The organism is Cryobacterium sp. TMB3-10 (assembly GCF_004402305.1).
GTDB lineage: Bacteria > Actinomycetota > Actinomycetes > Actinomycetales > Microbacteriaceae > Cryobacterium > Cryobacterium zongtaii.
Genome location: NZ_SOGH01000022.1, coordinates 1 through 56,113, shown reverse-complemented (window position 1 = coordinate 56,113; position 56,113 = coordinate 1). Strand labels below are relative to the sequence as shown.

General features: G+C 61.5%; 57 protein-coding genes and 8 pseudogenes. 33 read left to right on the top strand and 32 right to left on the bottom strand.

Annotated features, from left to right (window positions below; genetic code table 11):
• Positions 1–98: 98 nt before the first annotated feature.
• Positions 99–692, bottom strand: a complete 594-nt coding sequence (locus tag E3T22_RS12480) for a 2'-5' RNA ligase family protein (RefSeq protein WP_240632528.1) — start codon at positions 690–692, stop codon at positions 99–101.
• 520 nt (positions 693–1,212) lie between these two features.
• On the opposite strand from E3T22_RS12480, the pseudogene E3T22_RS19410 reads away from it, so the two are divergent.
• Positions 1,213–1,506: pseudogene (locus tag E3T22_RS19410) on the top strand (recombinase family protein); the annotation flags it as partial.
• Positions 1,507–1,646: 140 nt separating this feature from the next.
• On the opposite strand, the gene E3T22_RS12470 reads toward E3T22_RS19410, so the two are convergent.
• Both E3T22_RS12470 and E3T22_RS12465 read right to left on the bottom strand, forming a co-directional pair.
• The gene (locus E3T22_RS12470; RefSeq protein ID WP_088458300.1) at positions 1,647–2,285 is read right to left on the bottom strand and encodes a Type 1 glutamine amidotransferase-like domain-containing protein; all 639 of its coding nucleotides are present in this window, start codon (positions 2,283–2,285) and stop codon (positions 1,647–1,649) included.
• A 481-nt stretch (positions 2,286–2,766) separates the two neighbouring features.
• Positions 2,767–3,123, bottom strand: a complete 357-nt coding sequence (locus E3T22_RS12465) for a VOC family protein (RefSeq protein WP_088458186.1) — start codon at positions 3,121–3,123, stop codon at positions 2,767–2,769.
• A 287-nt stretch (positions 3,124–3,410) separates the two neighbouring features.
• Here E3T22_RS12465 and E3T22_RS19495 point away from each other — a divergent pair, with 287 nt between their 5' ends.
• Both E3T22_RS19495 and E3T22_RS12455 read left to right on the top strand, forming a co-directional pair.
• A complete protein-coding gene (locus E3T22_RS19495) occupies positions 3,411–3,608 on the top strand; it encodes an antitoxin VbhA family protein (protein ID WP_134480608.1) in 198 nt (65 codons plus the stop codon).
• The gene (locus tag E3T22_RS12455; RefSeq protein ID WP_088458185.1) at positions 3,601–4,410 is read left to right on the top strand and encodes a Fic family protein; all 810 of its coding nucleotides are present in this window, start codon (positions 3,601–3,603) and stop codon (positions 4,408–4,410) included. Before E3T22_RS19495 ends, E3T22_RS12455 begins: the two co-directional genes overlap by 8 nt.
• 167 nt (positions 4,411–4,577) lie before the next feature.
• Here E3T22_RS12455 and E3T22_RS12450 read toward each other — a convergent pair whose 3' ends face one another.
• From E3T22_RS12450 to E3T22_RS12445, 3 genes are all read right to left on the bottom strand, one after another.
• Positions 4,578–5,153 carry a GNAT family N-acetyltransferase gene (locus tag E3T22_RS12450; protein ID WP_088458184.1) on the bottom strand — a complete coding sequence of 192 codons (576 nt, stop codon included), beginning with the start codon at positions 5,151–5,153 and terminating at the stop codon, positions 4,578–4,580.
• A gap of 95 nt (positions 5,154–5,248) precedes the next feature.
• Entirely contained in the window at positions 5,249–5,371 is a 123-nt protein-coding gene (locus E3T22_RS19490) for a hypothetical protein (protein ID WP_255416816.1), read from the bottom strand.
• Between the two features lie 484 nt (positions 5,372–5,855).
• Complete coding sequence (locus E3T22_RS12445) at positions 5,856–6,062, bottom strand: ANTAR domain-containing protein (RefSeq protein ID WP_088458183.1); 207 nt, start codon at positions 6,060–6,062, stop codon at positions 5,856–5,858.
• A 991-nt stretch (positions 6,063–7,053) separates the two neighbouring features.
• On the opposite strand from E3T22_RS12445, the gene E3T22_RS12440 reads away from it, so the two are divergent.
• Entirely contained in the window at positions 7,054–7,767 is a 714-nt protein-coding gene (locus tag E3T22_RS12440; RefSeq protein WP_166788940.1) for a GAF and ANTAR domain-containing protein, read from the top strand.
• Positions 7,768–8,888: 1,121 nt separating this feature from the next.
• On the opposite strand, the gene E3T22_RS19485 is transcribed toward E3T22_RS12440, so the two are convergent.
• Together E3T22_RS19485 and E3T22_RS12435 are read right to left on the bottom strand one after the other, a co-directional pair.
• Positions 8,889–9,014 (bottom strand): hypothetical protein, encoded by a 126-nt coding sequence (locus tag E3T22_RS19485; RefSeq protein ID WP_255416815.1) that lies wholly within the window; start codon positions 9,012–9,014, stop codon positions 8,889–8,891.
• A 113-nt stretch (positions 9,015–9,127) separates the two neighbouring features.
• Positions 9,128–9,475, bottom strand: a complete 348-nt coding sequence (locus E3T22_RS12435) for a DNA/RNA non-specific endonuclease (protein WP_088458180.1) — start codon at positions 9,473–9,475, stop codon at positions 9,128–9,130.
• 246 nt (positions 9,476–9,721) lie between these two features.
• On the opposite strand from E3T22_RS12435, the gene E3T22_RS12430 reads away from it, so the two are divergent.
• The 5 genes and pseudogenes from E3T22_RS12430 to E3T22_RS12405 all read left to right on the top strand — a co-directional run bounded on the left by E3T22_RS12430 (position 9,722) and on the right by E3T22_RS12405 (position 12,907).
• The gene (locus E3T22_RS12430; RefSeq protein WP_134545429.1) at positions 9,722–10,042 is read left to right on the top strand and encodes a hypothetical protein; all 321 of its coding nucleotides are present in this window, start codon (positions 9,722–9,724) and stop codon (positions 10,040–10,042) included.
• Positions 10,043–10,168, top strand: coding sequence for a sigma factor-like helix-turn-helix DNA-binding protein (locus tag E3T22_RS19680; RefSeq protein ID WP_121678523.1), 126 nt, complete (start codon positions 10,043–10,045; stop codon positions 10,166–10,168).
• A 21-nt stretch (positions 10,169–10,189) separates the two neighbouring features.
• Entirely contained in the window at positions 10,190–10,582 is a 393-nt protein-coding gene (locus E3T22_RS12420; protein ID WP_088458178.1) for a hypothetical protein, read from the top strand.
• A 335-nt stretch (positions 10,583–10,917) separates the two neighbouring features.
• Positions 10,918–12,240 (top strand): annotated as a pseudogene (locus E3T22_RS12410) (DDE-type integrase/transposase/recombinase).
• Positions 12,241–12,262: 22 nt separating this feature from the next.
• Complete coding sequence (locus tag E3T22_RS12405; protein ID WP_134480607.1) at positions 12,263–12,907, top strand: hypothetical protein; 645 nt, start codon at positions 12,263–12,265, stop codon at positions 12,905–12,907.
• Positions 12,908–13,673: 766 nt separating this feature from the next.
• Here E3T22_RS12405 and E3T22_RS12400 read toward each other — a convergent pair.
• Positions 13,674–14,183 carry a hypothetical protein gene (locus E3T22_RS12400; protein WP_088458295.1) on the bottom strand — a complete coding sequence of 170 codons (510 nt, stop codon included), beginning with the start codon at positions 14,181–14,183 and terminating at the stop codon, positions 13,674–13,676.
• Between the two features lie 107 nt (positions 14,184–14,290).
• Positions 14,291–15,154 (bottom strand): hypothetical protein, encoded by an 864-nt coding sequence (locus E3T22_RS12395; protein WP_134480606.1) that lies wholly within the window; start codon positions 15,152–15,154, stop codon positions 14,291–14,293.
• A 46-nt stretch (positions 15,155–15,200) separates the two neighbouring features.
• Between E3T22_RS12395 and E3T22_RS12390 the strand changes: the two are divergent.
• Positions 15,201–15,588: pseudogene (locus E3T22_RS12390) on the top strand (IS30 family transposase); the annotation flags it as partial.
• A 75-nt stretch (positions 15,589–15,663) separates the two neighbouring features.
• Here E3T22_RS12390 and E3T22_RS12385 read toward each other — a convergent pair.
• The 4 genes from E3T22_RS12385 to E3T22_RS12370 all read right to left on the bottom strand — a co-directional run bounded on the left by E3T22_RS12385 (position 15,664) and on the right by E3T22_RS12370 (position 20,556).
• On the bottom strand, positions 15,664–16,692 hold the full coding sequence (locus E3T22_RS12385) for a S66 peptidase family protein (protein WP_088458294.1): 1,029 nt from the start codon (positions 16,690–16,692) through the stop codon (positions 15,664–15,666).
• Between the two features lie 590 nt (positions 16,693–17,282).
• The gene (locus tag E3T22_RS12380; RefSeq protein WP_134480605.1) at positions 17,283–18,227 is read right to left on the bottom strand and encodes a hypothetical protein; all 945 of its coding nucleotides are present in this window, start codon (positions 18,225–18,227) and stop codon (positions 17,283–17,285) included.
• Positions 18,228–18,720: 493 nt separating this feature from the next.
• Positions 18,721–19,386 (bottom strand): DUF6226 family protein, encoded by a 666-nt coding sequence (locus E3T22_RS12375; RefSeq protein WP_134480604.1) that lies wholly within the window; start codon positions 19,384–19,386, stop codon positions 18,721–18,723.
• An 84-nt stretch (positions 19,387–19,470) separates the two neighbouring features.
• Positions 19,471–20,556, bottom strand: coding sequence for an IS30 family transposase (locus tag E3T22_RS12370; RefSeq protein WP_198415055.1), 1,086 nt, complete (start codon positions 20,554–20,556; stop codon positions 19,471–19,473).
• A gap of 540 nt (positions 20,557–21,096) precedes the next feature.
• On the opposite strand from E3T22_RS12370, the gene E3T22_RS12365 reads away from it, so the two are divergent.
• From E3T22_RS12365 to E3T22_RS12340, 6 genes and pseudogenes are all read left to right on the top strand, one after another.
• Positions 21,097–21,408 (top strand): hypothetical protein, encoded by a 312-nt coding sequence (locus E3T22_RS12365; RefSeq protein WP_134480602.1) that lies wholly within the window; start codon positions 21,097–21,099, stop codon positions 21,406–21,408.
• A 231-nt stretch (positions 21,409–21,639) separates the two neighbouring features.
• Positions 21,640–22,231, top strand: a pseudogene (locus E3T22_RS12360) (recombinase family protein).
• Positions 22,232–22,453: 222 nt separating this feature from the next.
• A complete protein-coding gene (locus E3T22_RS12355; protein WP_088458289.1) occupies positions 22,454–22,684 on the top strand; it encodes a hypothetical protein in 231 nt (76 codons plus the stop codon).
• Positions 22,681–23,523, top strand: coding sequence for a Fic family protein (locus tag E3T22_RS12350; protein WP_088458288.1), 843 nt, complete (start codon positions 22,681–22,683; stop codon positions 23,521–23,523). The genes E3T22_RS12355 and E3T22_RS12350 overlap by 4 nt, the downstream gene beginning before the upstream one ends.
• A gap of 6 nt (positions 23,524–23,529) precedes the next feature.
• Positions 23,530–24,111 (top strand): recombinase family protein, encoded by a 582-nt coding sequence (locus E3T22_RS12345; protein WP_088458287.1) that lies wholly within the window; start codon positions 23,530–23,532, stop codon positions 24,109–24,111.
• Entirely contained in the window at positions 24,108–24,605 is a 498-nt protein-coding gene (locus E3T22_RS12340; protein WP_088458286.1) for a hypothetical protein, read from the top strand. The genes E3T22_RS12345 and E3T22_RS12340 overlap by 4 nt, the downstream gene beginning before the upstream one ends.
• 1 nt (position 24,606) lies before the next feature.
• Here E3T22_RS12340 and E3T22_RS19675 read toward each other — a convergent pair whose 3' ends face one another.
• The 3 genes from E3T22_RS19675 to E3T22_RS12325 all read right to left on the bottom strand — a co-directional run bounded on the left by E3T22_RS19675 (position 24,607) and on the right by E3T22_RS12325 (position 25,697).
• Positions 24,607–24,834 carry an AlpA family transcriptional regulator gene (locus E3T22_RS19675; RefSeq protein ID WP_121678522.1) on the bottom strand — a complete coding sequence of 76 codons (228 nt, stop codon included), beginning with the start codon at positions 24,832–24,834 and terminating at the stop codon, positions 24,607–24,609.
• Positions 24,806–25,123: a glutaredoxin family protein gene (locus E3T22_RS12330; RefSeq protein WP_088458285.1), complete on the bottom strand. Its 318-nt coding sequence runs from the start codon at positions 25,121–25,123 to the stop codon at positions 24,806–24,808. The genes E3T22_RS19675 and E3T22_RS12330 overlap by 29 nt, the downstream gene beginning before the upstream one ends.
• A gap of 235 nt (positions 25,124–25,358) precedes the next feature.
• Positions 25,359–25,697: a hypothetical protein gene (locus E3T22_RS12325; RefSeq protein WP_134480601.1), complete on the bottom strand. Its 339-nt coding sequence runs from the start codon at positions 25,695–25,697 to the stop codon at positions 25,359–25,361.
• Positions 25,698–25,936: 239 nt separating this feature from the next.
• On the opposite strand from E3T22_RS12325, the gene E3T22_RS12320 reads away from it, so the two are divergent.
• The 4 genes from E3T22_RS12320 (at position 25,937) to E3T22_RS12300 (ending at position 30,989) form a co-directional block, all read left to right on the top strand.
• Positions 25,937–26,329, top strand: coding sequence for a plasmid mobilization relaxosome protein MobC (locus E3T22_RS12320; protein WP_088458284.1), 393 nt, complete (start codon positions 25,937–25,939; stop codon positions 26,327–26,329).
• A 26-nt stretch (positions 26,330–26,355) separates the two neighbouring features.
• Positions 26,356–27,984 carry a relaxase gene (locus E3T22_RS12315; RefSeq protein WP_241983676.1) on the top strand — a complete coding sequence of 543 codons (1,629 nt, stop codon included), beginning with the start codon at positions 26,356–26,358 and terminating at the stop codon, positions 27,982–27,984.
• A gap of 15 nt (positions 27,985–27,999) precedes the next feature.
• Positions 28,000–28,848 carry a hypothetical protein gene (locus tag E3T22_RS12310; protein ID WP_088458282.1) on the top strand — a complete coding sequence of 283 codons (849 nt, stop codon included), beginning with the start codon at positions 28,000–28,002 and terminating at the stop codon, positions 28,846–28,848.
• A 1,718-nt stretch (positions 28,849–30,566) separates the two neighbouring features.
• A complete protein-coding gene (locus tag E3T22_RS12300) occupies positions 30,567–30,989 on the top strand; it encodes a YkvA family protein (protein ID WP_088458281.1) in 423 nt (140 codons plus the stop codon).
• Between the two features lie 11 nt (positions 30,990–31,000).
• Here E3T22_RS12300 and istB read toward each other — a convergent pair whose 3' ends face one another.
• The gene (gene istB / locus E3T22_RS12295) at positions 31,001–31,813 is read right to left on the bottom strand and encodes an IS21-like element helper ATPase IstB (protein ID WP_088458280.1); all 813 of its coding nucleotides are present in this window, start codon (positions 31,811–31,813) and stop codon (positions 31,001–31,003) included.
• A gap of 209 nt (positions 31,814–32,022) precedes the next feature.
• Between istB and E3T22_RS12290 the strand changes: the two genes are divergently transcribed.
• The 4 genes and pseudogenes from E3T22_RS12290 (at position 32,023) to E3T22_RS12275 (ending at position 35,809) form a co-directional block, all read left to right on the top strand.
• Positions 32,023–32,808: a hypothetical protein gene (locus tag E3T22_RS12290; protein WP_134480600.1), complete on the top strand. Its 786-nt coding sequence runs from the start codon at positions 32,023–32,025 to the stop codon at positions 32,806–32,808.
• A 65-nt stretch (positions 32,809–32,873) separates the two neighbouring features.
• Positions 32,874–32,996 (top strand): annotated as a pseudogene (locus E3T22_RS19405) (recombinase family protein); the annotation flags it as partial.
• Positions 32,997–33,632: 636 nt separating this feature from the next.
• Positions 33,633–34,799, top strand: a complete 1,167-nt coding sequence (locus tag E3T22_RS12280; protein WP_240632539.1) for an LCP family protein — start codon at positions 33,633–33,635, stop codon at positions 34,797–34,799.
• A gap of 776 nt (positions 34,800–35,575) precedes the next feature.
• The gene (locus tag E3T22_RS12275) at positions 35,576–35,809 is read left to right on the top strand and encodes a hypothetical protein (RefSeq protein WP_134480599.1); all 234 of its coding nucleotides are present in this window, start codon (positions 35,576–35,578) and stop codon (positions 35,807–35,809) included.
• A gap of 171 nt (positions 35,810–35,980) precedes the next feature.
• Here the strand turns inward: E3T22_RS12275 and E3T22_RS19670 are convergent, their stop codons facing one another.
• Complete coding sequence (locus tag E3T22_RS19670; RefSeq protein ID WP_370028327.1) at positions 35,981–36,166, bottom strand: hypothetical protein; 186 nt, start codon at positions 36,164–36,166, stop codon at positions 35,981–35,983.
• Positions 36,096–36,639, bottom strand: a pseudogene (locus E3T22_RS12270) (IS110 family transposase); the annotation flags it as partial. The pseudogene E3T22_RS12270 and the gene E3T22_RS19670, both read right to left, overlap by 71 nt.
• A 741-nt stretch (positions 36,640–37,380) precedes the next feature.
• Between E3T22_RS12270 and E3T22_RS12265 the strand changes: the two are divergent.
• Positions 37,381–37,620 (top strand): hypothetical protein, encoded by a 240-nt coding sequence (locus E3T22_RS12265; RefSeq protein ID WP_088458276.1) that lies wholly within the window; start codon positions 37,381–37,383, stop codon positions 37,618–37,620.
• 169 nt (positions 37,621–37,789) lie between these two features.
• Here E3T22_RS12265 and E3T22_RS12260 read toward each other — a convergent pair.
• Positions 37,790–38,185 (bottom strand): annotated as a pseudogene (locus E3T22_RS12260) (IS982 family transposase); the annotation flags it as partial.
• Positions 38,186–38,192: 7 nt separating this feature from the next.
• On the opposite strand from E3T22_RS12260, the gene E3T22_RS19400 reads away from it, so the two are divergent.
• Positions 38,193–38,348 carry a hypothetical protein gene (locus E3T22_RS19400; RefSeq protein WP_279628315.1) on the top strand — a complete coding sequence of 52 codons (156 nt, stop codon included), beginning with the start codon at positions 38,193–38,195 and terminating at the stop codon, positions 38,346–38,348.
• A 499-nt stretch (positions 38,349–38,847) separates the two neighbouring features.
• On the opposite strand, the gene E3T22_RS12250 is transcribed toward E3T22_RS19400, so the two are convergent.
• From E3T22_RS12250 to E3T22_RS12240, 4 genes are read right to left on the bottom strand one after another with little or no spacing between them, the layout of a single operon-like run.
• On the bottom strand, positions 38,848–39,702 hold the full coding sequence (locus E3T22_RS12250; RefSeq protein WP_103461432.1) for a CPBP family intramembrane glutamic endopeptidase: 855 nt from the start codon (positions 39,700–39,702) through the stop codon (positions 38,848–38,850).
• Positions 39,657–40,175 (bottom strand): putative immunity protein, encoded by a 519-nt coding sequence (locus E3T22_RS19665; RefSeq protein ID WP_370028325.1) that lies wholly within the window; start codon positions 40,173–40,175, stop codon positions 39,657–39,659. The genes E3T22_RS12250 and E3T22_RS19665 overlap by 46 nt, the downstream gene beginning before the upstream one ends.
• Before the next feature lie 46 nt (positions 40,176–40,221).
• Positions 40,222–40,803 (bottom strand): TetR/AcrR family transcriptional regulator, encoded by a 582-nt coding sequence (locus tag E3T22_RS12245; RefSeq protein WP_198415053.1) that lies wholly within the window; start codon positions 40,801–40,803, stop codon positions 40,222–40,224.
• Between the two features lie 17 nt (positions 40,804–40,820).
• On the bottom strand, positions 40,821–41,213 hold the full coding sequence (locus E3T22_RS12240; protein WP_088458273.1) for a VOC family protein: 393 nt from the start codon (positions 41,211–41,213) through the stop codon (positions 40,821–40,823).
• A gap of 99 nt (positions 41,214–41,312) precedes the next feature.
• Here E3T22_RS12240 and E3T22_RS12235 point away from each other — a divergent pair, with 99 nt between their 5' ends.
• Together E3T22_RS12235 and E3T22_RS12230 are read left to right on the top strand one after the other, a co-directional pair.
• Positions 41,313–42,200: an SDR family NAD(P)-dependent oxidoreductase gene (locus tag E3T22_RS12235; RefSeq protein WP_088458272.1), complete on the top strand. Its 888-nt coding sequence runs from the start codon at positions 41,313–41,315 to the stop codon at positions 42,198–42,200.
• A 186-nt stretch (positions 42,201–42,386) separates the two neighbouring features.
• The gene (locus tag E3T22_RS12230; protein WP_088458271.1) at positions 42,387–42,800 is read left to right on the top strand and encodes a RidA family protein; all 414 of its coding nucleotides are present in this window, start codon (positions 42,387–42,389) and stop codon (positions 42,798–42,800) included.
• A gap of 89 nt (positions 42,801–42,889) precedes the next feature.
• Here E3T22_RS12230 and E3T22_RS12225 read toward each other — a convergent pair whose 3' ends face one another.
• On the bottom strand, positions 42,890–43,534 hold the full coding sequence (locus E3T22_RS12225; RefSeq protein ID WP_088458308.1) for a recombinase family protein: 645 nt from the start codon (positions 43,532–43,534) through the stop codon (positions 42,890–42,892).
• Positions 43,535–43,858: 324 nt separating this feature from the next.
• On the opposite strand from E3T22_RS12225, the gene E3T22_RS12220 reads away from it, so the two are divergent.
• Complete coding sequence (locus tag E3T22_RS12220) at positions 43,859–44,434, top strand: DUF4232 domain-containing protein (protein WP_165789045.1); 576 nt, start codon at positions 43,859–43,861, stop codon at positions 44,432–44,434.
• 324 nt (positions 44,435–44,758) lie between these two features.
• Here E3T22_RS12220 and E3T22_RS12215 read toward each other — a convergent pair whose 3' ends face one another.
• Positions 44,759–45,259: a hypothetical protein gene (locus tag E3T22_RS12215; protein WP_134480598.1), complete on the bottom strand. Its 501-nt coding sequence runs from the start codon at positions 45,257–45,259 to the stop codon at positions 44,759–44,761.
• A gap of 612 nt (positions 45,260–45,871) precedes the next feature.
• Positions 45,872–46,771, bottom strand: coding sequence for a hypothetical protein (locus tag E3T22_RS12210; RefSeq protein WP_103461438.1), 900 nt, complete (start codon positions 46,769–46,771; stop codon positions 45,872–45,874).
• A 591-nt stretch (positions 46,772–47,362) separates the two neighbouring features.
• Here E3T22_RS12210 and E3T22_RS12205 point away from each other — a divergent pair.
• From E3T22_RS12205 to E3T22_RS12195, 3 genes are read left to right on the top strand one after another with little or no spacing between them, the layout of a single operon-like run.
• Complete coding sequence (locus E3T22_RS12205; RefSeq protein WP_088458267.1) at positions 47,363–47,959, top strand: recombinase family protein; 597 nt, start codon at positions 47,363–47,365, stop codon at positions 47,957–47,959.
• 7 nt (positions 47,960–47,966) lie between these two features.
• The gene (locus E3T22_RS12200) at positions 47,967–49,352 is read left to right on the top strand and encodes a Mu transposase C-terminal domain-containing protein (RefSeq protein ID WP_088458266.1); all 1,386 of its coding nucleotides are present in this window, start codon (positions 47,967–47,969) and stop codon (positions 49,350–49,352) included.
• Positions 49,352–50,164 (top strand): AAA family ATPase, encoded by an 813-nt coding sequence (locus tag E3T22_RS12195; RefSeq protein ID WP_088458265.1) that lies wholly within the window; start codon positions 49,352–49,354, stop codon positions 50,162–50,164. Before E3T22_RS12200 ends, E3T22_RS12195 begins: the two co-directional genes overlap by 1 nt.
• Positions 50,165–50,681: 517 nt before the next feature.
• On the opposite strand, the gene E3T22_RS12190 is transcribed toward E3T22_RS12195, so the two are convergent.
• Positions 50,682–52,655, bottom strand: a complete 1,974-nt coding sequence (locus tag E3T22_RS12190; protein WP_240632544.1) for a GH25 family lysozyme — start codon at positions 52,653–52,655, stop codon at positions 50,682–50,684.
• Positions 52,656–52,661: 6 nt separating this feature from the next.
• Positions 52,662–52,943: pseudogene (locus tag E3T22_RS19660) on the bottom strand (M23 family metallopeptidase); the annotation flags it as partial.
• Between the two features lie 577 nt (positions 52,944–53,520).
• Here E3T22_RS19660 and E3T22_RS12185 point away from each other — a divergent pair.
• Positions 53,521–53,727: a hypothetical protein gene (locus tag E3T22_RS12185; protein ID WP_133160331.1), complete on the top strand. Its 207-nt coding sequence runs from the start codon at positions 53,521–53,523 to the stop codon at positions 53,725–53,727.
• A gap of 48 nt (positions 53,728–53,775) precedes the next feature.
• Here the strand turns inward: E3T22_RS12185 and E3T22_RS12180 are convergent, their stop codons facing one another.
• Positions 53,776–55,056, bottom strand: coding sequence for an LCP family protein (locus E3T22_RS12180; RefSeq protein WP_370028322.1), 1,281 nt, complete (start codon positions 55,054–55,056; stop codon positions 53,776–53,778).
• A 343-nt stretch (positions 55,057–55,399) separates the two neighbouring features.
• Entirely contained in the window at positions 55,400–55,987 is a 588-nt protein-coding gene (locus E3T22_RS12175) for a hypothetical protein (RefSeq protein ID WP_088458261.1), read from the bottom strand.
• Between the last annotated feature and the right edge of the window lie 126 nt (positions 55,988–56,113).

Sequence of the window (56,113 nt, the reverse complement as noted above, 5' to 3'; positions counted from 1 at the left end):
GCTTGGAACTTGAGACGGGAAGTAGCCAACGTGAGACGTTGTTTTTGACGAGGGCCCGATGACCCTTGCTCGAAGGATGAGGGTGCGGCGGCCCCTCCTCAGAATGTTTGCGGGGCGGGGCCGCCGAACGGCAGAACCTCCGCGCGCTCGACGCCATTCTCGTACCAGACGAACTCCGCTTGGGTCAGTATCTCGTGTGGGTGATCCTCCACCTTTCGCTGGTTCTCGGTGTGTGTCTTCCTCCAATCGGCCTCGCTGAGGCTGTTGCAGTAGATGAGTGAGAGGTGGAACACCCATTCTTCGAGCGGGAGCTCGCCAATGCGGCAGAAGTCGGCGTCGTCCAGCCTGGTTGTGAGGCTCGAGTAGGCATCGATGAGGGAATCAGACCGTTGCAGCCGGGCGATGAGCACCTGAAACGGAGTAGGGAAGCCGTCGACTCGATCGACGCGCACCTCAATCGGTTCCTGTCGCTTCGCCCATGCCTCCAGGGTGCTCTTGAGTTCGTGCACCCTGCTTGGCTCATAGAACCCCCGCAGCGTGACGTGTCCCGTATTCGGGTGAGTGATCGAACTCGGAAGTGATTTGCGCATCGTCGCTTGCTCTGCCGCGTAGAACGTGGCGACGTGGCTAGCGGGTCGGAGTACGAGATACTGCTGACCGTCTAGAGAACCCAACAGCGTGGGGTCAGTCATGAAGCCGTCTTGCATCGTGCTCCCCCGATCGAATAGATGGCTCATGCTATCGTTCCGCCGTCGAACATCTGCCTTCCGTGACAAGGACGGAGTGAGCGTTGCAGTTGCTAATTAGCCATGAGTGGAAGAGGGCGGGAGGAACGGGATGAGCGGCTGCAGTCGAGTACGGAAACTCGCGCAACCGAGTACCTAAGACGACGATGCGCGAGGCGCAATAAACGAGGCGTGAAATGTCTCGTAACCCTACGGATGCGAGACAGGTCCAGATGCGCGACAAGTCACGTGGCTCTAGTCACGTCAACAGGCGACTTCCTGCGTCTCGTGTCCCATGGGATACGAGACGCTTGGGTTTCGAGACGCCCAGCCGCGGCCAATGCAACGGCCATCCACTTTTTTCCTCGTCAGCTGGGCGGGGCGTGGTTTTGATCCACAGGGCTCCGCGGCTGTCCGGCTCGGCTCGGTGCCGGCGTGTGCGTCGCTGTGGGAGGCTTGCGGTGTGAGCGGAAGACTGCACAGCAAATCCGTCCACGACCCCAATGATCCTGTCGGACGACTCCTGTTTAACGTGCTCGCCATGGTTGCCGAGTTCGAATCCGATCTGATTCGTGCCCGAACGCGCGAAGGCATGCAAGTCGCGAAAGCGTAAGGGCGACTCCGTGGGAAACAACCGAAGCTGTCGAACACTCAACAGAAACTTCTCGTGGAGGTGCACAACGCCGGTACTCACTCGACAGCAGAGATTGCCGAGCTGTTCAACGTCGCTCGCTTGACTGTGTATCGGACTGTCCAGCGACAGCTCGGAACCGGACGCTGAACAACCGCTCTTTACCGTTCCCGTTGCCGGGCACTCTCGCCCTACAACGGGAACGCTCACTGTGGCAGGGCTGATTAAGGTCATTGTCCCTCCAGCATCCCTGTGAGCAGCAGGAAAACGGTGCTGTATAGGACAAAGGACTACGCAGTGGCGGGAGAGGCAACCATACGCACATCCTTGTTTTCTACAAGCAGGGCGGCGTCATCCGGCAGCATCGTCAGTCCGAGCATTCCGTCCAGCCGACGAGCCACCTCAGCGATTACCTCCGGCGGGTACGGCGGCAGCTGACCATCAGCATGAGGCAGAATCACCGCATCCACGAGTCCGAGACCGCTGAGATCATCCAAGGACGTTCCGTCCGTGTGGCCGTCGAGTGCAATCGCTGTATCAATGCTTTTCCCTGTAATTATAGCGCCGGCGCTGGCTCCGATGTAAGGCAGCCCTGCGCGGACCCGCTCGATCAGGACTTCGTCAGTGCCTGTGCTGCGCAGAATGGCCATCAGACAATCAGCCATACCACCGGCTACATAGACCGCATCGACGGTATCAAGTGCGGCAGAAAAATCAGCAGCGGTACCGTCTCCGATCGTCAGCGGGACGAGCGTGTATCCCAAACTTTGAAGCTGAAGACGTTCCCGCTCAACAAATGGAGCATCACCGAGCGGCTTGGCTGCGTCATTGATATAAGCGATACGGATGTCCGAGAGAGAGTCTGATTTCAATGTGCTGAGGAAATCTGGAACAGCGCCGAGAAATCGGGAAAGTAGGAGAAGCTTCATGTCATCACTGTAGGCGGAGCCACTGACAGGCTCTGCGCCAGATGGATCGCCGCACACGTGGGGATCATTTTCTAGGATCGCATTGAGACGACTTCAAAGTCACGTGGGCCGGACCTCCAACGGGTACTCGCGCGGAGGCTGGCGCTTCCGACACTCCCAAATTGTGACGGTACTCGTTTGACTGTCCCGACATTAAGCCCGATGACGGGGCGCCATGCGCACGAGCTCGTCGTCTTACTGTCTCGTAACCCTAGGGATATGAGACGTCTCACGAGCGTCATTTAGGCCCCATCAACACTGGCGGAATTATGGGGCTCGGCGAGTCTCATAACTACGTCGCGTAACCTCCTGCTTAAATTGCGACACTAACTGTTAGTTATGAGACACCCAGGAGCATCGTGACGTAACTGATCGGCTACGCGCGTGTATCAACGCGCCAGCAATCCACCGACCGGCATCCCCAAACGGACCTTTAAGCCGGTCAGTCAACGGGGGAAACGCGTATCAGATTCCCGTCCGGGTCTGTGACCACGAAAGTCCGCCCGAAGACGTCGTCGTGGGGCTCCTCGATGACTGTCACCCCCTTCGCGCTCCATTCCGCAAATACGTCGTCAACGTCGACCGAGACCATCAGCCCCAATTCCGAACTGCGCGGTGTCTGCCTCGTCACGGTCTCGCCACGACCGCTCCACAGCGCAAACAACACGCCCGGTGCTACCTGAAACGGGACATATCGGGGTGTCACCGTCACTGGCTCGATGTTAAAAAGTTCGGAGTAGAACACCGTTGCGCGTTCCACGTCAGAGACGTAGATCAAAAAGAGGTTCGGAGCTGTCATGCCAAGTCCTTCCATGGAGGCGATGCAAGTTGTGCCGAGCATCACACACACCTACGACGCTGGCGTGCGTCAACGTCCCCTATTGAGCGCGAGAATCCGATTCGTCCGGTGTCGGCTTCCTTTCGATGGGCGAGTCGCTATCCGCCGCAGGTCCCGTCAGTCCGGCGTCGGTCATCGCGGCGACGATCTGTGACAGGTACGAGACGACGATCAGGGTGATGGTTACCAGTAAATCAGCGGGTCTCGGCCATATTTGGTAGACTTGACGCGCTACCAGGGAGGTACTCGTGAGCACGTCGACTACCGGCAGAACAGTTGCACATGCTCTACGTGAGCGCGCAGTTGAGGATGCCGTGCACAGTGCCGCCATGGAGGGGCTGACGGTCACCGCAGCTACTCGAGCAGATGCCGACGATTACGCGCGCGGGTCGATCGATGTTGACGAGCTGATCGCTCGTATCGGCACTCGCCACAACGTTGGCTGATTTCGCCGATCCTTATATAGACCCCGCGACAGGGCTGCTGCGAAACCGCATCGGCGCTACCTCTCAATCGGTACTCAACGCGGCAGAGGCCGATTACGGACTTGCGCGCACGGTTGAGCTTGTAGAGCGCCCGGTGAAAGTAACGGCGGATCTGCGGCACCTGCAGTTGATTCATCAGCGCTTGTTCCAGGACGTCTACGACTGGGCCGGCCAGCTGCGCACGGTCGACATACGGAAGGGCAGCGACGCAACCGCGGAATTCTTCATGCCGGTATCCCGCCTGCAGACGGGGGCCATGTTCGCATTCCAAGAACTCGCCGACGATAACTATTTGCGCGGCTTGGATCGAGAGAAATTCGTCGACAAACTCGCCCACCACTATGACCAAGTGAACTACCTCCACCCGTTCCGCGAGGGCAACGGGCGCACCCAACGCATTATGTGGACCCAGGTGGCGCGGGAAGCCGGCTACGAAATGGACTGGCGCAACGTGACGGGCGCGGTCAATGATCGGGCCTCCCGTGACGCGATGGAGAAACAGGATCTCACAGGGCTGCGATTGATGTTTACCACGATCATTCAGCCTGTCAGCGAGCCAGCTACCGACAAGAAAGTGGAACTGCAGCGCACCGTGGACGCTCTACGTTCCCGAGCCCGGGACTCAACCGCACCATATCTTGCTGCCTTCAAACGTGCTGGAATCACGCCACCTGCCGCCAGCACTACGAGGAGGCCGACAGACGCGAACCGACACGACCGGGATGATCTGAGCAGGCGACAAGCAGGTACGGAACGCGAGTGATCTTGTAGACGTCACTGAGAAGTCGGCGGTGGTCAGAAGGTAGCGCCCGTGGGAGTCCGAGTGCGAGTTCAAATCGCGCAAAGTGCGTGCGGCGGACGCCGTGGCGCAGCGCCAGGCGAACGTCCGTAACGGGGCGAGGGCTGCGGGAGTGTCCGCCAGTTGATCGGCTATCGAGACGACAGATCAGCGGCACTGCGGGCGTGGTCAGTGAGCCTTGCGTATATGTACATGTCCCGAGGGTGGCCATTTACTCGTTCCCATGCACGCAGAAGACCCTCACGTGCGTATCCGGCACGCTCCGCTGCTCGCCAGGAACCTTCATTCCATGGCTCGACGTACAGCTCCACCCGATCGAATTCATCGAGTTGAATCGCCCATGCCGTCAGGGTGGCGAGGGCATCCGCAGCGTATCCCAGGCGACGCTGGGAGGGCCCGATCCAATAACCTACGCTGGCACGTGCGCCCGCGCCAGCACGGAAAAAGAGGCCGATGTGCCCAACCGCGCGGTCGTCTTGGTCCGCGATTGCGAAGACATAGCCGGCCCGCGCGCGAAGCCGGTCGTGCTGACGCTCGATGAAAGCCAACGCTTCGGGTTCACCTGCCGTATCCGGGACGGTAGTCAGTACCGGGATGAGGGGATCATGGGACGCCTCTTGAACGATAGCGACGTCGGACTTGCGCCATTCGCGAAGTCGGACACGCTCACCGGAGAGAACGGGAAGGGCAAGGGGCACGTCACTCATGCCCTGATACTGCCACGCCCGTCACTGTCAACGTGGCCGGTGCCCCATCCCCTATCGGGCGTTTCAGTCACTCCTCTGAGCCTTCGTGGATGAGGCTAGCCGGCGTCAAGGAAGTACCCCAAGGCACCACTGACGATTATGAGCCACCCCGACACGACGAGGACGGCGAGAGCGACGATGAGCCGCAACGCTGACTGACGTTCGTCACGATTGTGCACGGCTATTGTCTGTCGGGCGGATAGGGCGACCTGTAGGTCTGTGCAGGCGTTGCTCACGCGGGGGCATGGCGGAGCGGCCGTTAGGCGGTCCGCCCTATGAGCATGGTTTGAAGATGCCATGCTTTCTCCATGAGTAATGACTATCCCCGAACAACACAGTTCAGTTTTCCTGGGTTTGCGGAGTTGGATGTGGTTGTGACCCGGAATTCCGCACTGAATGGGAACTCAGGGAGTTCTTCGGTGCGTTTCGACGTGGGAGGAGGAAATATTTGGTTGGGTGAGGAGATCCGAGAGTTCGACTCGGCTAGAGAATTTACGATTCAGCTTTCCGGGGAAGGCGAGCACAGAAACCTCGCTCAGGCTTTTCGGGCAGCGGCCGATGAGCTCGAGAGAGCATAGCGCCCTTAGTTGCCCGGAGGCTTCCTCGCTGGGGTGAAAGCAGAGAGCACCTACCTGTGGTGGCCGCAGATCGGCGGTTGAGGGCTTAAGTGAACGTGATCTTGTAGGCGAGGATATCGGCCGCTACTTGATCTACAGAGGCATCCGTCGATTCCGCATACCCGATCAGGAGGCCTAGCGCCTCGTTGGGGGAGGCGCTGGTTTGCGCCACGATAACGCCGGTCGCTTGATGCACCTGAGGGTTATCCCAACTGGGAGAGTTTTTGAACTGTTCTTGGGCCTCATCGGTCACGGTGTGTCTGCTTTCTGCCCCACTCGGTTGTAAGGCCCGACCCTAGTCTCGGACGGCACCCGAAGAGAGGTCAAGGAAAGCGCGAAGTATCACCAGGAAGGCATGACGGTCCTGTTAGAACCGCGCCCGCTCGTCCTGCGCTCAGCCTGCCACCGGCAGAACATCGGGGTTGAAATAGCGCACGCCGGCCCACAGCGTAAGGCACGGGGCAGTGGCCGCGGAACGATCCCCTATCGGACAGGCATGACGGAGAATGCCCCGCCGGGGAGGGGCATCGCCTACTACTTACTCCTTGGTCACGGCCTTATTCCAGCGTCTCGGCAAGATCCGTGACATCGGACTCGTTCGATCCAACAACCAGCCAACGATTCCCGTAGGTGACAGAGCGTTGGTCCTCTGAACCGCCTGAAGTGAAGGCCCCTTCGCTGGCTCTGAGTGCTGCGCCGTCATCGAAAGTGACTAGCAGAACACGACCGTTAATCGACTGGCAGGTGACCATTTCTCGTACCGCTTCTTGGGGCGGGACCGTGTCAGTGCAGTTGCATCCGTGGTCTTCGGCAGCATCCGTGAACGTAGTGGTTAGCTAGACCTGACCTGTACATCCGGCAAGCCCGAAGACCGGATTCTAACGGTGAGGCGCGGGAAGTACGCCGAAAGAAGTGACGTCGATAGGGATGATCGCTGCAGATCACGGACCGTCGACGTCTCTTGGATCGCTCAAGGCTGTTGCACGATCGTCTAGCGATTGAGTTCTGATACCGGTCAGATAGGACCCTCAACGGGTTGCCCGTGAACGGGCTCGGTGAGGACAGGGGCGTGCTGGTGGGGACTGCGGCTGTTCAGTCGTGGATCGCTGGGCTGACGAACGGGACTGCTCAGCTCGATGAGCCAGTCTGAACCAGCAGCACAGTTCGATGATCCACATAGGGCCTTTGGCTGTGGAGCGCAACCCCTTTACGGCCGGCGTGATCGCACTATACTCTCTGGATGCATGGCGTCTTCACAACGCGAAGTTGATCTTGCAGACGTTTTTGTGCTCCTCGCTGACTCAGTATGTGCGGGCCGCGACGTCGTCGACACCATGGACATCCTCGTCCAGGCCAGCACCGAATTCACGCCGGCGACAGACGCCGGAATTCTCTTAGCCGATAGCGGTGGTGTTCTTCACGTTGTGGCGTCTTCGAACGAGCGTACGAGCGAGGTCGAAGAGGCTCAGCTTGGTTACAATCAAGGCCCATGTCTGGACTGCTTCGCTTCCGGGGAACCTGTAGAGGTTTCTGATCTCTCCGAAGAATCCGGACGGTGGCCTCAGTTTGTTGCGATTGCCCTGTCGCAGGGATTCGATGCCGCGCATGTTTTCCCCTTGCGCCTGCGCGGTCACACTTTCGGGAGCCTTGACCTCTTTAGTTCCGCCCGCGAACCGTTCAGCGACCAGGACGCAGCGTTGGCGTTGGCCTTGGCTCAAGTGGCGACGATCAGCCTCGTCCAGCAGCAAACCATCCGCAATCAAGGCACGGTGAACGGTCAATTACAGCAAGCGCTGAAGAGCAGGATACTCATCGAGCAAGCTAAAGGTGTTTTGGCGCAGCGCCACGGGGTGTCCATTGATGCAGCCTTCTCCTTGCTCCGCACCTACGCGCGCGCCAGCAGTTCGAAGCTGCATGACATCGCTGATGGTGTCGTGCATCACGGGCTCTCGTTATAGATGGAACGATTGAAAGGTTCGCTTGAGCGCCCTCGCCTGAACTAAAAGTCCAGGGTTGCTTGCCTTGCGGCCGGCACGTCGGTCGGCAACGTTCTTGTCGCGGACTTGAAGGCGACGCCGGAGCGGGTCGTGGCATGGACTGAGAGTAATGCGTCGGGCTGCGACTTCGTTATCTACGTCGAGGTGCACATCCCACAGGACACTGGGCTTGTCCGGCTGGCAGGCCGATACCCTACCGAGCTGTAGCCGCCAGCCCACGGCCGACGACTCCAGCCTGCAGAGAATCTTCTATCTAGGGCACCCAGATGAAAGCTGATGCCGCAGCCCCAATGTAAAAGAGAGCTAACGGCGGCGTACCCGGGCCTGAGCGGCTTCCACGGAAATAGGCACCCCGGTAGATGTCCACTGGCTGGGGTCGAATCCATCCCGAGCCTTCAATTGCCGTGGCTGTGGTGGTTATCGAGGTGGTGGGGTGCGTTGTTGACTTCGTGGGGGAGGGCTGTTGCAACTGGTTGGATGGATAGTTTGATTTGGGGGCACTGTTGTTCTTGGGCGTATGAGTCCACGCTTACGGCGAGGTGGTTTCGACTCCACATCGTGTGCGGGCTGCGGGGATTGCGGTCGATGATCTCCGGTGCTCCCAGCCGAGTGGTGAACTCGTTGATGAGGGCGCCGTAGCCTGGCGAGATAGTTGGGCCCGTTGCGGTGGTATCTAGGAGGTAAACGCTGAGCCCGATCCCGTGCGGGGGACATGCCGTCCACGCACCCCACACGTCCAGCTCGGGGCAGTGCCAACGCCCTACCCGAACCGCGCGCTCCCGGTTCCGATGCGCGAGGAGCACGTCGCAGGAGTGCCTCTCGAGGAGAGCAACGGCGTCCTGGTCAAGAACGGGCCACGTGTCCGAAAGCAAAGAGTCGACCAGGTCAAAAACCTGGCGCGGAGTGGCAATGATGGTCATTGGGCGACGTGGCTTAGGACGACGTGGCTGTGTAGCTTCATGAGCGCTCCTGCACGCGAGTGTCTTCTTACTCAAACCCGCGCTTGCCCATAGCTGACACCCTGACGCGACGCTCTGTCAAATCCTGGCTGCGCTCCATCAGCGGTGCGCAGTTCTCGACGGTCACGGCGCGCCTAGCTTGCCGCCTCGTTTTGAGTATTGAGCGTTCGCAACTTGCTCCCAGGCGTCCGCTTCGGACAGATTGGACAGATCGGCCAGGTCGAGTCCGGTGAGGCTGGCGATATTCATGGTGGGCCTCTGGAGCCTCCGGGAGGGTTCAAGTGGCGGGGGATTGCCGCCGATTTCGACTGGTTGAATGACCGGATTGCGGGGCGGCTTTCGTGTAGGCGAAGGTGTCGGCCCTAGCTTGCCTGGTTGTTTGCGGCGCCGCCCCAGACCGGGTCCTGGCGACGGACGAGATGGTTGCGGTCGAGGTCGTCGCTGGCATAGGTGGCCTCGCCAGTCTGTTCGTCGGCCGGGATACCTGAATCGAGATGCCAGTTGTTGCTCTGGTCGACATCGACGAGCTGATCGCCGTTGATGTTGACGTCAGTCTCGATCGGAAGGGCTCTCAATGGGCCCAGGAGTACGGTGAGTTGTGTGCAGGGCAGTGCACGCATCGGTGCACCGTCGGTAAATACCGGCAGCGTCAGGGGAAACTGGGGGAATTCGGTTTTGTATCCAGCAGGAGGAAATACTGCAGCGTTCATGTCGACGGTAATTCAGCTGCAGTCGGGTCACGTCCCTCTAAAGGGCGTGGTTTTTACGGCAAGAGTGGGGCCGGAACGGGCCGGCGGCGCGTGCTACGGGCCTGGCACCTCAACCGGCGTCGGGTGTAGATCGACCGGTCACAACCTTTTGCTTCTCGGCTGCCGTGAGCCGACGCATTCCAGCAGCGGAGGTTCTCTGTGTAGCGCAGTGATGTGCAATGTGGGCGTTCGAAGCGGAATAGTGTGGTGACGCCATTGACCGGGGTATCCGATCAACAGAAGCTGATGCTGAGTATGGCTTCGGGCAGTCAGGCTGCGTTCGGCCTGATTTACGATCAGTTGAGTGTTCCGACGTTTGCGATCTGCAATCACTACCTGAAGTCCCCGGCCGCGGTCGACGAGGCCATGTGCGGCCTGTGGCTATACGTCTGGCAAAACGCGGCGATGTTATCGAGGCGTGACGGCTCGCCTTGGTCGATCATCATTGAAACAGCGGAGCGCCATGCCAAGTATCACGCTCAGACAGAGCGCCTAGCCCGAGGAACGGATACCTCTGTGTCCGGATAAATACTGTTCCGCGGGCGGCTCCGGCGCGCTGTCGCGCGCCGCCAAGAGACGGACGGCTACACGATCCGCGATATCGGCGAAGTGCTTGGCGTCTCATATCAGCGCGTGCACCAGATCACCCATTAGAACTATCGACCAGGAGACTCAATGTCAGCTAACGAAGACGGCTCACAGATCGAGATTGCGGATGAGCTGGCCGAGGTCGCCCGGTCGCTTGCACATGCCACGCGAACCGTGCCGCGCCCCTCTGATTCGTACGAGCTGCTGGGAGTCCTTCAAGTCGCACAGCAGTCGCTTGCTCAGGTTTACACACACTTGGCGACCTGGCACAGGGATACAGTCGAGGGCACCCATTGCAATGGCACAGACGGACACAGTCTCTACGGTGTTCCCGCTACGGTCGCCGGTGCCAGCGAGCAGGTAACGCTTCTTCTCAAAATTGCGGCGGCCTCCGCCTCGGAGACGGCCGACCTGGTCGGCAAGGCCCAAGCTGCGAATGGCGTCGTGTGTTGGTTCGATGAAGTGAAAGAGACGGCTTAGACCCAGGCCATGACGGGGAGAACTGAAAGCTACAGAGCCCGAACGGTTCTGGTCCCACGTCGTCAAATGCCCCGCCACCGATGACTGCTGGATCTGGACCGGCGCAATAGCCGATGACGGCTACGGCCGATTCTGGACCAAGGAAGGCGACGGCCAAAGGGTCATGCGCCCGCAGCAGTACGTCTACCAGCTCGCGACCGGAGCGGCACCCCTACGTGTCAGGGTTAGGTGAGGCCAGCAGCTCAGAGCAAGTTCGCCGTTTGATGTAGGGCGAGAACCAGGAAGTCCCCGATCATGTCCAGCCCATCGTGATCGTCGTGCGCGACGATAGTTCCATGAGTAACAGCAGTCCCGGCCCCAGGTCCGGTGGTCCCACGCCCCGCCGGTCGTACACGCCGGCGCAGAAGCTTGAGCATTTGGCCGCGTATGGCGACGCCATCACCCGCAACGAGGGCAGCGCGTATTTGCGGGAGCAGGGCATCTATTCCTCGCAGATCACCGAGTGGCGAAAGCTGCGCGACGCGGGAGTCCTCGAGGGCAAACAGCCCGGCGAGAAGATCGGCCGGTTGAGCGCAGAGCAAGCCGAGATCGCCAAGCTGCGCCGGCAGCTGTCGCAGGCTGAGCAGCGGTTAGCGACCACGGAAGTGGCGCTGACGATCATGGGAAAAGCACACGAGCTCTTGGAGCAGTTGTCCAAGAGCTCGCGGGACGAACCCCCGCACGCGAAATCCTGATGGCCGTCTACCGCGACCTCACCGCCGCGACCATTCCGACCCGCACCGCAGCGCGCCTGACCGGAGTTTCCCGGGCGACCGCGACACGAACACTCGTGCAAACCCCGACTCGACGCGTAGTCGTGGTGCCGGTGAACAAGCTCAGCGCGACTGAGCGGGCCCAGATCTTGACGTTGGTCACGTCGCCCGAGTTGGTCGATCTGGCGCCGATCCAGATCTATGCCCGACTGCTGGATCAGGGCGTGTATTTGGCGTCGATCTCCACGATTTACCGGGTGTTGGCCGCGAACAAGCTCGTCAAGGGACGCCGCCGCCTGGCCCGTCAAGGGCCGCTACTTCGACTGCTACGTGATGATCGATATTTACTCCCGCTACATCGTCGGCGCCTACGTTCACGCCTCAGAATCAGGTGAGCTTGCGCTGGAGATGATGAAGGAGACCTTCGGTATCCACGGCGTTCTGCACGTCGTTCACGCGGACCGGGGCACGTCGATGACATCGAAGACCGTGGCCGCTTTGCTCTCCGATCTGGAGGTCACGAAGTCGCATTCGCGGCCTCGGGTCAGCAACGACAACCCGTACTCCGAGGCGTGGTTCAAGACGTTGAAGTTCGCGTCGGTGTTCCCGGAACGCTTTGGCACCCTCGGCGAAGCACGCCTGTTCATGAGCCGTTTCGTCGAGGACTACAACCACACCCACCACCACACCGGCATCGGCTTGAACACTCCCGCCGACGTTCACTACGGACTTGCCGCGGGCCGCACCATCGAACGCGCCAAGGTCCTAGCCAAAGCCCGCGCGCAGAACCCAGAACGCTTCAGCAACAGCGCCACACCAAAGATCCTCGCCCTGCCCGGACCAGCCTGGATCAACCAACCCGCCGAACTCGCAGTCGCGGAGGCCGAACCGAAACTAGCCGCCTAAACTCACGCTGGCCTCATTCACCTTGACAAATTCCGACTCGACCTATGAATCGTATGAGACGACAGCGCGACTGGTTATCCTGCCGCGGTGCGGGGGAGTCCAGCTTGACCGACTCACCGTCGGGCGCTGCGACCGCATTGTCCAAGAAATTCTGGAGGAGGAATCGATCTCGAAGGCACGTCACGCGCGCGCGGTGTTGAGTCTCATCTGTGGCTACGCCGTGCGCGACCACGCGATGGGTGCTAATCCTGTGCGCGACGTTCAGCGCTTGCCGACAACGCTGAAGAAGGAGTCGACACTCACCACGGTGCAAATCGCCAGCATCCGCAAACTCATGCAGCAGTGGAGAATCACGCGGGAGGATGGTCCGCGGCCCAACTACCGGATCTTGATCGACGGCATGGAAATCATGTTGGGCACCTCGATAAGGATCGGAGAATGCCTCGGCCTGCGTCGCTGCGACGTGTACATGACGACCCTGCCTCCGACCCTCATCGTCAACGGAACCATTGTCAGCACGAAGGCGGAAGGGATCCATCGCAAAGACTCTCCGAAGCGCTCCCGACAACGGCGCAGCATCGCTCTCCCATCGATGGCCGCAGCGGCCGTTCGCCGCCGACTGGCCCTCGCCGAACCTGACCCCGAGGCGTCACTGTTCGCCACCTAGTCCGGCCGTACACTGAGCGTCAGCAATTACGAGCGTTTGCTCTGTTCGTTCATTGCCGACGAGCGCGTAAACCTAGTCAAACTGGGAGTCGATGTCGAGGAGTACACCACGTATATCTACCGACGCACCGCTGCAACGCTCATCGAGCGGGCCGCCGGTATCACGAGAGCATCTCGACTGCTCGGCCATGCGAACGAGCAGACCACTCGAAACAGCTACGTTGTCACGGCCGACCTGGTCGACCCCGTGACGGCGAAGATCCTCGACGCTGTGCTCGGTGGTTGGACAAGGTCAGACGATTCAAGAATGAGTCCGTAGGAGGAACCTTGACCGGGCACGGGGGACCGTCGCGCCCATAAGGCGATGGGCGCGGCGGAGACGGTCAAACGGATGAAGCGTCGAGGGGGTTGCGGTACGAGTGCTTTGATGATTCTTTGCTGCGCCATACGACAGCGCAGGCAGGGAGGTGAAAACCAAGCCCAAGGCGGTGGCGATACTGAGATCCGTCCACGAACGTTAGCAACCGTGAGTGTTGCTCGCCACCGCGGCCGACCGGATCGGCACTTCCCGTGAGCGGCAATTAGTCATGGCCTGGCTAGCTGGCCGGGGACCGTTGGATGGGGCGACTACAGTGGCGCCCTGGTAGCCAGGGCTCCTGAGCAGGCGGACGACGGATTCGTCGTCTCTTTTCCTGCTGCCACGTTCATAGGCCTAAATAGCGTTCCGTAAGCCGGAGCGCCTTTGCATTTTCGGTGCACTCATCGTCTCAGCCCGTCACGATCAGGTCGTCGGTGGGCTCGGGGATGTCCGCCGGCCAGGGCCCGATCACACTCTCGAGTTCCTCCGCGGTGGCGTCGACGATCCCGGTCACCTCGTAATCGGACCGGCTGGCCGCCGGGTCGTCCGACTGCGGTAGCCCGAATTGTTCCAGGGCAGCGGGCCAGTAGTCCCACGCGACCGGATCGCCATTCGCCGCCTGAACGCTGACCAGTGCCCCGTCGAGTTTCTTGTCGTTGACCGACCAAGCGGTTCGGAACAGCCAGTCAGCGAGCGCGTCGGCGTCACCGACCACGAAGCCAGGCTTGAGCGTGACCGAGAGGGAAACGTATCGGCTCACGGTGAAGCCGCTCATCGAGTCCCCTACGACGACCCGCGAGGCGGCGATGCCGGGGTAGGTGAGCAGGCGTGTCTGGGTGGTTTCGGCGTCGGCGCCGCGACCTCCGCTGCAGCCGCTTAGGAGCAGTGCGCCAACAACGGCCAGAGTGGCGAGTGCCACTGGGCGGAAATGCTTTTGCATTCTCGGTGCTCTCATCAACTCACCCCGTGACGATCAGGACGTCGGTGAACTCGGGGATATCCGCCGGCCAGGGACCGATCAGCTTTTCAAGCTCTTGTGCGCGTGCACCGACGATTCCGCCTTTTTTCGTAGTTGGCCTTTTTGAACTCGGACGTCGCCGAATCAGGCAGCCCGAACCGGTTCATGGCGGTCCGCCAGTAGTCCCTGGCGACGGGCACGCCTTCCGCGTCCCGAATGGTCATCATGACGCCGCCGTTGATTTTGTCGTGGTTGACCGACCAGCCGGTTCGAATCAGCCAGTCCACCAGGGCATTCGCGTCGTCGATGACGTAGCCGGGTTCGAGTGTGACCGTCAGGTGGACTGATCTGCCGAAGCGCAAACCACTCATGGATTCACCCATGTCGACGTTCATTGCTGCGATTCCGGAATAGTCGAGCAGTCGTGCGTCGGTGGTCTCGGAATCTGCGCCGCGACCCCCGCTGCAGCCGCTGAGGGCCAGCGCCCCGCCGGCAGCGAGAATGGCGAGGGTCGGAGGCGGAGAAAAGTCGTCCGGCCCGGATAGGGCTCGTTGATGATTGCCAAGATGACTTTCCCTCAAGCATGGTGAACACAGCGGTACAATGGTTACGCTAACAGACCGCCGACAGTCCATGGAGCGTGTGGCTCCGTCTCCACTGATCGGGGAAACCGGTGCAGACCCGGGTGAGCCGGTCAGGGGCCGCAGCAGCGTTTTCACCATGCACGAAGTGGGGTCCTTCGGGTCCCGCGCTCCCGTGCGGACAAAGTGCAGCAGCGAGGCCATGAACTTGGTCGCTACGATGCTGTCTGCGGCAAGATCGCCGACAGGCGATGGCGACGAAAGCGGCACCGGCCCGGCCGAACGAACACGATCGGGTAGCTCCGGAAGTTCCGCGGAATCTACGAGAAACGTGCTCAGGAAGGTGCCCATCGGTTGCCTTCCACAAGCCGTCGACCGTTCACACGTGGGCGTGAAACCCGGCGATCATCGGGCCCCCACTCCACGACGGCCTCATCGACGCCCTAGACGGCCTACCCGTGCTGCTGCGGCGCTCGTTGACGTGGGATCAGGGAACCGAGCTGGCCCGGCAGGTGGACATCACCACAGCCACCGGCGTCCCGATCTACTTCTGTGATCCCGGTTCACCCTGGCAGCGTGGCTCGAACGAGAACACCAACGGCTTACTGCGCCAGTACTTCCCGAAAGGAACCGATCTGAACGCACACAGCGCTCAACACCTCCTCGAAGTCGCCACCGAACTCAACGAACGACCCCGCAAAACCCTCAAACGCAACACTCCGGCCGACCTGCTCAGCGAGCTAGTCTCGAGGAAGGAATTAGCCCCTGTTGCTTCCACCGCTTGAAACCGCCCATGGGATGTGAGTCACAACGGTTGCAAGACACATTGGAGTGTGACTCCCAGTGACGGCGACAGCGGGCTATGGCACGAGGTGCTGGGTGATTCGGCCGCGTCCTTCGATCAGCTCGATCTCCGCAAGGGCACCGTTGACAAGGGGCATCTGCGGCGGCTGATGGCCAATGTCAAAATCTACGATGACGGGAATGCCCAGATCCCCTAGCGCTCTCTCTACCGCGTCGCGTTGAGTGAGACCGTCAACTGCAGGGGCGGTCGTGCGTCCAATTAGAACTCCTTTGGCGTATGTGAACCACCCGGCTAAACGCAACGACCAGAGCATGCGCAGCACGGTCGAAGCTTCTGCACCCGCCACTTCAAGGTAAACGATTACGCCCTCGGGGGCATGGCGCTCTGCAAAGCCAGAAACGTCACCGAAAGGTGAGCCTGCGAGCAGAGGGACAGTTTCCAGACACCCGCCGATGAGGCGACCACGCATTCGCGTGGTTCGGTCGTTGCCCAGCGTTCGCCAGGTAGTTATCGCTTCGTAGGCTGCATCGCGGGTGAGCGGCTCATCCGCCCAAGCGCCCCACGGCCGTGACCTCCGTCGCGGCGCCGAGGACTGTGTGAAGGACGTCCCCACTGACATGGACGCCACTTCGGTCCACCGTCGGAATTCCTTTGGCAACTCCCACGGCTCGTCCATCAGGTTTGCTCCGTGGATGGTTGCAACACCTGTTGTGATGGTGAGTGGCATGAGCAGCGTGGCAATGTCTGACCAGCCGACGAACCATTTGGGGTCGGCAGCGAGTGCCGACCAGTCAAGTTCCTCTACGAGCTCTACCGCCAGCTCGCCGCCCCACGGAGGAAGGATCGCACGGGCCGGGCCGGCGAACGCAGCGCTTAACTCCGATCGCCGTTCGGCGGCTGGAGCGGGTACGAGACCGTCACGCCGAGCGAATTCCCCTACGACCACGGTGAAGCCCCGTGCTTCGAGGTCGTGCGCCCCTCGGTCGAGTCTTGGGTGCAGGTCCGCTGGAACCCCCATTGAAGGGGCTGGTACAGAAATCTGATCGCCAGGTGAGAGAGCACGCGGGTATCGCACGTTGGTCATCGGCCAACTCTAGCGAGCAGCCGGCGGTGCGAAGTCGCCACCGAACTCAACGAACGACCCCGCAAAACCCTCAAACGCAACACCCCGGCCGACCTGCTCAGCGAGCTAGTCTCGAGGAAGGAATTAGCCCCTGTTGCTTCCACCGCTTGAAACCGCCGCCCGTTCACCGGAACCTATTTCGGACGGGTCTATCGGACGCGGATTGGCCGCGTCATTCCGGTGTGACTTTGGGTGCTTTGTGGCGGCATTCTTTGATCACTATTTGGCGCATCGACCTGGTTGCCGTCGCTAGCTCAGAACGGTAGTCAGCGTCTTGTAACCCATGGGTTACGAGGCGTCTCATGGGTAGGTCGTTTGCGGGCTCTCGACGCCGGTTAATCGCGTCCATTCGTAAAATCTTGCGCCACCGTAGGCGTACTGGAAAACGAAAACTGTGGGAGGAACTCGAACCGACCTGGGCAGTGCCGCCATCCCGCACGGCCCAACGGATCTGCTGCATGGTGAGGTGTCTGTTTTTAGTCATGCAGCCGTCGGGGCTGGCGTATTCATGATGGTCTCGAACGCGATTGCGGCAATCGGTCGATTAGTCTCTATCTGGTAGAAATGCGTTCCCTGGCGGCCTCCATCAGACGGCGTTGAGTGGTGGACTGCTCGGGATTACTGAGCAGCGAATCTAACACTCTGATTGATACTTCCCTCTCCGCGGCATTGAGCCTGATGCTCTCTCGCTCAACAAGAACAGTCATGGCCTGTACGGGCTTCCAGTACGAGAGTTCACTGCCGATGTGACTGAGCACTTCTAACACGGGCTTTCCGCTGAAGGGCTCCAGTGACGCTATTACAAGTGCTTTCACTTCCTTGTGCTCATGGACCGCAGCCTCAGAAAGTGCACCCACGTCGAGGTCGTCTCGGTTGATCAGCGCAAGCGCGAGTCTTACGCCAGCTTTTGCCACGGTTCTTGTCTGATCCTTCATGAGCTTTCTCGCCATGGAAACAAGACGGTCTGCTCTGACAGTCATTGTGTTGTTGTTGACCGCAGCGGTTATTCGATCAGCAACTTGACCCCGCAGATTCGGCTCTGAAGTTATATCAAAAGAGAATGCTTCAATGTCCTCGAAGTTGATCCCATCAAGCGGCAGTTCGTTTCGAAGCGCGCTCTTTATCAACTCCTCAGGTGACGGCGGCGCAACGTTCGCTCTTTTGATCAATTCCTTCAGGTGGCCTGTCAGTTGCGTAGCGAAATCCTCAGGGTCGCTGTAATCGTTGTAGCCCTGTTTCTCGGAGCGCATCCGAACGAAGAAATTTTGGACCAGCTTGAACTGTTTCTTGACGATGCGGACCTGCGCAGTGTCACTCACATCAACGTTGAACGAGCCTGAGCGACGATAAACAAGCACTTCCGGTGTTCCATTTGCATGATTACCTTCGAGGGCGTCCTCATATTCCCACTCGGTACCGGTAACCAGGCGACCGTCATCTTTGGCATATTCCGTGCCTAGATGTGTCCCAAGCCGTCTTCCTATGATCACCACCACAAAATCACATTCGCTAGGTTTCGGGAGCCCTGCGGTTATTGCCGCTTGGGGGTCCATCGAAGCCAAGAGCGGAATCGCTGCGAACGGCCCATCCCAAGACACGAGCTCGAGCGTGATCTGGCCGCGAAGAAGGGGATCATAAGGAAGCCTACTAATGACTTCAAATACCGCTAGTCGTTCTGCAGCGACATCTGAGGGTGACGCTGCGAAAATTCGAAAGTGACGTGGCACGAGCTAATTTTGCACTACATCGGGAAATTCGTTCGCGATTTCCGCCCTGTAAGGTCAAGCCCTGGTGGTGGTGTAGCGCGGTGCTCTTTGATCGCTCGGTGTCGCGGTCAGGGCTGGAACCATTTTCGATCGCATGGGTTATGAGGCACCTTGGTTACGAGACTAATCACACATTGGTCGGTGAGTTCCGAGGGCCGCGGGGTGACCCCACATCCCAAGGGTTTCGCCAGAGCTACCTTCGTCGATGCGTTGGGTTCGCGCGTCAGGGGACGGCGTTGGCATCGCGTTGGGGGCGTAATGGCCAGGAGTTCCACTGGCCCGAAGCCGGTATCGCAGTTCGCGCAGCCACCACCCGCTCGTTGGGGAGCTCCTGGGTGCTTGTGCGCCCGGCTTGCATCCCACCGCCCAAATCATCGAGCCGATATGCGATCCAATCGCCCGACACTGGCGCGAAGCTCTCTGAGTAGCCCCCGGACACCACGGTACGCACGGTCCATTCGAGCTGATCTATCAGTTCCGTGACGTTGTCGTCACATGCGTCGCAGCCGCACGCGGGGAAATGGAAATCGTGTAGGGAACCCGCGTGGAGAAATACACCTGGAAACCGCGAGAGGACAAAGGTGAGCGGGGCCGCTGCATGCTCCCGTGGCACGATCCTTACTACTTGAACAACATCTCGCGGCTGGAGAAAAAGGTCGGCAGCGGCGTTCAATGATTTCTCGACGTCAACGTCGAAAGTGCTCCGCAACCACTCGACGAGTGCGAGGGCGACGTCGTGAAGTGGCGCGAAGCGCTCGAGATGAGTTAGACGCGAATAAGCGTCTTCGGGTGGGGACTGCCCTCCCCAACGATTGCCGTAATCGATAGGGATGCCCTGCTCGTCGCGATAGATCCCTACTGGGATCGCGGGGCGCCGATACTCACTCATGGTCACACGCTAGTCGTCAGCGTTCTCTTCATCGAGCGATCCCTGCCGGGCGCTCCTCCGCCGTCTCGAAACCCATGGGCGGTTTCAAACGGTGGAAGCAACAGGGGCTAATTCCTTCCTCGAGACTAGCTCGCTGAGCAGGTCGGCCGGGGTGCTCCGTTTGAGGGTTTTGCGGGGTCGTTCGTTGAGTTCAGTGGCGACTTCGAGGAGGCGTTGAGCGCTGTGGGCGTTCAGATCGGTTCCTTTCGGGAAGTACTGGCGCAGTAAGCCGTTGGTGTTCTCGTTCGAGCCACGCTGCCAGGGTGAACCGGGATCACAGAAGTAGATCGGGACGCCGGTGGCTGTGGTGATGTCCACCTGCCGGGCCAGCTCGGTTCCCTGATCCCACGTCAATGAGCGCCGCAGCAGTACCGGCAGACCGTCCAGTGCATTGATGAGTCCGTCGTGGAGTGCGCCGGAGCTGTGGCCATTGGGCAGATGCACCAAGACGACGAACCGGCTCGTGCGTTCAACGAGAGTCGCGATTGCCGATCCGGAGGCGGATCCGACGATCAGATCGCCCTCCCAATGACCGGCGACCTTCCGGTCGTTGGCCTCTTTGGGCCGTTCGCTCAGCATCACCTTGTCGCGGATCTTGCCCGGCGCGTTCAGCTGTGTGCCCCGTGGTTTCCGGGCGGATCGGCCCCGTCGCAGGTGCCGGTGCAGGCGCACTCCGACGTAACCGCGGCTCTGAACGTAGAGGCTTTGATAGATCGACTCGTGCGAGACCTGCAGCTCGGCCTGGTCGGCGAACACGACCGCGAGGTCGTCGCTGATCTGCTGCGGGCTCCAGTTCTTCCGCAACCGCTCCTCGACGACAGCAGCGAGCAGCCGGTCGTCGAGCTTGCTCGGCTTGGGCCGGCCCGCTCGGATCACGCAGCGTTTCTGCGCGGCATAGGGCCGGTAGCTGCGCGTCGTCGGGTGGGAGTTGCGGCGCAGCTCCCGGCTGATGGTCGACGCGGAGCGCCCCAGATCCCGTGCGATCGCGCGAACGCCGGCGCCGCCCAGCCGCAGATCCGCGATGCGCAGACGCTCTTCCTGGCCCAAGTAGTGCCCTGACGACGCCACGGCCGGGACGGGTATTCGTCCGCCGGCGGCCTTGATCCACCGGTATCCCTGTTTGCGATTCACTCCCATAGATTCACATGCGGCCGCCGCCGACATGCCCTCGCGAACCCGATCCCAGAACAGGTTCTCGCGATCCTTCATGACCACTCTCGACGCCATCACCAACACCTCACTCATACGGTGTTGCTACGACCCCTTGAAGCCGCCCATGGGTAGCAAGACACGTGAGTTACGAGACGCGAGGAAGTTGTTCTGAGGTGTCGACACCAGCTCGAGGAATCGTAGCTGTGGTCGATGTGGCCCGAGATTCTCTGCGGCCCAAAGTGGGGCGGCGTGCCAGCCCGCGGGAACTAGCAGATGCTGGCGCTTAGCTACCCGGAGCCTTACGGTCGCAGTGGGGGCTGTGTCGGCCATTGAATCCCACCCAGAGAACGGACGATCATGTCTTTCCGAACATCAAGGCTCACCTTGGCCGCACTTGTACTGCTTGCGCTTAGCGCCTGCTCGTCTTCCGCTGGTGCCGACGAGGCATCGTCGGGGACAGGGGGAACTATCGATATGGCGGTCTCGGACACCTGCACTGCGGGGTCGGACTCTCAGTGCGTGTTGGTCAACGGCGACAGCGTGCTGCTTCCCTCCACATTCCAAGAAGCCGGCGTCAAGAATTCCAGTGTCGCGGAGAACGGGCAGAGCGCGGTCGACGTGACGTTCAACGATGACGGCGCGAAAGTTTGGCAGGAGCTCACGGAAGAGGCCGTCGGGGCAGGGGACTCGGCACGCCTACTCATAAAGATCGGGGACAAGTTGCAAGCGGCGGTCCGCGTCATGGACGTCTCGACGGGTGACCAGGTGCAAATCGCTCTTGCGCCAGATGAGAGCGCCCAGGACCTCGTCGACCTAATTCAGGGAAATTAGGCCGGCTGCTAATGCACCTCTGCATACACAAACCCAGCGATTCGCACGACATGGACGGATTCTGTTCGAAGCGTCTCGAAACCCTAGGGATATGAGACGTCTCACGAGCGTCATTTAGACCCCATCAACACTGGCGGAATTATGGGGCTCGGCGAGTCTCTTAACTACGTCGCGTAACCTCCTGCTTGAATCGCGACACTAACCGTTAGTTATGAGACACCCAGGAGCATCGTGACGAAACTGATCGGCTACGCGCGCGTATCAACGCGCCAGCAATCCACCGACCGGCAAAAGGTTGGACCTTCTGGCCGCTGGTGTCCGGCGTGATGACCTCTACGTCGACAACGGCGTTTCCGGTGCTCGCGCCTCACGGCCGAACTTCGACCGCGCACTCGACGCCCTCAAGGTGGGCGATACTCTCGTCATCACGACTCTGGACCGGCTGGGGCGATCGACACAGAACATGCTTGCCTTCGCTGAAGAACTCCGCGGCCGCGGCGCCGGCCTCCGCGTACTGAACCTGGGCGGCGGCGACGTCGACACGGCAACACCCATGGGTTCCATGCTGTTCACGATCATGGCCGCACTCGGTCAGATGGAACATGAAATCAAGCGAGAGCGCGTACTCGACTCGATCGCGAAACGCCGCAATGCCGGCAAAAATTTGGGCGGTCGCCCGCGGATCATCACCGACAGTCGAATACGCAACGCTCGCAGCCTCATAGACAGCGGTGAGCCAGCCGCCGAAGTCGCACGGAACCTCGGAATGTCCCGAGCAACCTTCTATCGGCGGGCGCGCGCCCTGGGTCTCCTGCCTGATTAGGAAGCACCTGAGGTTCGATAGCGCCACATAGCGATCACAGAACGCCGCCACGAAGCGCCAACAGTCACACATGGAGCGATCACAGAATGCCGGCATTTAGCGGAAACGGCGATCGCCCCACCTGTCCAAAACTCATTGCCGGAATCATAATTACCGAAAGCTAACTCTAGACGTTTTCGGCTAAATCATGTAAAATGGGAAGAATTGTCGAAAGGGCTTCCAATGACCGCTGGCTATGACGTTCAAGCGCTTTACCCGGACCTCTTCGAGGGCGTCGATGAGCCCACCGCGCGGCGGGTGGCGAGCAATTTCGGGAGCGATGCCCACGAGGGCCGTGAGGCATCTCGGCGCGACGTCGAGCTGGCTGTTCTCCTGGCGACGAAGAAGATTTCTCCAGAGCAGTTCCAGGTTCTCGCTTTCGCTGAACTCGGTATCTCTACCGACACCCTATGACGGCCGGCACGGAGCCTTTCGATACGTCGTTCCCAGACTTTCCTTCGACGCTGTACCCCGTTGGGGAGCCAGGCGGAGGGGTAGTGATGCGGAACGTCATGGGGATCCGCGACCGAGCGTTGCTACAGCAGGTCGAATATGTCGTGGCGGACCGGGTTCGTGATTCCATCCAATCGGGTGCGATCCCCATCGAGCGGACGTTCGACCTTGAGCACGCCCGGCAGCTGCACAAAGCACTGTTTTCAGACCTCTACCCAAACTGGGCCGGCGAGGTGAGGCCATTCGGAATGAACAAAGGTGGTGGTCAACCATTTGCTCAGCCGAACCAGATCGATCATTACTGGCGAAACGCCACCGAGGCGATCCGCACCGCGGATCTACCCGCCATCGGGCGAGAGGACTTCGTGTCAACGCTCGCCACCGTCTACGCGAACATCAATCAGGCGCATTTCGGCCGAGAGGGCAACGGTCGCACAGGCAAGCTGTTTCTTGAGCACGTTGCCGAGCAATCGCCATTCGAACTGGACTTCCACCTGGTCGATAAGGCTGTGTGGAATGAGCAGTCAGAGCGTTCCCGCCCCGAGCCCGGCTACCTCGGGGTGCGCCCGGCGGAGCTGGTGGCAGTGTTTGACCAGATCACGTTGGATCGAGCGCAGCCCGCGCCTGTTCAGACGCTCCCGCTTAGCCCGGAGCTGCAGCGGATCATCGATGTGAACAAACGGAATTTCCCGACGAGTGCGACAGAGATTGGCCGACCGACTCAGGGCAGTCCCGCCGAAGGACGGGGCTACCAGGCACCGGGCCAGGGGCACAGCACTGGGAAAGGCTATGGAAGGTAGCGGGTCGTGAGCGTAGTTGGATATACCCGCGTATCGACGCAGGATCAGAGTCTCAATTCGCAGAGCGACGCGCTCCGCGCGGCGGGTGCCGAGTTCATCTACTCGGACAAGCTGACCGGCAAGAACGCGGCTCGGCCGGGACTGGCCGAGTGCATGAAGTTCTTGCGCCGTGGTGACACTCTGCTGGTCTACAGCACCGACCGGCTAGGCCGGTCGATGACCGACGTCGTGACCATTGTCGCTGACCTGGGGGAGCGGGGCGTGGAGTTCAAATCGCTCACGGAACCGTTCGACACCACCACCCCCGGCGGTGAATTGTTCTTCCACATCTGTGCCGCGTTCGCGCAGATGAATGGTCGCATCATCTCCGACCGCACCCGCGCCGGCCTCGCATCCGCGAGAGCCCGGGGCCGGCTCGGTGGTCGACCAAGCGTGATGACCGCCGAACGCGTCGAGGTCGCCCGGCGCATGCGCGCCGAGAAAGCGACCTGGGCGACCATCGCCCAAACGCTGCAGGTCGGTGCATCGAGCGTGCGCCGCGCTCTCGCTGACGACACCGACGAACACGAATCGAAGGAGACACAATGACCGACGCTGCAGCCAGCAACGAAGACGGGTTTGACGCCATCGCGGCCGGGATCCTCGCGGACGAGTTTCGCCAGAGTGAGCGCGAACGCAAGTTTGAACGGGAGCTTGATATCTACCTAGACGGCGGGAGTTACGCCGAGGTCGACGGGGCGACTCACATCGATGACGGACGACTCGATGAGCCGACCGAAGACACCGCGCGACCAGGTGCAGCTGAGGGCTATTTCGCGGAAGCGCGCGCGAGGGCGATCTACGCGGGGGAGACGCCGCCCGCGTCGATCGAAGAGCTGCACGCGCGGTCGGCGCTGCCCGTGGTTGAGCCGGCCCCTGCCTCGCTGGATCCCGAGCTGCAGCGCATCGTTGACCTGAACGCCCGCAGCTACCCGACGAGCGCGACGGAGATTCGCGCGCCGGGCAAGCACGCCGCGCCGGCCGGGCCCCGGCATCTCGCCGAGAGCCCCGAGCAGGACCAGAACCACGACGTCGGTCGGTGACCTACGCGGGACGGTCGCCGTCCCAGGCGGTGTGCCGAGCCTCCCATTCGTCGACGCTCGACCGCAGATAGCGCACGGTCTTTCGCGACAGAGCGACGAAGGCCGGCCCCTCGCCGCGGTGCCTGAGCCGCGCCAGATCCCGGCTGCTCAGTCGCAGCCGCTCCGCGGTTTCGGCTCCGCGACCTGCGGCCGGCTCTTGGCTACTCCCATGAGTCGCACCCCAGCTCATCGGTCGAGCTGGCCGGCACGGTGGCGGGTGCCATGGCCACGGTTTTGATTCTGTCCGGGCGGAATCCCGACCAGCTCGCGGCGCCGACGACGACGACCGGTGCGGACGAGTAGCCGAGCTGTTTCACAGCGTCGAGCGCGCCTGCATCCGTGGCCAGGTCGACCACGATGTACGGCAGCCCCGCGTCGTCAAGCACTCGCGTGGTCAGGTCGCATTGCATGCACCCCGGCAGTGTGTAAACGGTCAGTGAGTCGTTCACGGTTGTTCCCCTCTCAGTCCGGAAGTCCATCGACGTCAGATCACAGATGGCCTGAACTATTCGATTTATCGGGGTGTCAAGGGCGACCGAAGGTCGGATTCCGTAGGAATCTGCGCAGCACCCTTTACTCCCGCGGGAGCGAAGTGCAACCCGTTCCACTGCAGAGCACTTCTTGGTTAAAGCAAAACTCCGGAGGGTACGACAAAGCCCCGCCGAGCTGCACGCTCTGGCGGGGCCTACTGTGTCGCTTCGTGCTACGAAATGGTCACTCGCTAGGTGCGTCCGTCACTGTGGGCGCATCGCGGCGCTTACGCGCCTTCGGTGCCGAACGCCCGGGCGCTCGAACGCCCGTTGCGCGCAGTTCCTTCTCAGTCCAGCCAGCATTTAGCGCCGCCTTCCACGCGGTGGCGTGTGCGTTGCTGGACTCTTTATGAGCCGCCTCAGCATCCTTGATTGCCTGCTTGAGTCGCGCATCTGCAACGTCGTTCTGCTTTGCCGCCTCAGCTATGGCCACAACCGCATTCACACGAGCCGACACGTCGGCTTCAATCAAGGCGCGTGCACGCACGGCCACTTCGTCGTTAGTCACATTTGCATCGCTCATACAGTCGACAGTACCGAGGGAATAGCGTTCCCGGCCAGACAAGTGCGAGCACTTGCTTTAGTTCACTCTCACCCTCGAATTCGCGCCGATGAAGTGAACCCTTTTTGGAGCAAGCTATAGAGTTACCGGTGGTAACTTGCTTTGAATCTGGACGCGGGGCGTCAGATTCGGCATACTTGTCGTATGGTCCCCCCGAAATTCGGGGGTTCGCTGCGCTGGGCCAGGGGAGTGGATGGAACATGAGCGACACGAATGAGGGTCGCCTGTTTGGCCGGAAGCGCCGCAAGAATGCGGACACTCCCAGGAAGAAGCACTACAGCGTTTACGTCTCCGACGCGGAGGACATTCAGCTGCAGACCCGTGCCGCTCTTCGAGATGTCACCGTGCCGCGGTTGTTGTTCGAGTCGGCCATGGATTCTCAGGTCCAGACCTCGACAGACCGCAAGCTGGCAATCGTCGAGTTGTTCGCCGTTCGTAAGCTGCTGGCCAGCGTCGCGAACAACGCCAACCAGCTCGCCAAGTTCGCGAACACCGAGAGCCAGTTTCCCGTTGAGGCCGAGTCGATCATTGCGGAATACCGCGCGATGGTCCCTCGCCTTTCAGCCGCGATAGATACGTTGGCCGACTCATGATGCCCAACATCACCCGAGGCGGCCAAATGGGTGGACTCATGGTCTACCTGGCCGGCGCCGGTAAGTCGAACGAGCACGAGGAACAGCACCTCGTCGCCGGAAACTCAGCCGTTGTTACCATGCACGGGTACGGCGTTCTCGACCGCGATACGGCCCTGGCCATTGCAAAGGACTTGGACGAACCGCGGGTGAAACTCGGAGTCGAGGTCACACGCCAGGCGCGCATCACTGATCCAGATACCGGAGAGTCGATCACGACGCGAGTCGCCGCCGACGTCTGGCATTGCTCGCTGTCGCTGCGCGCAGAAGAGGGGCAGCTCTCGGACGAGAAGTGGGGCGCCATCTCCCAAGACTTCGTGGATCGAATGGGCTTCACCGAGGCCAGCGGCAAGGCCGACTGCCGATGGGTTGCTGTGCGTCACGGCCTCTCGACGAACGGCAACGATCACGTGCACATCGCTGTCTCGCTAGTCCGCGAGGACGGCACCAAGGCACCGACACACAACGACTTCAAGCAAGCTCAGGGCATCTGCCGTGACCTGGAACGCGACTACGGCCTGGAACAATTGGAGTCGCGGGAACGCGGCATCGGTGAGCGCGGGATCAAGCCCGCCGAGCAGGCCCGGGCGCACCGCACCGGCACTGAGGTCGAGGCCCACAAGCTGGAACGCATCGTGCGTTCAGCGTCGGTGGCCTCCCTCGACGAGGGGGAGTTTGTGCGCCGCATGCGCCACGGTGGAGCACTCGTGCGGCCCCGCTTCGCCGCTGGACGCGACGACGTTGTGGCCGGCTACTCCGTCGCATTACGACCGGAGAAGGGCGCGCAGCCCGTTTGGTACGGCGGTGGCCGACTCGCCCGCGACCTGACCCTCCCGCGCATGCGCGAGGGATGGCCGGACAGCCCCCAGAGTGCCCAAGGCGCAGTGGACGAGTGGAGGGCCACGAGCAAGAACCCGTGGCAGTACCGCCCGGTCGCTCCGGGCCGGGAAGAGACGACGCCAGATCCGAAACTGTGGAAGCAGTACACCGACGAAATCAAACAGCTCCGCGTGCAGATGCGAGAGATTCCGTTCGAGGACCGCGCCGGCTGGGCGCACCTGGCCCGCGACACCGCCGGGGCATTCGCGGCGTGGTCACAGCGCGTCGAGGCGACGCCCGGACCGCTGGCCCAAACCGCACGGGACCTGTCCCGTACAGCGCAGATCCGCGCCCACGAATCCAAGCCGAAGCCCGCCGGCCGGGTGTCGGTCGCCGGGGCCACGATGATGCTGCTGCAGGCATCGACCCAGGGCCAGGGAACGATGGCCGAGGCGATCATGCTGCGCCAGCTCGCATCGACCGTCAAAGCGGTCATGGACATGCACACAGCTATCGGTGATGCCCAGCGCGCATCGCAGCTCGACCGCACGTTGCGGGAGCAGTACTCGCAGGTGCGTGACCGTCTGCCGGCTATCGTGCGCGCCGAAACTGGACAGACCAACAACGCCATGCCGACGCCGGCCGAAGGACTTGACCCGGAGCTAGCGAAGATCGTCCAGGCTGCACAGCGCGGCCAGGTCGTCCCCGGAACGGGCTCGCCCGTGCCGACGCGAATCGAGTCCCACAAGCCACAGACCACCGTCACGCCGAACGAGCGCGACGGTCACGAGAGATAACGAGGGGGCATCACCATGGCCGAAGAAGCAGACGGCATCGGCGACGCGTTCGACGGGCAGATGCGGGTCGCTCTGACCGTGGCCACGCAGATGGCCGAGCGTTTCGCCCGGCTCCGTGAGGAGCTAGCCAGGAACGCCCAGGCGCGCACCGAGCAGCAGACCAAGGAGCTACAGGCACGGTTCGATGCGGAGCGGAACGCAGCACGAGCCAGCCTGGCTCCCGTGCAGCAGCAAGAGTGGTGGAACACCGCCGGGGTCGACGACATTGCCACGGCTTACGAGACGGCCAACGCTTGGCGCACCGTGGATCCCGACATTGCGCGTACGTCCGATCGCATGAGCGAGGAACTGCGTGGCCAGTACGGCATCGACGTCAACAACCTGGACGCCGATCCCCTCGCAGTGCGAGAGGCACTAGCCCGGGCTCAGCAGGACCGCAGCGCTGCCGCGGAGAGCCGAGGCGAGAGCGGCAAGGACTACGCCGAAGCGGCATCGCTGCTCACGGTAGCCGACCAGCTGGACCGCAAAGCCGAAGAACGCGACCGCGACCAGAAGCGCGCCGAGAACACCCACGACGAGCCCACGGAGGGGCTGTCACGGAAGGAACTGACCGGCAAGGCAGACGTCACTCGCGACAACGCCGCGAACGCCTACGACAGCGCCGGGCGCCGCGAATCCTTCGCAGCCGACATGGAGAAGTCGGGTGTCGACCCTCAGCTGGAGAAGGTTCGCCTGGTTGCCGATCGAGAGAACGGCACCCACGCCAGCGCAGCCGTGGCGACCAAGCCAGGCAAGCAGCCCAAGTCCCGCACCAACATCAAGGCTGCCGGCCTGCAGCGCGAACGCGGCGGCCTTAGCCGATAGCGGGTGACTGAATCGCTGCATGGTTTGTGTTACGGCTTGTGCCAGCAGTTCACGTAGAACCCGTCCACCGCATTTTTTTAGGGCGGGTCTATCGGACATTGTCCTGTCCCGAGGATCCGGGCGTATCGATAGTCGGGGGAGTGCCAGCCGGCCGATCCCTCATCGGACTGCTGCAGGGATGTCCGTCCTATCCCGCTGAGGTCGACTCTAAACAGGTTGGGCGCGTCTTCATCTGGTGGACCGCTCTGCGCCGGTTGGGCTATGCGCCGCGGGCTGGATGCCGGCGGTGGGACGCTCAAATTGGAGTTCTGTCACTAATTCTCGGTCACTCAACCAGGTGCCGGCCGCAGGCGAACGCATTGAGACGAGTTCAGTGATCGCGCTGAAGTCATCGTTGAGATTTCGAGAGAAGATCGGCTCGTGGTGAGCGACTCGGTTACGAAAGTTCCGGATGAGTTCGAGGTGGTCGTAGATCTTCTGACGGACGCCTGATGGTGACGAGCCTGACGCATTGGGGAACAGGCTTAGGATCTGTTGGTCCCAGAGCCGCTGATCGTAGCGAGCGGTGAACATCTTTTGCCAGAAGACAAACTTGACCTCGGGGATGACCTTGCCAGCGGTCGGTTTCCCAGTGCGAGTGTTCCTGAGATCGCGGCGAGGATTGTAACTGCGCGACCTTGGCGGAGGGCTTTGAAGACTTTGTTCGAAGCCCTGCGACCAAGGCCAGCGCGCTCCGTATACGGTCTCGATTCCTTCCGCCGCTGCGTTTCGGGTTAGCACCTCAACAAAGTGGAGGGGGGAGCATGAAAGCGGCCGAAACCTGCGCATTCCAGGTGTAGAGCTCAAGGGCGTTAGCGGGGTTCCCCGGGATAGCTGCGTCATTAGTACTGATTCGGGGAATCGAGATAGCAGCTCTTATCTGGGAAATCACAGCTGCCTCCATAGTTTGAGCGTATACTGGCCGCAACGAGTCGTGAGACATGTTGGCTTAGGCCTCCCTCGCGGACATACGAAACGAACGGCCCTTCGGCAACGAAGGGCTGTTTTTCGTTTATCAGTGACTGTTGTTGAGGACGACGAGTGTCGCCCTACGGGGGAATGCGCGACAGGGGATCGGCTATTGAGGCGCGTCTTCATCAGCCAGGCCAGAGGTTGCTTTCAAGACGCGCCCGGAAAGCTGCTGCTCGGCTGGACACGCGTCGGGGTTAGGGCACAGCAAGAGAGCCAGGACTCGAAGCCCAAGGTATAGCTGATATAAACGAGATCAGCTGCCCCGGTGGGCGCCAACGCATCTTCGTCGCTCTGCTTAAAGATGTCCGTGCCGCGAGGTCCCGACGGTTTCGAGGAAGTGCAGGGCATAGCCTTGAGGCGCCTTGTATCCCTAGAGATAGGGGATGGAATAATAGATTGATTGAGCTACGAGGACGTGGTCATGTCAACCCAAATGGGACCCACGAGGGCAATCTAGGTCGGACCCGCTTCGGTATGACGGGGTTTCACGGGCAATCTAAACGAGACCCACCGTGGCTGCTTGGGTCAACGATTGGTCGGAGTTCACTGCGACAATTGGTTTATGACGTCTCTCAATGATCGCGGCGCGGCTCTCTTTTCGGGCCCGGCGCTTCTTCGGCGGGGGTGGACCCGGTGGCGGGATTCATTATCGCCTATTACGCACTCCGAGAAGTGATTCACATTCTCCGTCCGGCCGCGCAGTAGTCATGTCCGAGTGGTGGCAGATTCTCCTCAGCATCGTCCTCGGGCTCGTGCTCATTTGGTTAATCCTCGTGCTGTTGCTCTGGTTCGAGCAGCGGAAGCATCCTGCCCGGGCATCGTTGCTGGACCTGTTGCGTCTGGCGCCGGACGTGGCGCGATTGTTGAAACGTCTCACGAGCGATCGGACCGTGCCCGTGGGTGTGCGGATCTGGCTCGCCGTCTTACTGGTGTATCTGCTGTCCCTGATCGATCTCATTCCCGACTTCATCCCGGTCCTTGGCTATGCCGACGACGCGCTCGTCGTCGCGATTGCTCTTCGCTTCGCGACCCGCCGGGCTGGAAGCGCTGCGATCGAGCAGCACTGGCCCGGGACCCCTGCCGGCCTGCAAGCGGTTCTTCGTCTGGCCGTTCTGACTTCTTCCTCTTAACCGTCACTGGTTCAGGCGCTCGAGTGCTGTTGCCTTTGGGTGTGGGCGAGACGGTAGGAGTCGGTCCCGGTCTCGATGATGGTGCCGTTGAACATTAACCGGTCGACAATTGCCGCGCAGAGCCTCGGGTCGGTGAAGGTCTTCGTCCAGCGGGAGAACGACTCGTTTGAGGCGATCGCGATCGAGTTGTTCTCCTCCCGTTCGGTGAGGACCTGGGACAGCAGCTCGGCGCCTCGGCGGTCCGATTCCATGTAGCCGAGTTCGTCGGTCATCAGCAGATCGACTCGCCCGTAGCGGGCGATGGTCCGGGCGAGGTTCTTCTCGTCGGCCGCCTCGACGAGTTCGTTCACCAGCCTGGTGGCGAGCGTGCATTTGACCCGGAACCCTTTCTCCGCCGCCGCGGTGCCCAGAGCGATGAGCAGGTGGGACTTCCCGGTGCCGGAATCGCCGATCAAACACAGCGGCTGACCTCGACGGACCCAGTCGCCGGTGGCCAACGTGTTGATGGTCGCGGGGTTGATGTTCGGGTTGGCATCGAAGTCGAAGTCCCCGAGCCACTTGTCCCGGGGAAACCCTGCCGCCTTCACCCGGCGGACCCAAGACCGCCGGTCGCGGTCGTCGCACTCCGCCAGCAGCAGCTCTGCCAAGAACCCCTGATAGCTGAGCTGCTCCTTCTGCGCGACGGTCGTGGCCTCGTCGACAACGGCTCGGATCGTTGGCAGCCGAAGCCGCCGGCATGCCTGGTTGATCGCAGCGTTCGCCGTTTCCGCTGTCAAGCCTCGCCGCCGCCTCAAGGTGGTGGTGATGCTGGTCGTGGTGGTCATGAAGCTGTTCCCTTCTTGATGCTGGGGAGCATCCGATACCGGCATCAGTTACTCGCATGCGGCGTTGCAAGGGCCTCGGAAAGCACAAATTCGAAACAATCGAAACCGAACCGCTACGGCTTGAGCAACTCGGGATCCGGAGTTCGCGAACCAACCGCATTCAGCCGTTCGCCGGCTCGCAATAGCGGGCGAGCCTTCGCAGTTCATTCATGGCCGGCCACACCACAACAAGCACGAAGATGATAGACGAAGTGGCCAATGGAGTGAGTGCCAACTTGATCCGCAACTACAAGAAAGCTCAGCGACCGCTCCGCGCGGCCGAACGGGCCAAATTCCCCCACCTCCGTGTTGCGGTGCTCGACTCAGCTACCATCGACATGGTGGAGGTCGAACTAGACCGCGACGAAACGCGGATCCAACGCGTTTTGGATGCGCTCTCGACTCGTGGACGCCAATTCCCTTCTTCGGGAAAGTCCCTTTCACCTGCGGGGTGGGCGGGTGCGACCGATGTCCTCAACTGGTTACTGAAATCTTTCCCGAAGCTCGACGCACCTATATCAGCAGCCGTGCAGCAAAACCGTAGCTTCCGCTGGTCACCACCGGTGACGACCCACCATCCGACGACAGTGCTGAAGAAGAACAATCGGGAGCCGGCCAAATTTGCGTACGGCCAGTTCTTGAAGAGCATTCAGTACGCTCTCGACGGACGCTCAAACGCTGAGTACACCGCTGATATGGCCGCAAAATTCGTTCTCGACAGCCTAAGCGGCCAAACGACAGTTCACTCCGCACAGCTCGCCGTCGGAATTCTCACCTGCCTGCGCCACGTCGATGACATCGCTTACCTCCGCTGCGCGGTGATGGTTAAGAATCTGCGTAGCGTCACGCTGATCGCTGAGGAAGTATACGGCCTGATGCGGACACCATCACCTCGTCTACAATTTGAGCGCCCGGCTCCGCGCTCTATACAGACGGGGGAGCCAATGGTCTCCTGAACTGACAATTGTCTCCGAAGAGACATCAACGCTGATTGTTCCCGCGGCTTGTCAGAAAAATCCAGAACCCTGCCGTCATCGCTGAAAAACTCGCGATCGCAAACGACGCCCGTGCAAAGGGGCGCACCGCTGAGGATGCGGCACGCCTTGTGGGCTGGAGTCGAGCGACTCTCTACCGCCGCCAGTAGGCATTATCCAGCGAGAGCGCCTCGACATAGCGAGATGGTAGATGGTGGATATCACGGTCAATCGCCGCCGCCCCTCCTCGATTGCGTCGTTCAAGTTGCAGGGTCGTGAAGAAAACGTCGTCGGTTAACCGGCGACTCTTTCTTTCGTCATGGTTCCGAACGCCTTACAGTCTCACAACCAAGCCCTCATCGCCCTCGCCCGGCGACGCCCCGACGTCCTCTACGCCATGCTCCGCGACGGCACCCTCTACCAAACCGACCATCCACTCGCCGCTTGACAAAAACATGGGGGCGCCCCCTTGCCGGATCTGTTTTCAGCAATGAGTCTTGGGCACGAAGAACCATTACGGATCGGGAGACGTAGCCGTCGAGCGACGAAGTAATTCACCAGCACGATCAGCGACCCATGAAGAGGCTGCGCGCACTGCTGAACCATGCTGGGTGTCGAGCGCATTTCCGTTGGCGGACCAGGCGCTACGCTCGACAGTACTGCCGAGACAGATCAACCACGGTGGAGAACTGTTTAATCAGCAATCAGTCGCATTGGGGAGGGTCGTCGTGGCGGATAGCAGCAGGCGAAGCACACGGGTAGTGGGAATCGCACGTCATGGACGTCTGAAGCGATCCAATCCCTACGTGAACGTCCTCAAGCTGGTTGCGGTGGGGCTGACTGTGGCTCTCGTCAGCACGGCCTCGGTGGCCGCCATTGCCGTGTCGAGCTTCAGTCAGAAGGTCGATGACAATGCCATCGACATCGGCGTCGGACAGACCAATGCTCCAGCGCCCCAGCTCGGAAGCTACCGAGATGGGTTCAACATCCTCATGGTCGGCGTCGACAACGATGCCGCCCAAGGTGCCGCGTATGGTGAACGAGACGCGACTCTGAACGATGTGAACATTCTCGTGCACGTGTCTGCAGACCACACGAACGCGGTCGTGGTGAGCATCCCTCGTGACCTCATCGTGGCGCACCCCGAGTGCACAGACGCCGAAACCGAAGAGACTTTTGACGCCATGTCGGCGCGCCCCATCAATGAGGCCATGTCTCGCGGCGGATTACCCTGCGTGGTCCAGACGGTGTCCGAGCTGACAGGACTAGACATCCCCTACGCCGGCGTCATTACCTTCAGCGGTGTTGTGGAGATGAGCGACGCCGTGGGTGGCGTACCCATCTGTCTGAGCGCGCCTATCAACGATCCTGACGCGGGCCTCAACCTGCCTGAAGGGCCGAGCATCGTCGCCGGGGAGAACGCTCTGGCATTCCTGCGCAGCCGCGAAGGCGTCGGCGACCGCAGCGACCTGGCGAGAATCTCCTCGCAACAGATGTACATGGCCTCACTCATGCGCACCGTCAAGAGCAACGGCACGCTCACCAACATCCCCACTCTGATCAACCTGGCCAACGCTGCCGCGACCAATATCCGGCTCTCGACCAACCTGGCCGACATCGACACCATGGTCTCCATGGCCCTGGCACTCAAAGACATCAACCTGGATCGACTCCTGTTCGTGCAATACCCCGGCACGACCGACGATCCCGACTTCCCGAACAAAGTGGTACCGATACAGGATGTGGCTGATGAGCTGTTCGCCAAACTCGCAGCCGATGAGCCCTTCGCTCTCCCCGAGGCCACGGCAGGAACACCCACGGTTGAGCCTCTGCCCCCAGCAACGGATGAGCCCGCGCCGGAGACACCCAACGAAACCGCCGCACCTGCTCCGGAGACAAGCGCCCAACCCTTGGACGGGTTGGCCGGACAAACTGCTCAGGACGAATCCTGCGCCCAGGCTTTCACCGGGTGACACTAACTGGATCCGGGGCCCTGACTATTGAGCGCACACCGCACTGTCCAGGGCTTAGAAGCGCGGTAGCAGCGGGGCCCTGGCGATCCCGTAGAACATCGCTTCACCAGCGCAGAGAGGCTTGTCGCCACTGCCGCCAAAGGAGATGTTCACTGGCGAGAACCACGGGGCGCATCCCGTCAGATCTGAGACCCGAGTCCGTCCATGCGGCTCTCGGTGCGAATCAGCGGTTGAGCGGCGTGACCTTCTTGCGAAACGACGACGGCTCGGCCGTCCTGCCGTCTGCGAATCGCAGCCCTCCGGTCGACTCGTAACTTTGTCCGACCGGCTCACTCGTCACCAGCCCCACTAAAGGGTCTTGCCGAGTGATAGCGCGTGGAGAAAAAGGTGACGCATAGAGGATGCTTCGCCCTAGCATTCTTCGAAATTGGGGAAATAGCTTTGGAAAAAGTGAATATGTCGCGACTCGCCATCATCATCATCGGGGGTTCCTCGCCGTCGGCGCGCTCTTCATTTCAACGGCAGTCCCGGTCTCGGCGGCAACGCTCACCCCATCGGCCGCGGTACCTGTTCAGGTGGCCGTGACGGCCCCCCTTGTTCGCAACGGCGAAGTCTGTCCAACAGGCGGCCGGGCTGTTCAGGGCAAACATTGTTTCGGGGTATTGCCAGTCCAATAACGTCGGCAGCACGAGCTTCACCGGGTCCCTCCAATGCCGACTTCAGGAGGGTCCAGCTGCACGCAAGGATATACCGGCCGTGTCGATGAGGTCATGGGTGTGAACAGCTGGCAGGGGGTGCAGCGTTTTTTGGCCAAGTCATACGGGTACAAGGGCCCCATTGCCGGAGCGCCGGGAACCCACACCTACAAGGCGTTGCAGCGGTGGGCCGCAGACGATGGCCACAGGGGAACCTACACCGTGCCGATCGACGGGGTCATGGGCACTAAGAGCTGGACCGGCCTTGACCGCGCTACCGAGTACGACTTCTATTACCCGGGCGTCCGGCGGTAATAGGCGCTTTCAATCACAGAAGTGACGCCCGGGTTAGTTGGGACTATATGGTCCCTCTAGACCCGGCGTCTTTTCGTCTTTCTGGAAACGTGGTGGCGCCANGCCCCCCCCCCCCCCCCCCCGCTTCGGCCTCAACGAGGCCCCATTGGGTGGGGTGCCCCTATGTTTTTGTCAAGCGGCGAGTGGATGGTCGGTTTGGTAGAGGGTGCCGTCGCGGAGCATGACGTAGAGGACGGCGCAGCGTCGCCGGGCGCGGGCGATGAGGGCTTGGTTGTGGCGTATGCCTTGGGCGATCTTGCGGTCGTAGCAGGCGCGTGAGAGCGGGTTGCGGAGCGCGGCGAATGCAGAGAGAAACAAGGATCCGGTTGCTCGTGGCAGTGGTCTGACCGACGACGTCGTCGTCGAAGCCGCAGAGCATGGAGAGCTCGGCGACCTGTTCGTCGGCGAGTTGCAGCGACCGGAGCGCGTACGGGAGGCTTCGGGCTGCTTGGGCGCTGATCGCGGCGTCGCGGGCGTCGGTCTTGACCTCACTCGCGTGCAAGTCAGCGGTGCGCCGCATGGCCAGGCCCGGCAGGTAGCCGACCAGCACGTTCTCAGCCTGGGCGACGGCGATCGGCAGTGGCCCCGATTGTCGCGGGTTGATCCACGACGAACAGTACCTGGCCGTGTCGTTTCAGCCGCCCGATCAGGTCCCGCAGCTTCAACTCATCGTTGGGCAAGGCCTTGTCGAAGAGTTGCTTGCCCGCCCGGTCGAGGGCGACCGAATGGTGTTCTCCCTGGCCAACATCCACGCCGATGAAGACGTCAACGCTGTCGTAGTTCTCGATCATGATGCTCCGTTCAGGTATCGTTTCGTCGGACTGAACCGCGGCAGCCACGTTGCGAATGGCCTGGAACACGTCCCGGTCCAGCCCCTATCAGCGAATACTCAATGCCAGTCAGTCCCGGTGANAAAGGGGGGGGGGGGGGGGGGGGGGGCAAGAACCATGCCGGGACTGACAGGCCAACACCCTCACAGGACTACACGCCCAAGGGCTATGAAGAAAGTAACGGGACTCTGTGACCGCCTTGTCCCCTCGGGAATGTCACACCGCTCCGGACAGCATGGCTTGGCTCGCCCTCCGGTCGATTCGAAATCCTGCCAGATTGGCCAGCTCGCTGCAAGCCCCACTAGAGGGTCTTGCCGAGCCCTTTGAGGGTGGAGAAATATGTGACAAATAGAGGATGCTCATTCCGAGCATGTCTTCGACATTGGGGGAATGGTTTTGCAAAAATCAAATATGTCGCGGTTCAGTGCAGCTGCTTGGGGAGTCCTCACGGTCGGCGTGCTTGCCGTTTCAACAGCAGTACCCGCGTCGGCGGCGACGCTCACTCCGGTCGCGGCGACCTCGCCGGTATCCACGACTATCAGTGCGGTCCAACCGGCTGCCGGACTCATCAAGATGAACCCTGTTTCGGCATATTGCCAGTCCTCAAACGGCGGTAGCACGAGCTTCTCCGGGTACCTGCAGTGTCGACTCCAGGAGGGCCCCGCTGCACGCAACGGCTACACTGGACCCGTCGACGGGGCCATGGGTACCGCAAGCTGGCAGGGGGTGCAGCGTTTCCTGGCCAAGTACTACGGCTACACCGGACCTATTGACGGGGCACCGGGCTCCAACACCTACAAGGCGCTGCAGCGTTGGGCGGCTGACGGTAGCCACGGAGGCAGGTACACCGGACCAATCGACGGAGTCATGGGCACGAACAGCTGGTCGAACCTCGACCGCGCTGTCGGCTACGACTTTTATAGCCCCGGTGCGCGGTTCTAGGCGCTTACTGGCATAGAACAGACGCCCAGGTCGGGCGGAGCTACATGCTCCACTCGACAAGGGCGTTTTTTCGTGTTCCTGGAGCGCGCGGTGGCGCCTAGCTGAATGAGTCCTAATGGTCCTAGGCGATGAGGGATCGCTTGTTGGCTGTTCCGATTAGCCAGTTGTGTCAGATACCTGCGGCGAGGGCGAGTAAGCGGCCAGCAACGCGGGAGTAGAGCCCGGGGACGGGGCGGCCGCCCTGGTCTTCGAGGGTGAGTTAGCCCACTAGGGTGTCGAACACGGACTTGACCGATTGGCGGATGATGCCGAGCTTCCCGAAGCGTTTCTTCTCGTCTTTGCGGTCGTGAGGGATCAGGTGCGCGCCGAGGTTGTCGGTGATGAACGTCTCGAATTCGCGGCCGGCGAAGCCTTTGTCGCCGATGATGACTTGGTCGAGGTGGAGCAGGTGTCGGTCATGGCGGAGCATTGTTTCGGCGGGTTCGTGTTCACCGATTTTCGGGTTAGCCAGGCCCCAGATTTCGGGCATTCCGTCGGGAGTGCAGATCAGATAGAGCCGGATTCCCCCGACAGTGTTCTGCACCCAGTGCTCGCAGAAAGGCTGGCACCAGCGGCTGGGCTCGGGAGTCCACGCGAACGCCCTCATGGACCGGATCATCCACAACACGATATGGATCGAGACCGGCGACACCAATATGCGTGAACACACCGCGGACAACGCGGCGTGATCCAGGTCGGTGAGCGCGAGCTGAACCGCTGGCGCTCACCGGCAATACTCAGTGGGCGCTGAAGGGCAATCTCCACGCCGACATCGCCAAGGACCTCGGCGTCTCGGTCCCCACGCTCTACCGCTGGGTTCCAGCCCGCCAACAATGACGTTCACCCAACTAGGGAAGAGCGGATTCAACTCTTACCGTGTTATTCATTCCGTTTCGTGAGCTGACCCCGAGTACGTCACGCAGGAACTCGGCTACAGCCAGGCCCCGGTGGTGGTGGTCGATGAGCACGACCACTGGTCAGGCTTTCGGCCCGACAAGATCGCCCAGCACGGCAAACGAGCGGTATTTCCGTCTGATGCAACATGAGAGATCGCAGTTCTTGGGCCGCCCGCCGCACGAAGTCGCCAACCGCAGTGTTACTGCTGCACGGTACCGCCGAGCGCGAGGCGTGGGTAGAACGCTCTGCAACTACCTGGCCTGTCGCCGCCGGTTACGCATGGGGACTTCGTCATCCGCGATGCGACCGGTGGAGGGATGCCGCCTTTCGGGCGCCCTTTCCTTCGTCATTCCGCGCTACTGGGCGGGCTCCTCGCGTTGGGGCTGCGATAGCCATCACCGTCGCGATGGTGCCGAGGAGGACGAAGAGCCCGGTGTCACCCGCTAGGTACTCGTTGACGAGCACTGTCTGGTTGGTCAGCACGATAGCAGAGCCGATCCACGCGAACGCGACGTTGTGTGCGACGTGAGCGAGCACTACCGGCCAGACGCTGCCGGACAGAGTCCGAAGCTGGCCGAACAGGAAGGAGAACGCGATGACGGTGGCGGAGAACAGCGTGAGCACGATCCATCGGTCTCCGTCAGCGTGGTAGAAGGGCGTGAATAGGATGTACATGAGGTGCCAAATGACCCACACCACACCGATACCGAGATAGGCAAATTTCTCACCCAGCCACGGCACCACGCGCGGTTGTAGGTACCCTCGCCATCCGACCTCCTCAGCAAAAGCGAGGACCGTGCCGGTGATGCAGAGCGAGAGGAGGTCCTGCAAGGCGGCCGCGGTGGGTGCCGCGATCTGCGAGAAGCCGAGCACGACGGTCATACCCGCTGCCGTGACCGAGACGCCCGCGGTCGCGGCAAGCGCTACCGGCCACCAGCGGAGACCGAGGCGGGTGATTCCCAGTCGGCGCCAACCTTCCGCGCGGTATCCGTCCCGAGTGACCACGAACATCATCAGGGCGGTCACGAGCAGCGGCGAGATGGCGAGGACGAGCCCGCCGGCGAACGAGGCAGTGGACGCGGCGACTGAGGCGACGAGGACTACGTAGAGGATCGAACTCGTGCGGTCCGAGAGATTCTTGAACATGATTCCTTCGGTATTCGGATGCGTGGCGCTGGACGCGCTGCGCCGGACAAGAGAATGCAGTACCATGCACCATGGCGCCTTCCTAATCTGCCGAGCCGAGTCGGTCGCGAGCGTCCGGCGAAGGGATGACGTTCGGGACGGAACGTCATCCCTTCGGCGATCGCTACGCGCGGCCGGTCATCACCTGGTCGCTGCTCCCCGAAGATCGGCAGAGCGCGGTCGGCGCAGCTCGCCGCCCACAACACGAGCGCGTGATGGAATGCTACGACCCCTTGAAGCCGCCCCCGTTCACCGGAACCTATTTCGGACGGGTCTACCGGACGCGGCGCGGCCGTGTCATTCCGGGCGTGTTTGTCAATGCTCGCGATTGGGTGCACAAATATCCGGTGTTTTGTGCACACCTTGGTATCCGAGGCTACGTGCGGAAACGTGTGGTTGTACCCTGTGCCAGGTCTTTTCTCGACTCGCGACATCCGCCTTTAGAGCCGGATCCGTCTAAGGAGATGGGTTGAGTTACGCTCACCGAGCATCGGTCAGCGATCGGCAGAGGTTTGTGACGATGCGATCAAGGAGTGCTGGGTCGATGTGTTGGCGTGAGAACCAGCGGCGGTAGTAGAGCGGTCCCAGGGCTTCTGCAGCGACGACGTCGGCATCCGTTCCGGGGCGGATCTCTCCACGGGCGACGGCGTCCTCGACGATCCGCACCACCGGCGCGGCCCAAATGGTCTGGAGCAGGGTTTGCACCTTCGCCACGTCGGGATCTCGTTCGCTGGCGTCCATGATCGAGGGCAGCACTTTCGCCCAGCCGGCGTTCTCCAGCCGCTGCGCGACGTCTGTGAGGACTTGTCGGAGGTCGGTTTCGAAGGTGCCCTGAGTGGGGATTTCGAGGTTGACGCCCAACTTCGAGCAGGCGTCGAGGAGCAGTCGTGTGCGGGTTGGCCAGTGACGGTAGATGGTCGTCTTTGCCACGCCGGACCGGCGAGCTATCTCGTCGATGCTCACTCCTGAAAAGCCGTCCTGGACGAGGAGGTCGTAGGTGTGCGCAAGGACCGTTGTTCGCGTCCGTTCGACGCGAGTGTCGACTCGTTCTTTGTTCGCCACCGAAGTTCCTTTCGCGGTCAGTTTTGGGATGGCCATGCCCGGTCGGCGTCGGGGACGGGTGTGTAGAAGTTTACGAGGGTGCCGTCCGCCGTCCGGAGGATCATGGAACGGTTGCCCCAGGGCTGGACTGTTGGCGTCTGGATCATCTGTACGGAATCATCGAGCTCTTTTCGGACTTCATCGAGGTCGTCGACTTCGAACTCGAGGATTTGAGTACCCGGCGCGCTTCCGGCTAGCGCCGTCGTCGCCGCGGCCAACCCGGCCGGCGTGCAAAACGCCAATACGGCGCCGTCGGTCGGAACTTCCATGTACTCCGGGTACCCGCTTGCTTCTCGACCGAGGAGCCGAGCGAAGACGCCGGCCGAGGTGGGTACGTCAGTCGTGACGATACGGACAGATCGCAAATTCATGATTGTCTCCTTCAATGAGCTACGCGACGGTAGCGTAGCGTTAAATCGTCGGGTCGGCAAGGTTGCGCGGTCCCTAATGGAGGAGATTCATTGACATTCATGGAGCTGAGCGAGGACGCGTCGCGTCTTGCAGGCAAACGGGTCGTTGTCACCGGGGGGAGTTCGGGCCTCGGTGAAGTCGTTGCAGCGACCTTGTCTCGAGGAGGTGCCCATGTCACTTTGGCCGTCCGTGACCTCCAGCGAGGACAGGCTGCGGCTGCGAAAACGCCGGGTCGGGTAGACGTTGCAACCCTTGAGCTGGGCAGCTTGTCCTTCATCAAGCAGTTCGCCGATTCGCGAACGGAACCCATCGATGTCCTGATCAATAACGCCGGGATCATGATGCCGCCGTTGGGTCGGACCGAGGACGGGTTCGAGACTCAGTTCGGTGTGAACTACCTGGGCCACTTCGCCCTAACGATGCGGCTGTTGCCGCTGATCAGGGATCGCGTGGTGACGGTCACGTCGGATTACTACCGATCGGGTTCGATCGACCTCGACGACCCTAACTACGACCGGCGGCGCTTCAATTCCGGCAAGGCGTACTCGCAATCGAAGCTCGCTGACTTGATGTTCGCGCGCGAACTTGGTCGCCGACTGACCGGGACGGGATCCCGCGTTCGTTCGCTTTCTGCCCACCCTGGTTACGCCCGTACGAGCCTGACCTCGCATGTGGGCAGTGTCGCTTTCCGGGTTATCGACAAGGTTCTGGGCCCGGTGATCGCTCAGGATGCCGCGGGCGGGGCACGGTCCTTGATTGCAGCAGCGGTCTCGGATCTGCCCAGTGGCACTCTCGTGGGGCCGGGGGGTCTTTTCCATCTGAAAGGCAACCCTGTCGTTGCTCCGGTCGCCAAAGTCGCCCTCGATGAACACATGGCGCGAAAGCTGTGGATGCTGTCGGCAGAAATGACCCGAGTCCCGATTAATGCGCCTCTGGCCGCCAGCTGAAAAACCTGCCTCCCTCAGCTGCCACCGGTCGGTGTGATGGAGGGCCTCGGAGTCAGCAACGGAAGGGAGCGTCCTACCTAACCCAGGTCGAACCGATAGTGGAACGGCCGAGAAAGCCGTGCCTGTTCCAGCAATGTCCTCCTGACCAAAGCACCGACCACCCTCCTGAAGGCAGTACCGTCAATCATGAGCCTCGTCCAGCGCAGCAACCCTCCCTCCGCTGTTGCCCCCGCCGGCAAGTACAGCCACCTCAGCATCGTGGGCCAAGACACCCCCGTGGCCACGTTTGCGGGACAAATCGGTGCCACGTCCACTGGCACAGTCCCCGGGAGTGCGGCCGAGCAGACCCGCCTGGTTTTCACGGCCATCCGTGCCCTGCTGGACTCCCAGCACGCCGCCCCTGCGGACCTCGTAAAGCTGACGACCTACATTGTCGGGCGCGACAACCTTCCTGACTTCAACGCCATTCGTGACGAGGTGTACGCCGACTGGTTCCCGGCTGGCGAGTTCCCACCCAACACCGTGCTTATCGTTGCCGGCCTCGCCGCCCCACCCCTGCTTGTCGAAATTGAAGGCAGTTTCGTGTGTGGGCGACCGTGATCTTATCTGCCGTCGGCACCTGGTCACGAGGGGAAGAGGTTACATCGCCGTCGAATTCGAGACAGACCCCTGCGCTGTAATCCGGTGTGTCACGGCTTTCGTGATGTCCGTCGAACGGAAGCAGGACGGTTCAAGATCCGAGTTCCATCCGCTCGGATCTCGCCGGTTGGCGACACGTGTCGGTAGAGGGTTTGTCGGGAGATGCCAAGCTCGTCGCAGAGTTCGCCGACGTTCGTCTCCGGGTTGCCCATTGCCGCCATCGCTGTGCGCACCTTTGTAGGGGTCATCGTGAAGGGCCGGCCCCCGACGCGACCCCTGGCTCGGGCGGATGCGAGGCCGGCGACGGTACGTTCGGAGATCAGTTCCCGTTCGAATTCGGCCAGGGCGGCGAAGATCCCGAACACGAGCTTTCCCGCCGCGGTGGTCGTATCGATCGCGGCGCCCTGCCCGGTGAGGACCTTGAGCCCGACGCCTCGGGCAGTGAGGTCATGAACAGTGTTGACCAAGTGGTGCAGGTCGCGGCCGAGCCGATCAAGTTTCCAGACAACGAGAGTGTCACCGTCTCGAAGAGACTTCAGGCAGGCGACGAGTCCCGGCCGGTCGTCTTTCTTTCCCGAAGCGTGATCCTGATAAAGCAGCTCCGCGTCGATCCCGGCTTCGAGAAGTGCGGCGCGTTGCAGGTCGGTCGTTTGAGTGCCGTCAGCTTTTGAGACGCGCATGTACCCCATGAGCACGGTCAAGACTCCTGTCACTTATACGTTCGAATATGTGACTGTTAGCGCTTTGTGGCGGCGTTCTGTGATCGCTCTTTGGCGCATCGACCTGGTAACCCTCGTTGTCTCAGAGCGGGTGGGCAGCGTCTTGTATCCGATGGGGTTTGACACTCTGAGGTTGCGAGACACTTCACCCCGTCGGAGGTCAAGTCTGCGATAAGGTCCGAATCTTCACAGCGGTCGGACGGCTGCCACACCGTCGGCCCGCCATATACTGCACACACAGCAAGGCTCAAACCGGGGGGGCACCAGATGAACGTTCGACCTAGCAAGCTGATCCAAGTAATGGGACTGCTGACGCTGCTCCTGGCGGCAGTCGGACTCACGGCTTGCGCGGACGCGGCACCCGACGCCACGAACTCAGCTTCCCCGGCGTCGCCGACATCAAGCGAGACGCCGGCGGCAATCGCTTCGACGACGCCCGATGTCCCAGCAGCGGGCTGCGATTTCACGTCGACAAGGGAAATCTTCAAACAGGACTACCCGGAGAGCGATGGCCTCTTCTACATAAAGCTGACCAACACGACCTCGACGGGCTGCGAGCTGTCGGGGTATCCGGACGCTGACTTGATCGACTCATCCGGTCTAACCGTGGGAGGCCCTGTTTCACAACTCAACGACATCCCGGACCAGGTAGTCTCCGTGGAACCCGGGGGCGCCGCCTATGTGCTGATTGGATTCAGCGGGCGCACCCGCTTCCCGAATTGCAACCTCGTCGGCGCAGATGCAATCCGGATCCGAATTCCTCAGACCGGCCAGGAAATCCTGACAGATGTGAAGGATCTCTTAATTTGCGACCCAGACACCGCGGGGTTCTTGACGTTCAACATCGCGCCGACGAAGGACAATGTCATCTCCTAATTGGATGATTGATCCGAGATGACCTCGGGGTCGATGGAATCGTCCCTTTTTCGGCCGCGCCGAGGGCGGCCCGCCCGCCGCCATCGTCTTAACGGTTTAGTTGGCGAAAACGCTGACGGACCCGTGGCCATGCGACCGGCGATCGGTTTGCGTTCGTGAGCACGGCGTGAAGCAGGCTGCGCAAGCCGTTTCGGTTGCGAGACACCGCTCGCTCTCCAGCGTGAGATTTCCGAGCGCCAACCTTCACATGCTGCGGGTGGTACCTGTACCCGCGGCGCGATCATCCAGGCTCGCTCTGCGAGACGCAGACTCTAGTCACAGCTATCAGCCCTGAAGTGCCTCCACAGATCCGAGGAACGCTGAGTAACTGGCGTAGTAAGTGACACCATCACGATGGGCCATCGCGGGTATCTCATTATTGTCCGGGTGGGTGGAAGCTTGGATGGAGCCATCAACGGGGGCGTTAATCTCAGTCCAGCCCGACGCGAGAAGCTGCTGCTTGTGCACATCCCAGTCCTCAGCGGTTTGTGCTGCTTGGGCAAACCACACTCGAACGTCACCGCCCCCGCGGGTCCAGTAGCATCCGAAGCCATCATCCATGATCGACTGCATCTCATCGTCGAGCACGAAGATGTCAGGTTCCAGCTTGAAGCCGTCGGCTTCAAGACTGCTGTACTCCTCGGCGGTGAAAACAGTCTCGCACGTTGCGGCCGCGGTCGGATCAGTCGGCTGAGATGTCGGCGTTGATGATGATGTCATTGAAACTGTGGGCATGGGTGGCTGGGCGGGTGGTGAGCAGGATGCCAGCAGCATGCTGGTTGCCACTGCGCCGACTATCCCGCCGATTGCTCGATTCATTCATTCCCCCAGTTATTGAAATCGTCCCAATGATATGGGACCAGAATCAGTACTTCCTGACGCCGGGCACGACAGAGCCTTCCGTGATACTGCGCGATCATGTCAGCGACTGCGCTTGTACGCGGCGCGGGCATATCGATGACGGGCTCGGGTTTCACCCGATCGAACAGTCCATGAAGTCGGGTAGCGACCGACCAGGGTGCAATGGGCGACCCCAACGGTTTTCGTCCCATACTGCGATTAGAAATCGCGTCTCATATCCCTAGGCATGCGAGACATGTCCGGATACGAGACACGCCACCTGCCCGCTCGTCGCGTGAAGAGGAGACCTCCTACGTCTCGTATTCCATCGCTTATGAGCCGTGCAGGCGACCTTGGGTGACGCCGCGATTTTCCGCGGGTGTGTAGTTGTTCAAAAGTCGTTGCCTGTGATTTTTGCCGCTATGTCACGGCGTTCTGTGATCGCTAATTGGCGCATAGACCTGGTTGCTGACTGGGAGTCAGCGTCTTGTATTTCATGCGTTGTGAGGCACCCAGGTTATGAGATGCGGCGGACCGTAGGCGATGAATGGGCGAGCATCATTTGCCGTCGAGGGTGAACTCCACTTTCTGTATGTCATTGAGGCAAGAGAGTCGTGCTTTGGACAATTCCGAGTCCGCCGCCTGCAGATCGACAGTAGAGCTCCAGAATTCACTGGCGGGAGCGAAGTCATATCCCATGACGCCAGGGTCAACCGCCACCTGGTCGACGCACTGCAATGTCGCATCCGAGGGAGGCTCTGAAACGAACGAAGTGAGAGATCGATATTTCGTTTCGAACCCGCTCGAGTAGGAGGCGAGGTCGCTGTCGATGACGGTAACGAAAGAGGATTCCGGGGGCAGAAACGCCTGATAGGCCTCCATGCTCGCTGCGAAGGCGGTGGAAGTAAACCCTTCCGCTGGCAGCGACGAAACGAGCTGGAGGTTGGTCCCGTTATCGGAGTTGCGAGGGTCTTCCAGCCAAGGTGCCCTAAGCCACGCATGATCTACTGCGCTACTGGCAACTGCACGGTCCACGATCTGTATACGAGCCCAATTTGACGCGTCGTCTGCGGTAAGACTTACCGCGTTACCCGCTGTAAACAGGGTGACGTACACAGTGACGTCGGCTTTAGGATCGACTCGGGTGCGCACCCATTCGGTAATGAGCCGGGCCGTGGAATCCACCTCCGCAGAATCGCTCTCGTCACCCAAGGTCACGTCAAAGACAACCATCGTTCCTGGCTCGAGGAACCCCGACAGCCAGTTTCTCGTGCGAACGCTCTTGACTCCCTCAACCGAACCGACGAAGTCGATAAACGCAGCCTTCACGGTCGAGGAACCAACCAGCTCGGGCGCCTGGGCCGTGCAACCAACCGTGAGAATGATGGCCGGCAGAAGCGCGATCATCGCGAACCGTTTAGAGCCTGCCAGCCACCGATGTGCGCTGTTGATCGCCACGGTGTTGTTTCTCACAATTGGCACTTCTCATTCCCTGGGATCGAGTTCACGATCCGACTATAGGAGGAACCCGAACTCGATCGACTGATCAAGTCTCATAAACGGCTTGGCACTGGCCTTATCATGACCAGTCGGCATCCCGATGTTTCGCATGCCACGGACTCAGATTGACGAGAGGATGCCCTCACTCGCGCAGTTCTAATCCTGGGCAGACTTCCTCATCGCTCACGACGAGCCCGGCTCAGAGGAGAGGGGAGTCTCGAATCCCTAGGGATATGAGGCGTCTCACCGATACGATCGGGGCCCTCCAAGGACCTTAGGGATTTCGGTGCGCGGAGAATCTCGCAACCGCGTTGCATAACCTCCTGGTCGGTTACCCGCACTCACTGTCAGTTATGAGACGCCGACGGCGTGCAGGGCGACCGCGACGTGCAGTCTCAGAAAGGTAAAGCATTTCGAGACATGTGAACTCTCTCCAACCGACGCGTCGAAGTGGCGGATTTCCGGGAGGCAATTTGTCTTGGAAAGATGTCTCACCGTGAAATGTCTTTGTTCCACCGCTTCTAGTAATTTCTAAGGCAGAATGGATACGTGAGACATCTTGGATATACACGGGTCAGCACCAGAAGCCAAGACGCGAAGTTGCAGGTCGACGCTCTGGTCAAGTCGGGCGTGCAAGAACGGGACATCTTCGCCGACGTCACCTCCGGCAGCCGGACCGCGATCTCACGCCCCGGGATAAAGAAGCTGCTCGAGTACGCCCAGCCCGGCGACACCGTCGTGGTGTGGAGGGTCGATCGCCTCGGACGGTCCCTGATCGATGTGCTCAACACCGTGAAGCTGCTCCGTGAGCGTGACATACAGGTGAAGAGCATCTCGGACGGTATCGACCCGTCGACGACGTCGGGCCGACTGATGCTGAACATGCTCGCAACCCTCGCCGAATACGAACGCGAGCTGATCACCGAGCGCGTGAACGCAGGCATCACAGCTGCCCGAAATGGCGGCACCAAGTTTGGTCGGCCCTTGTCCGATCCCGCGGTCGTGGCCGACAAACTCAAGCTCGTCACCGAGGCCCGGGCGAAGGGCCGCACGGCGGAGGATGCGGCAAAGCTCGTCGGGTGGAGTCGTGCCACTTTGTACCGGCATCAGCAGGCCTTAGCGGCCCGCGAAAGCACCACTGTGTAGGTGCTTTGTGGACGCGGCCGAGCGGTGGCGTGTTCTTCGACTGCATGTCGAAGACCAGATCCCTCTCGCCGCCCTCGCCCGTGAGACGGGGATCTCCGCTCGGACTTTGCAGCGCTGGCACCAGCTCTACCGGGCAGGCGGCAGTACATCCCTCGACCCGCGTGACCGCAAAGACAAGAGTGTTCGCCGAACTTCGGCCGAGACGGTCGCGTTCATCGAACAACTTGCACTCTGCCGGCCGCGCCCGAGTCTCGCCACGCTGCATCGTCTCGCCGTCACCGATGCTCAGGCGCGTGAGCTGCCGGCGCCGAGCTATGCAACCGTGCGGCAAATCGTCCAGGCCCTCGATCCGGCTCTTGTCACCCTGGCACTGGAGGGGCCAGTCTCGTACCGAGACAAGCACGAGCTCGTCTTCCGCCGCCGCGCGGAACATCCCAACCAGACCTGGCAGTCCGACCACACCGAACTCGACATACTCATCCTCGGCGCCGACGGGAAACCTGACCGACCATGGCTGACAACCGTGATGGACGACTACTCCCGCGCAATCTGTGGATACATGGTCTTCACCGGCGCCCCCTCAGCTATCAACACCGCCCTCGCTCTCCGACAGGCGATCTGGCGGAAGACGGACCCCGCGTGGGCGATGTGCGGCATCCCCGACATCCTGCACGTCGACCACGGCTCCGACTTCATCAGCCACCACATCGAACGAACCTCTATCGCCCTGCACATCAGGATCATCCACTCAACCGTCGGACGGCCACAGGGGCGCGGCAAGATCGAACGGTTCTTTGGCACCGTCAACACCGAACTTCTGGCCACCCTCCCCGGCCACCTCGGGCCTGGTAACCGGACGCCAACTCCGGTCCTCGACCTTGCCGGGCTCGACCGTGCGATCGGTGCGTTCATCAGCACCTACAACAGGCGAACCCACAGCGAGCTGGGGATCTCCCCACGAGACGCGTGGGTCGCCGACGGCTGGCTGCCACGGATGCCCGACAGCCTTCAAGAACTCGACGGGCTACTCCTTACTGTTCCCAAGAACCGAGTTGTGCAGCGCGACGGCATCCACTTCCAAGGCCAGCGCTACCTCGCCCCGACCCTGGCCCCATTCGTCGGCCACACCATCACCATCCGATACGACCCCCGAGACATCTCCGAGATCCGCGTCTACGACCGAGACACCTTTATCTGCACCGCCATCGACGAAGCCCACCCCAACCTCCGGCTCAGCCTCCGGGACATCGAAACGGCCCGCCGTGCCCGTCGCAAGCAGCTGCGGCGAGCCATTAACGATCGCATCCCGACCGTTGCCGCCCGCGAGGAACCTCGCATCCCTGAACCGACGAAGCGGCGTCCGAAGCTGCGCACCTATGAAGAGGACGAGTGATGAACCAGGCATTCATCGTCACCAAAGAACACCGACGTTTCACCGAGTTCGCCAACGCCGTTCGGAAAGAAAAGACGATCGGGATCTGCCACGGAGCCGCCGGCGTTGGTAAAACCAACTCCGCCCGCCGCTACGCGAACTGGGACGCTCTCGAGCCCTACATCAACGAGTGGGGTCCCAGAGGTGATGACGACGCGAAGCATTATGCCCTCGCGAACCGATCTCGCACCGTCTTCTACACACCCGAAGTCCTCTGTCGGCCCAAAGACCTCATGCACGACATTGATTACTGGCAGGTGAAAGTTGGGATCTGCGCCGACGAACACCTCCGCTCCCTCATGCACGAACCGGAAATAGTCCGGCAGAAGGACGTCACCCGTCTGGTCGAACTTCTCATCATCGACGAAGCCGAACGGCTCACCCCCACCGCCTTGGAACTGCTCCGCGACCAGCACGACCGCACCCACCTCGCGATAATCTTGATCGGCATGCCCGGCATCGACGAACGGTTTCGTCACTATCCGCAGCTCTACAGCCGCCTCGGATTTTCACACCACTACCGGACCCTCGGCCGCGAAGAACTCCTGTTCGTCCTCGACCGCCATTGGAAACGACTCGGCAAGAGCCTCGACCCTGACGACTTCACCGACACGCAAGCGATCGCCGCCATCGAGCGCATCACCCGCGGCAACTTCCGCCTCCTCGAACGACTCTTCCCCCAGATCAACCGGGTACTGAAGATCAACCAGCTCGACACCATCACAGACGACGTCATCGAGGCCGCAGCCAGCATCCTCGTCATCGGCAACTAGCGACACGGAACGATCAAAGAACACCGCCAAAGAGCGGCAAACTCCACACGCGTCATTCCGGGCGTGTTGCTCAGCCAGGGGAGTGATCGCTAGACGATCCTCAAGATGACAGACCCAACCGGCAGTGATGCCGCGCTGGAGTACGTCAGCAGAACTCGGCTGTAGCCAAGCCCCGGTGAACATGGCGTCTGGTCGGGCTTCCACGCTAGACCAGCTCCCTAGTCACGCCCTGGCTAAAGAAGTCAAGACGCGTGGGACAACGGGCATGCAGCGGACGCTCGCGTGTTAGAAATCCAAACCGAACTCATGAAGGTCTCGAACTGGCTGGATCAAATGTTTACCGATTCAACTCCGCTCGGGCTGCCCGATGCGAGCCCTGCTGCGGTGAGATTTACCGGGCTATTGCGTTGGTCACAGGTGCCTGATCTGACGAGAACCGGCGTTGCGCGGCCGACACACGTGGAAATGTGAGTGCCCGTTGTCGGGCACTCACATTCACCAACGATTCAGCAACCCATTACGCGAGCAGCTCCTGCAGTCCGCCGTACGTAAGTGGGCCAGGGATCCCATCGATCAGGCCCTGGTAGCCACCGCGACTGGCCATGCTCTGCATCGCCTTGTAGGTGTTGGTGCCCGGAACCCCGTCCAGCGGTCCCGTGTATCCGACACCGTAGAGGAAGGTCTGAAGACCCGCCCAGCTGCGCGGACCCATGACCCCGTCGAGGGGGCCGCGATAGCCGCCCAGCTTGGCGATGCGCTGCAGGGCGCGGTAAGTGTTCGTTCCCGGCGCACCGTCAGCTGCGCCGCCGTAGCCGAAGTTGGCCAGAACGACCTGGACGCCCGCCCACGAATTCGTGCCCATCACGCCGTCGGCGATGCCGGTGTAGCCGCCCTTGGCAGCGAACCGCTGAAGCGCCGCCCAGGACATCGTGCCCATCGCGCCGTCGATCGGTCCTCGATACTTGTAGCCAGCAAGAACCTGCTGAACACCCTTCCAGGTGTTCGTGCCCGGGGCACCATCGACCGCGCCCGTGTACCCGCCCGCTTTTGCCAGGCGCTGCAGGATGGTGCCTGCGTAGCTGTCGGGCGCTCCGCCGGCCGTGTCGCTGAGGTACTTCGCGATTCCTGCCCACGTCGCCGGCCCCGGGATCCCGTCTACGGCACCGGAGTAGTCGCCGACCTTGGCCACCAGCTGCAGACCGATGTAGGTGTTGCGACCGGGGACCCCATCGACGGGGCCGGAGTAGTACTCGAGGTCGGTCAGGACGTTCTGCACGCCCTTCCATGTGTTGGTGCCGGGGATGCCGTCGATCTCACCGCCGTAGTTGCCCCGCTTGGCGAGGGTCTGGAGGATCTTCCCCTCAGCGATGGAGATGGAGATCGTCGGGGTCGCACCGCCAGAACCACCGTTGCCGGGAATTGCGCCAGCAGGTGGGCCGGTGACACCGTTCGGCGGCTGGGTGAGGCCGGCAAATGCGCTCAGCTTGGCCACGTTCAGATCGACATCGGTGCCATTCTGGTTGCCCGTCCACGAATACTGGTGGATCGCCCAGTCAGAGAACGCGGTGATGTTCACCGTCCCTGGGACGCCATCCGGCGCGGCGATCCACAGCTTGGCGCCCAGCGCCCGAACCTCGGGCCACGAGCTCCCCGAAAGATCCGCACGGTTGATGTACATGAACGGCACGTACCCGAGCCGAGTCTTGACGGCCCGCATGAACACCGCTGCTTCTGCGTCGGTCCACTTGCGGCCGGTGTTGATCGCTTCGTTGTCCAGCGCCAGGATATCGCCGGCGCGGTAGTCGAATAGATTGTCCAGGAAGTACGCGGCGTCGACGGCGGGCGTGTTTGAGCCCACCATCCAGTAGTGGCCCACGAGCAGGCCCGCGGCGCGGACTCGCGAGACCTCGGTCACGTAATGAGGTGCGACGTAGGTGGGAACGACGTTGGATCCGCCTGCTTTGACGATTGCGAACTGGTAGCCCGCCGCGCGGAGCGCCTGGAAATCGAATCCACGCTGACTGGTTCCGACATCGACCCCGTAGACGCCCTGGAAGCCGGCGGGCGGCGGGGTTGTGGTGGGCGAGGAGTTCAGCCAGTTCTCGAGTCCCTGATAGGTGTAGGTGCCGGGGAACCCGTCCACCAGTCCGCCGTAGCCTCCGAGCTGGGCCAGCCGCTGAACACCCTTCCAGGTGTTCGGACCCACGATTCCGTCGATGGGACCCGAGTAGAAGTTCTTCGCCGTGAGGACCGTCTGGATACCCTTCCAGGTGTTCACTCCGGGGACTCCGTCGATGTCGCCCTGGTAGTTGCCCTTCTGGGCCACCCGCTGCAGAATCTTTCCCTGAGCGATGCTTATCTGGATCCCGCCGGAACCGCCACCGGTGTTCCCGCCGCCGGACGCGCCTCCGAGGATTTCGCGGATGAGCGGTGCGGGGTCGGAAAGACCCGGGCCACCGAACGCGGCCTGGTTGTCGGGGCCGCGGGTCATGTGGAGGTGAGGGCCATCCCACGAAGAGCCCGCATCAGCCTGGTTCGAAGCCGCCTGGCCGATGATCTGACCTTGGGCTACTGACTCTCCTTCGCTGACCCGAATCCCTGCGAGGTGACAATATGCGCTGAAGTCACCCGGTCCGGACTCGATGCAAACAGTGCCCCCGAGATATGGGGACCGCTGAGTCAGACGGACGACTCCGGCGCGAAGCGCCGGAATGTCCTGGCCACCGGACGCGTAGATGTCATGGCCGCGGTGGCCAAGCGAGCTGTACCACTCGGCCATGAGGCCAAAGCGGTTACCCCACCGGGATTCTGCGTAAAAAGATAGAACGTTTGCTGGCACAGCCATTGGGTTCTCTTTCCGTAGTTTCACCAGCCGTTTTGCTGGTGAAACTGACGCTACGGAGAGAGCTATCTCCTCTAAATCGCCCTGGAGACCCATCTCTGATAACCCATTCGGGCCAGAGCACGATTGCTATGGACGAGGCCTGTTCGGGAACTCCCAGTTCCTTTGCCCCCAAAAGGGGGGTCGCCGGCTGACCGACACGCGTTACTCAAGGCCACATACTTGAGCCATGAAACGCACAGTCATGCTGCCAACGTTGGCCGTCCTCGCGTCCCTCGCCCTGACGGGCTGCGCACCCTCGGCCCCGGTGGCGCAGCCGACTGAGGGCGAAGAGCCACCGGCATCTTCTGCCGAAACCGAGCCCACGTCGTCCCCCTCGGCGGAAGTGCGCGGGGCAGACACCCCCCTCGAACCAATCGACGCCTACGCTCTGTGCAAGGCGCAGACCCTGTCACTAGCCAACCCGGCTTCGCCCTCTGGAATATCGTGGGCCCCGTTTGACAGTGCCATCTCATTGGTCCGCGACGACGGTGCAATCGGCATCTACATCGAAGCCACCAACGAGAACCGGGCCGAAGGAAGCGACGGGCGGGACATCGCCCTTTTCTGCAGGGTCGGCGGGACCATAGGTGAGCCCGACTGGCTCGGCTTCGGCGTTGGCTCGAGAGAGACAGACCGCGACTACATCCTTGACATACTGTCAAGGACGGACCAAGCCTGAGCGTGGCCGGCGCTCTCTGCAGCGTTTGAGGACCCTCGAGCTGCGGGCTTATTCCGCTGCCGGCGGCGGCGCCAATGCAGCAGCGATCAGGCCACGAATGTAGTCGTAGTCCGGATCTGTCGGGTCGACGCCGTTGTCCGGGACGAGCTCAACGGTGCTCATCGGGAGAGCCTTCGTCTTCCCCGCCAGGTTGGTGAAATAGCCCAACGCGCCCTGGGGGATGTCTGTCTTGACCACTTGCTGGCCGGCCGCCGCGATCCCCTGGAATTTGGTGAGCACGTTCGCTGGCGTGAACTGCGTGAGGATCGCCTGCTGCAGGACGCGCTGACGGGCCATGCGGTCGTAGTCGCTGGTGGTGTGGCGTGACCTGCCGTACCAAAGTGCTGTCCAACCGTCCATATGCTGCTGGCCCGCCTCGACCCAGCCTTCGACATCGCTGAGATCCTCATTCCGACCACCGATCGGCAGCCGCTCGGCCACGTTGATGTCCACACCGCCGAGCGCGTCGATGAGGTCAGAGAATCCTTGCATGTCGATCAGCGCGTAGTACTGAATCGTGAGGCCGGTGATGCCGCGGGCGGCGTCGCGCATGCCCTCGATGCCGGGTTCGCTTCCCGCAGCCTCAGCGTCGGGATACATTTCCGGGCTCTTCTGATCCACCTCGGTGTAAATCGAGTTGAGCATGCAGGCGTCCACGTCACAGTAGTCCTCGTACCCATAGCCGTCCGGGTATGCCTCATGCAGCGGAGAGTCCTCAGGGAAGGGGATCAGGTTGAGATCTCGAGGCAGTCCGATAATGACGGCTTGTCCGGTGTCGGCGTCGATGCTGACCACCGACATGCTGTCCGGGCGCATACCCTGTCTGTCAGAGCCGGAGTCCCCACCCATGACCAGGATGTTGTAGCGCCCGTCGGCGGGCGGCTCAGACGGCGCGGTGATGAACATCGTCGAGAGGACCCCACTGGCCGTGGTGGCAACGTACGCACCGTAGCCAGACGTTCCAGCGACGGCGACCATGACCACGGTGGCCAGCCCCGCAATGTAGGGACGAGCCTTGGGTCGGATCCTCACCAGGCGCGACAGTCGGAGGGTGTCGAAGGTCAGGACCACCCACAGCGCGCTGTAGAAGAGCATCACGGCGGCGATGATCCACAACGCGACTGAGTTGGTGGCCACGGTGAGCACGAGCTCGGGATTGACCTTGTACACCACACCGGCCGTTACCAGCAGCGCGGGGAAGCTCAGAGACGCGCGCAGGCCGAACCGGCCGAGGCCTCGGCTGCCAGCGAGCACCTGCGCCGATCCCGGCAACAGGATGTTCAAGACCACGAGCCACCACGCTCGACGCGTCATGAGTGGGCGGGAGCTGGAGTCCGGGTGGCGGATCGGGCTGGACGCCCCCATTGAGAACACGTGTCCCCTTCTCACTTGCACGTCAGCAGGCCGATATTGGTGCCCCGGCGTGTCCACGGTCTTCTCGGAACGACCCGATAATAACCGCCCCAAGGACCTCCCAGAAGCACTGAGCACACACTACGCCAGGCTGCAGGGTCCACGAGATCAACCGCGTGGCCTAGCCACTGTTTGGCCCGAGATCACTCCCTAACTGGGGGGATGCCTGTGGCCCGCCCCGTCCGCGTTCACGGAGGGAGTCGGGCCACAGGGCTATTCCTTAGTTGGCATAGTGCTTGTTGAGGTATCCCGCAATTGCCCGCCAGGACTGGGCATTCTGTGCACCGTTGACGCCGCCAGTGCTGAAGCCTTCCCCTTCAGCCATGAGCTGAAGACCCTTCATGGTCTTCGTGTCAAGAACGCCTGTACGCGTCCCGGTGAAAACGCCCTGGTAGCTGAGGACGTACTGGACCCCGCGCCACGAGTTCGGGCCCATCACGCCGTCGATCGGACCGGTGTAGTCCCCGAACTTCGCCAGGCACTGCATCAGTGCCCACATACGCGAGCCGGGAACGCCATCTTCGGCGGTTGAGGTTCGAGGCAGGGAGCCGCAGCGGGGCGGCGTCGCCATCGTCCTCATTGCCCCGTCGGTGACGGAATCATCGGTGGGGAGGGCAGGGGAAGACGCCGAGGCGGGCACCTCTACCACGGCTTCGACAGGCGCGACCTGCTCTGCTGGGGCGGAGGAAACGACCTGTTCGGGAGGAGCTTCCGGGACGGACTCAGCCGCCCACGCTCCGGTGCTCGCCGTGAGGCTGAGCAGCACGACCGTCAGGATTCCGACGCCTCGAGTGGTGATTTTGGACATAGTTGTATTGCTCAAAGGGCAAAGTCATACGGTCGTAGCAACGCTCTGATTCAAGGAGTGTTGGATGGTCAAGCTTTTTCCGGCGGGAACGCGGACGAGGTTCGTGGATTTGGTCTGCTCTGGGGG

What these genes read in the sequence shown, in the direction of transcription:
- E3T22_RS12480 (WP_240632528.1), bottom strand. Translation starts at nt 692, where the DNA reads ATGACTGACCCCACGCTGTTGGGTTCTCTAGACGGTCAGCAGTATCTC.
- E3T22_RS12470 (WP_088458300.1), bottom strand. Translation starts at nt 2,285, where the DNA reads ATGAAGCTTCTCCTACTTTCCCGATTTCTCGGCGCTGTTCCAGATTTC.
- E3T22_RS12465 (WP_088458186.1), bottom strand. Translation starts at nt 3,123, where the DNA reads ATGACAGCTCCGAACCTCTTTTTGATCTACGTCTCTGACGTGGAACGC.
- E3T22_RS12450 (WP_088458184.1), bottom strand. Translation starts at nt 5,153, where the DNA reads ATGAGTGACGTGCCCCTTGCCCTTCCCGTTCTCTCCGGTGAGCGTGTC.
- E3T22_RS12440 (WP_166788940.1), top strand. Translation starts at nt 7,054, where the DNA reads ATGGCGTCTTCACAACGCGAAGTTGATCTTGCAGACGTTTTTGTGCTC.
- E3T22_RS19485 (WP_255416815.1), bottom strand. Translation starts at nt 9,014, where the DNA reads ATGAATATCGCCAGCCTCACCGGACTCGACCTGGCCGATCTGTCCAAT.
- E3T22_RS12435 (WP_088458180.1), bottom strand. Translation starts at nt 9,475, where the DNA reads ATGAACGCTGCAGTATTTCCTCCTGCTGGATACAAAACCGAATTCCCC.
- E3T22_RS12420 (WP_088458178.1), top strand. Translation starts at nt 10,190, where the DNA reads ATGTCAGCTAACGAAGACGGCTCACAGATCGAGATTGCGGATGAGCTG.
- E3T22_RS12395 (WP_134480606.1), bottom strand. Translation starts at nt 15,154, where the DNA reads ATGGGCACCTTCCTGAGCACGTTTCTCGTAGATTCCGCGGAACTTCCG.
- E3T22_RS12385 (WP_088458294.1), bottom strand. Translation starts at nt 16,692, where the DNA reads ATGACCAACGTGCGATACCCGCGTGCTCTCTCACCTGGCGATCAGATT.
- E3T22_RS12375 (WP_134480604.1), bottom strand. Translation starts at nt 19,386, where the DNA reads ATGAGTGAGTATCGGCGCCCCGCGATCCCAGTAGGGATCTATCGCGAC.
- E3T22_RS12355 (WP_088458289.1), top strand. Translation starts at nt 22,454, where the DNA reads ATGACCGCTGGCTATGACGTTCAAGCGCTTTACCCGGACCTCTTCGAG.
- E3T22_RS12350 (WP_088458288.1), top strand. Translation starts at nt 22,681, where the DNA reads ATGACGGCCGGCACGGAGCCTTTCGATACGTCGTTCCCAGACTTTCCT.
- E3T22_RS12340 (WP_088458286.1), top strand. Translation starts at nt 24,108, where the DNA reads ATGACCGACGCTGCAGCCAGCAACGAAGACGGGTTTGACGCCATCGCG.
- E3T22_RS19675 (WP_121678522.1), bottom strand. Translation starts at nt 24,834, where the DNA reads ATGAGCTGGGGTGCGACTCATGGGAGTAGCCAAGAGCCGGCCGCAGGT.
- E3T22_RS12330 (WP_088458285.1), bottom strand. Translation starts at nt 25,123, where the DNA reads ATGGACTTCCGGACTGAGAGGGGAACAACCGTGAACGACTCACTGACC.
- E3T22_RS12325 (WP_134480601.1), bottom strand. Translation starts at nt 25,697, where the DNA reads ATGAGCGATGCAAATGTGACTAACGACGAAGTGGCCGTGCGTGCACGC.
- E3T22_RS12320 (WP_088458284.1), top strand. Translation starts at nt 25,937, where the DNA reads ATGAGCGACACGAATGAGGGTCGCCTGTTTGGCCGGAAGCGCCGCAAG.
- E3T22_RS12315 (WP_241983676.1), top strand. Translation starts at nt 26,356, where the DNA reads ATGGGTGGACTCATGGTCTACCTGGCCGGCGCCGGTAAGTCGAACGAG.
- E3T22_RS12310 (WP_088458282.1), top strand. Translation starts at nt 28,000, where the DNA reads ATGGCCGAAGAAGCAGACGGCATCGGCGACGCGTTCGACGGGCAGATG.
- E3T22_RS12300 (WP_088458281.1), top strand. Translation starts at nt 30,567, where the DNA reads ATGTCCGAGTGGTGGCAGATTCTCCTCAGCATCGTCCTCGGGCTCGTG.
- istB (WP_088458280.1), bottom strand. Translation starts at nt 31,813, where the DNA reads ATGACCACCACGACCAGCATCACCACCACCTTGAGGCGGCGGCGAGGC.
- E3T22_RS12290 (WP_134480600.1), top strand. Translation starts at nt 32,023, where the DNA reads ATGGCCGGCCACACCACAACAAGCACGAAGATGATAGACGAAGTGGCC.
- E3T22_RS12265 (WP_088458276.1), top strand. Translation starts at nt 37,381, where the DNA reads ATGGGTACCGCAAGCTGGCAGGGGGTGCAGCGTTTCCTGGCCAAGTAC.
- E3T22_RS12250 (WP_103461432.1), bottom strand. Translation starts at nt 39,702, where the DNA reads ATGTTCAAGAATCTCTCGGACCGCACGAGTTCGATCCTCTACGTAGTC.
- E3T22_RS19665 (WP_370028325.1), bottom strand. Translation starts at nt 40,175, where the DNA reads ATGTCGCGAGTCGAGAAAAGACCTGGCACAGGGTACAACCACACGTTT.
- E3T22_RS12240 (WP_088458273.1), bottom strand. Translation starts at nt 41,213, where the DNA reads ATGAATTTGCGATCTGTCCGTATCGTCACGACTGACGTACCCACCTCG.
- E3T22_RS12235 (WP_088458272.1), top strand. Translation starts at nt 41,313, where the DNA reads ATGGAGCTGAGCGAGGACGCGTCGCGTCTTGCAGGCAAACGGGTCGTT.
- E3T22_RS12230 (WP_088458271.1), top strand. Translation starts at nt 42,387, where the DNA reads ATGAGCCTCGTCCAGCGCAGCAACCCTCCCTCCGCTGTTGCCCCCGCC.
- E3T22_RS12220 (WP_165789045.1), top strand. Translation starts at nt 43,859, where the DNA reads ATGGGACTGCTGACGCTGCTCCTGGCGGCAGTCGGACTCACGGCTTGC.
- E3T22_RS12195 (WP_088458265.1), top strand. Translation starts at nt 49,352, where the DNA reads ATGAACCAGGCATTCATCGTCACCAAAGAACACCGACGTTTCACCGAG.
- E3T22_RS12190 (WP_240632544.1), bottom strand. Translation starts at nt 52,655, where the DNA reads ATGACCCGCGGCCCCGACAACCAGGCCGCGTTCGGTGGCCCGGGTCTT.
- E3T22_RS12175 (WP_088458261.1), bottom strand. Translation starts at nt 55,987, where the DNA reads ATGTCCAAAATCACCACTCGAGGCGTCGGAATCCTGACGGTCGTGCTG.